Annotated in this window: 52 protein-coding genes and 3 pseudogenes (1 of these 55 running past the window's edge); 25 read left to right on the forward strand and 30 right to left on the reverse strand. The window is 65.4% G+C overall.

The window, feature by feature from the left end:
- Positions 1 to 552, reverse strand: the 5' portion of a protein-coding gene (locus AB0C34_RS21675; protein ID WP_357075719.1) for an acyl-CoA carboxylase subunit beta. Its footprint begins 999 nt before the window's first position; the window shows 552 of its 1,551 coding nt (coding positions 1-552); its start codon is at positions 550 to 552; the stop codon falls past the left edge of the window.
- Between the two features lie 217 nt (positions 553 to 769).
- Here AB0C34_RS21675 and AB0C34_RS21680 point away from each other — a divergent pair, with 217 nt between their 5' ends.
- Complete coding sequence (locus AB0C34_RS21680) at positions 770 to 1,810, forward strand: LLM class flavin-dependent oxidoreductase (protein ID WP_357075722.1); 1,041 nt, start codon at positions 770 to 772, stop codon at positions 1,808 to 1,810.
- A gap of 135 nt (positions 1,811 to 1,945) precedes the next feature.
- On the opposite strand, the gene AB0C34_RS21685 is transcribed toward AB0C34_RS21680, so the two are convergent.
- Entirely contained in the window at positions 1,946 to 3,898 is a 1,953-nt protein-coding gene (locus AB0C34_RS21685; RefSeq protein WP_357075725.1) for a VWA domain-containing protein, read from the reverse strand.
- A 31-nt stretch (positions 3,899 to 3,929) separates the two neighbouring features.
- Complete coding sequence (locus AB0C34_RS21690) at positions 3,930 to 5,324, reverse strand: ATP-binding protein (protein ID WP_357075728.1); 1,395 nt, start codon at positions 5,322 to 5,324, stop codon at positions 3,930 to 3,932.
- Between the two features lie 217 nt (positions 5,325 to 5,541).
- Between AB0C34_RS21690 and AB0C34_RS21695 the strand changes: the two genes are divergently transcribed.
- The 7 genes from AB0C34_RS21695 to AB0C34_RS21725 all read left to right on the forward strand — a co-directional run bounded on the left by AB0C34_RS21695 (position 5,542) and on the right by AB0C34_RS21725 (position 11,948).
- Positions 5,542 to 6,483 carry an aminoglycoside phosphotransferase family protein gene (locus AB0C34_RS21695; protein ID WP_357075731.1) on the forward strand — a complete coding sequence of 314 codons (942 nt, stop codon included), beginning with the start codon at positions 5,542 to 5,544 and terminating at the stop codon, positions 6,481 to 6,483.
- A gap of 528 nt (positions 6,484 to 7,011) precedes the next feature.
- Positions 7,012 to 7,338, forward strand: coding sequence for a hypothetical protein (locus AB0C34_RS21700; RefSeq protein WP_357075734.1), 327 nt, complete (start codon positions 7,012 to 7,014; stop codon positions 7,336 to 7,338).
- A gap of 131 nt (positions 7,339 to 7,469) precedes the next feature.
- Complete coding sequence (locus AB0C34_RS21705; protein WP_357075737.1) at positions 7,470 to 8,213, forward strand: beta-phosphoglucomutase family hydrolase; 744 nt, start codon at positions 7,470 to 7,472, stop codon at positions 8,211 to 8,213.
- Positions 8,210 to 10,570, forward strand: a complete 2,361-nt coding sequence (locus AB0C34_RS21710) for a glycosyl hydrolase family 65 protein (protein ID WP_357075741.1) — start codon at positions 8,210 to 8,212, stop codon at positions 10,568 to 10,570. The genes AB0C34_RS21705 and AB0C34_RS21710 overlap by 4 nt, the downstream gene beginning before the upstream one ends.
- Before the next feature lie 307 nt (positions 10,571 to 10,877).
- On the forward strand, positions 10,878 to 11,177 hold the full coding sequence (locus tag AB0C34_RS21715) for an NAD(P)-binding domain-containing protein (RefSeq protein WP_357075744.1): 300 nt from the start codon (positions 10,878 to 10,880) through the stop codon (positions 11,175 to 11,177).
- 31 nt (positions 11,178 to 11,208) lie between these two features.
- The gene (locus tag AB0C34_RS21720) at positions 11,209 to 11,481 is read left to right on the forward strand and encodes an NAD-binding protein (protein WP_357075747.1); all 273 of its coding nucleotides are present in this window, start codon (positions 11,209 to 11,211) and stop codon (positions 11,479 to 11,481) included.
- A 41-nt stretch (positions 11,482 to 11,522) separates the two neighbouring features.
- A complete protein-coding gene (locus AB0C34_RS21725; protein WP_357075750.1) occupies positions 11,523 to 11,948 on the forward strand; it encodes a response regulator transcription factor in 426 nt (141 codons plus the stop codon).
- Here the strand turns inward: AB0C34_RS21725 and AB0C34_RS21730 are convergent.
- On the reverse strand, positions 11,926 to 12,654 hold the full coding sequence (locus tag AB0C34_RS21730; protein WP_357075753.1) for a response regulator transcription factor: 729 nt from the start codon (positions 12,652 to 12,654) through the stop codon (positions 11,926 to 11,928). The two genes, AB0C34_RS21725 and AB0C34_RS21730, sit on opposite strands and share 23 nt — an antisense overlap.
- Positions 12,655 to 13,117: 463 nt before the next feature.
- On the opposite strand from AB0C34_RS21730, the gene AB0C34_RS21735 reads away from it, so the two are divergent.
- The 3 genes from AB0C34_RS21735 (at position 13,118) to AB0C34_RS21745 (ending at position 15,427) form a co-directional block, all read left to right on the forward strand.
- Positions 13,118 to 14,398: a hypothetical protein gene (locus AB0C34_RS21735; RefSeq protein WP_357075756.1), complete on the forward strand. Its 1,281-nt coding sequence runs from the start codon at positions 13,118 to 13,120 to the stop codon at positions 14,396 to 14,398.
- 522 nt (positions 14,399 to 14,920) lie between these two features.
- The gene (locus tag AB0C34_RS21740; RefSeq protein WP_357075759.1) at positions 14,921 to 15,118 is read left to right on the forward strand and encodes a three-helix bundle dimerization domain-containing protein; all 198 of its coding nucleotides are present in this window, start codon (positions 14,921 to 14,923) and stop codon (positions 15,116 to 15,118) included.
- 12 nt (positions 15,119 to 15,130) lie between these two features.
- Complete coding sequence (locus tag AB0C34_RS21745) at positions 15,131 to 15,427, forward strand: hypothetical protein (protein WP_357075762.1); 297 nt, start codon at positions 15,131 to 15,133, stop codon at positions 15,425 to 15,427.
- Between the two features lie 260 nt (positions 15,428 to 15,687).
- On the opposite strand, the gene AB0C34_RS21750 is transcribed toward AB0C34_RS21745, so the two are convergent.
- Complete coding sequence (locus AB0C34_RS21750; protein ID WP_357075765.1) at positions 15,688 to 16,095, reverse strand: metalloregulator ArsR/SmtB family transcription factor; 408 nt, start codon at positions 16,093 to 16,095, stop codon at positions 15,688 to 15,690.
- Complete coding sequence (locus tag AB0C34_RS21755; RefSeq protein ID WP_357075768.1) at positions 16,095 to 16,751, reverse strand: SRPBCC family protein; 657 nt, start codon at positions 16,749 to 16,751, stop codon at positions 16,095 to 16,097. Before AB0C34_RS21755 ends, AB0C34_RS21750 begins: the two co-directional genes overlap by 1 nt.
- Positions 16,752 to 17,426: 675 nt before the next feature.
- On the opposite strand from AB0C34_RS21755, the gene AB0C34_RS21760 reads away from it, so the two are divergent.
- On the forward strand, positions 17,427 to 18,683 hold the full coding sequence (locus tag AB0C34_RS21760) for a hypothetical protein (RefSeq protein WP_357075771.1): 1,257 nt from the start codon (positions 17,427 to 17,429) through the stop codon (positions 18,681 to 18,683).
- A 290-nt stretch (positions 18,684 to 18,973) separates the two neighbouring features.
- Complete coding sequence (locus AB0C34_RS21765; RefSeq protein WP_357075774.1) at positions 18,974 to 19,969, forward strand: AraC family transcriptional regulator; 996 nt, start codon at positions 18,974 to 18,976, stop codon at positions 19,967 to 19,969.
- A gap of 8 nt (positions 19,970 to 19,977) precedes the next feature.
- On the opposite strand, the gene AB0C34_RS21770 is transcribed toward AB0C34_RS21765, so the two are convergent.
- The 3 genes and pseudogenes from AB0C34_RS21770 to AB0C34_RS21780 all read right to left on the reverse strand — a co-directional run bounded on the left by AB0C34_RS21770 (position 19,978) and on the right by AB0C34_RS21780 (position 23,039).
- Complete coding sequence (locus tag AB0C34_RS21770; RefSeq protein ID WP_357075777.1) at positions 19,978 to 21,564, reverse strand: GMC family oxidoreductase N-terminal domain-containing protein; 1,587 nt, start codon at positions 21,562 to 21,564, stop codon at positions 19,978 to 19,980.
- Positions 21,565 to 21,766: 202 nt separating this feature from the next.
- Positions 21,767 to 21,922, reverse strand: a pseudogene (locus tag AB0C34_RS21775) (flavoprotein); the annotation flags it as partial.
- 586 nt (positions 21,923 to 22,508) lie between these two features.
- Complete coding sequence (locus tag AB0C34_RS21780) at positions 22,509 to 23,039, reverse strand: type VII secretion system-associated protein (RefSeq protein ID WP_357075779.1); 531 nt, start codon at positions 23,037 to 23,039, stop codon at positions 22,509 to 22,511.
- 227 nt (positions 23,040 to 23,266) lie between these two features.
- Here AB0C34_RS21780 and AB0C34_RS21785 point away from each other — a divergent pair, with 227 nt between their 5' ends.
- The 3 genes from AB0C34_RS21785 (at position 23,267) to car (ending at position 29,391) form a co-directional block, all read left to right on the forward strand.
- Entirely contained in the window at positions 23,267 to 24,484 is a 1,218-nt protein-coding gene (locus AB0C34_RS21785; protein ID WP_357075782.1) for an IS110 family transposase, read from the forward strand.
- 530 nt (positions 24,485 to 25,014) lie between these two features.
- Positions 25,015 to 25,500 (forward strand): glutathione peroxidase, encoded by a 486-nt coding sequence (locus tag AB0C34_RS21790; RefSeq protein WP_357075785.1) that lies wholly within the window; start codon positions 25,015 to 25,017, stop codon positions 25,498 to 25,500.
- Between the two features lie 423 nt (positions 25,501 to 25,923).
- On the forward strand, positions 25,924 to 29,391 hold the full coding sequence (gene car, locus AB0C34_RS21795) for a carboxylic acid reductase (RefSeq protein ID WP_357075892.1): 3,468 nt from the start codon (positions 25,924 to 25,926) through the stop codon (positions 29,389 to 29,391).
- Between the two features lie 110 nt (positions 29,392 to 29,501).
- On the opposite strand, the gene AB0C34_RS21800 is transcribed toward car, so the two are convergent.
- Positions 29,502 to 30,167 carry a PAS and ANTAR domain-containing protein gene (locus AB0C34_RS21800; RefSeq protein WP_357075895.1) on the reverse strand — a complete coding sequence of 222 codons (666 nt, stop codon included), beginning with the start codon at positions 30,165 to 30,167 and terminating at the stop codon, positions 29,502 to 29,504.
- Between the two features lie 69 nt (positions 30,168 to 30,236).
- Here AB0C34_RS21800 and AB0C34_RS21805 point away from each other — a divergent pair.
- Positions 30,237 to 30,487: pseudogene (locus tag AB0C34_RS21805) on the forward strand (polyketide cyclase); the annotation flags it as partial.
- 87 nt (positions 30,488 to 30,574) lie between these two features.
- On the opposite strand, the gene AB0C34_RS21810 reads toward AB0C34_RS21805, so the two are convergent.
- Entirely contained in the window at positions 30,575 to 31,057 is a 483-nt protein-coding gene (locus tag AB0C34_RS21810) for an adenosine-specific kinase (RefSeq protein WP_357075788.1), read from the reverse strand.
- 161 nt (positions 31,058 to 31,218) lie between these two features.
- Here AB0C34_RS21810 and AB0C34_RS21815 point away from each other — a divergent pair, with 161 nt between their 5' ends.
- The 5 genes from AB0C34_RS21815 to AB0C34_RS21835 all read left to right on the forward strand — a co-directional run bounded on the left by AB0C34_RS21815 (position 31,219) and on the right by AB0C34_RS21835 (position 37,311).
- On the forward strand, positions 31,219 to 32,433 hold the full coding sequence (locus tag AB0C34_RS21815) for a helix-turn-helix domain-containing protein (protein WP_357075791.1): 1,215 nt from the start codon (positions 31,219 to 31,221) through the stop codon (positions 32,431 to 32,433).
- 136 nt (positions 32,434 to 32,569) lie between these two features.
- Positions 32,570 to 34,018, forward strand: coding sequence for a dihydrolipoyl dehydrogenase (gene lpdA, locus AB0C34_RS21820; RefSeq protein WP_357075794.1), 1,449 nt, complete (start codon positions 32,570 to 32,572; stop codon positions 34,016 to 34,018).
- Positions 34,019 to 34,029: 11 nt separating this feature from the next.
- Positions 34,030 to 35,073 (forward strand): pyruvate dehydrogenase (acetyl-transferring) E1 component subunit alpha, encoded by a 1,044-nt coding sequence (gene pdhA / locus AB0C34_RS21825; RefSeq protein ID WP_357075796.1) that lies wholly within the window; start codon positions 34,030 to 34,032, stop codon positions 35,071 to 35,073.
- Between the two features lie 24 nt (positions 35,074 to 35,097).
- Complete coding sequence (locus tag AB0C34_RS21830; RefSeq protein ID WP_357075898.1) at positions 35,098 to 36,084, forward strand: alpha-ketoacid dehydrogenase subunit beta; 987 nt, start codon at positions 35,098 to 35,100, stop codon at positions 36,082 to 36,084.
- 18 nt (positions 36,085 to 36,102) lie between these two features.
- Entirely contained in the window at positions 36,103 to 37,311 is a 1,209-nt protein-coding gene (locus AB0C34_RS21835; protein WP_357075799.1) for a dihydrolipoamide acetyltransferase family protein, read from the forward strand.
- 223 nt (positions 37,312 to 37,534) lie between these two features.
- Here the strand turns inward: AB0C34_RS21835 and AB0C34_RS21840 are convergent, their stop codons facing one another.
- The 9 genes from AB0C34_RS21840 to AB0C34_RS21880 all read right to left on the reverse strand — a co-directional run bounded on the left by AB0C34_RS21840 (position 37,535) and on the right by AB0C34_RS21880 (position 46,611).
- A complete protein-coding gene (locus AB0C34_RS21840; protein ID WP_357075901.1) occupies positions 37,535 to 37,987 on the reverse strand; it encodes a cupin domain-containing protein in 453 nt (150 codons plus the stop codon).
- A gap of 24 nt (positions 37,988 to 38,011) precedes the next feature.
- Positions 38,012 to 39,001 carry a zinc-binding alcohol dehydrogenase family protein gene (locus tag AB0C34_RS21845; RefSeq protein WP_357075802.1) on the reverse strand — a complete coding sequence of 330 codons (990 nt, stop codon included), beginning with the start codon at positions 38,999 to 39,001 and terminating at the stop codon, positions 38,012 to 38,014.
- A 207-nt stretch (positions 39,002 to 39,208) separates the two neighbouring features.
- Positions 39,209 to 40,855, reverse strand: a complete 1,647-nt coding sequence (locus tag AB0C34_RS21850) for a sulfatase-like hydrolase/transferase (protein WP_357075805.1) — start codon at positions 40,853 to 40,855, stop codon at positions 39,209 to 39,211.
- A gap of 217 nt (positions 40,856 to 41,072) precedes the next feature.
- Positions 41,073 to 41,303 (reverse strand): cold shock domain-containing protein, encoded by a 231-nt coding sequence (locus tag AB0C34_RS21855; RefSeq protein ID WP_357075808.1) that lies wholly within the window; start codon positions 41,301 to 41,303, stop codon positions 41,073 to 41,075.
- Positions 41,304 to 41,380: 77 nt separating this feature from the next.
- The gene (locus AB0C34_RS21860) at positions 41,381 to 41,557 is read right to left on the reverse strand and encodes a hypothetical protein (RefSeq protein WP_357075811.1); all 177 of its coding nucleotides are present in this window, start codon (positions 41,555 to 41,557) and stop codon (positions 41,381 to 41,383) included.
- Between the two features lie 152 nt (positions 41,558 to 41,709).
- Entirely contained in the window at positions 41,710 to 42,156 is a 447-nt protein-coding gene (locus AB0C34_RS21865) for a response regulator (protein ID WP_357075814.1), read from the reverse strand.
- Positions 42,153 to 43,766 carry a CHASE3 domain-containing protein gene (locus AB0C34_RS21870; RefSeq protein WP_357075817.1) on the reverse strand — a complete coding sequence of 538 codons (1,614 nt, stop codon included), beginning with the start codon at positions 43,764 to 43,766 and terminating at the stop codon, positions 42,153 to 42,155. Before AB0C34_RS21870 ends, AB0C34_RS21865 begins: the two co-directional genes overlap by 4 nt.
- Entirely contained in the window at positions 43,766 to 45,004 is a 1,239-nt protein-coding gene (locus tag AB0C34_RS21875; RefSeq protein ID WP_357075905.1) for a fused response regulator/phosphatase, read from the reverse strand. The genes AB0C34_RS21870 and AB0C34_RS21875 overlap by 1 nt, the downstream gene beginning before the upstream one ends.
- Positions 45,005 to 45,558: 554 nt before the next feature.
- Entirely contained in the window at positions 45,559 to 46,611 is a 1,053-nt protein-coding gene (locus AB0C34_RS21880) for a fused (3R)-hydroxyacyl-ACP dehydratase subunits HadA/HadB (protein ID WP_357075820.1), read from the reverse strand.
- 276 nt (positions 46,612 to 46,887) lie between these two features.
- On the opposite strand from AB0C34_RS21880, the gene AB0C34_RS21885 reads away from it, so the two are divergent.
- From AB0C34_RS21885 to AB0C34_RS21895, 3 genes are all read left to right on the forward strand, one after another.
- Entirely contained in the window at positions 46,888 to 47,259 is a 372-nt protein-coding gene (locus AB0C34_RS21885; protein ID WP_357075823.1) for an EthD domain-containing protein, read from the forward strand.
- Between the two features lie 47 nt (positions 47,260 to 47,306).
- Positions 47,307 to 48,827: a catalase gene (locus AB0C34_RS21890; RefSeq protein ID WP_357075826.1), complete on the forward strand. Its 1,521-nt coding sequence runs from the start codon at positions 47,307 to 47,309 to the stop codon at positions 48,825 to 48,827.
- A gap of 384 nt (positions 48,828 to 49,211) precedes the next feature.
- Positions 49,212 to 49,763 carry a C40 family peptidase gene (locus AB0C34_RS21895; protein ID WP_357075908.1) on the forward strand — a complete coding sequence of 184 codons (552 nt, stop codon included), beginning with the start codon at positions 49,212 to 49,214 and terminating at the stop codon, positions 49,761 to 49,763.
- Positions 49,764 to 49,892: 129 nt separating this feature from the next.
- On the opposite strand, the gene AB0C34_RS21900 is transcribed toward AB0C34_RS21895, so the two are convergent.
- The 10 genes and pseudogenes from AB0C34_RS21900 to AB0C34_RS21945 form a co-directional block, all read right to left on the reverse strand.
- Complete coding sequence (locus AB0C34_RS21900) at positions 49,893 to 51,638, reverse strand: GAF domain-containing protein (protein WP_357075829.1); 1,746 nt, start codon at positions 51,636 to 51,638, stop codon at positions 49,893 to 49,895.
- A gap of 85 nt (positions 51,639 to 51,723) precedes the next feature.
- Positions 51,724 to 52,356 carry a response regulator transcription factor gene (locus tag AB0C34_RS21905; protein ID WP_357075831.1) on the reverse strand — a complete coding sequence of 211 codons (633 nt, stop codon included), beginning with the start codon at positions 52,354 to 52,356 and terminating at the stop codon, positions 51,724 to 51,726.
- Between the two features lie 376 nt (positions 52,357 to 52,732).
- Positions 52,733 to 53,089, reverse strand: a complete 357-nt coding sequence (locus AB0C34_RS21910) for a DUF302 domain-containing protein (protein ID WP_357075911.1) — start codon at positions 53,087 to 53,089, stop codon at positions 52,733 to 52,735.
- 60 nt (positions 53,090 to 53,149) lie between these two features.
- Positions 53,150 to 53,602, reverse strand: a pseudogene (locus AB0C34_RS21915) (GyrI-like domain-containing protein); the annotation flags it as partial.
- A 78-nt stretch (positions 53,603 to 53,680) separates the two neighbouring features.
- On the reverse strand, positions 53,681 to 54,151 hold the full coding sequence (locus AB0C34_RS21920) for a DUF2267 domain-containing protein (protein ID WP_357075834.1): 471 nt from the start codon (positions 54,149 to 54,151) through the stop codon (positions 53,681 to 53,683).
- 18 nt (positions 54,152 to 54,169) lie between these two features.
- Positions 54,170 to 54,721, reverse strand: a complete 552-nt coding sequence (locus AB0C34_RS21925) for a flavodoxin domain-containing protein (RefSeq protein ID WP_357075837.1) — start codon at positions 54,719 to 54,721, stop codon at positions 54,170 to 54,172.
- A gap of 32 nt (positions 54,722 to 54,753) precedes the next feature.
- The gene (locus AB0C34_RS21930; RefSeq protein ID WP_357075840.1) at positions 54,754 to 55,077 is read right to left on the reverse strand and encodes a hypothetical protein; all 324 of its coding nucleotides are present in this window, start codon (positions 55,075 to 55,077) and stop codon (positions 54,754 to 54,756) included.
- A gap of 114 nt (positions 55,078 to 55,191) precedes the next feature.
- Entirely contained in the window at positions 55,192 to 55,863 is a 672-nt protein-coding gene (locus AB0C34_RS21935) for a DUF2267 domain-containing protein (protein ID WP_357075843.1), read from the reverse strand.
- 151 nt (positions 55,864 to 56,014) lie between these two features.
- Complete coding sequence (locus tag AB0C34_RS21940; RefSeq protein WP_357075845.1) at positions 56,015 to 56,470, reverse strand: CBS domain-containing protein; 456 nt, start codon at positions 56,468 to 56,470, stop codon at positions 56,015 to 56,017.
- Between the two features lie 152 nt (positions 56,471 to 56,622).
- Positions 56,623 to 57,624, reverse strand: coding sequence for a hypothetical protein (locus AB0C34_RS21945; RefSeq protein WP_357075848.1), 1,002 nt, complete (start codon positions 57,622 to 57,624; stop codon positions 56,623 to 56,625).
- Positions 57,625 to 57,671 lie beyond the last annotated feature (47 nt).

Here is a 57,671-nt window from a genome sequence, read left to right on the forward strand (position 1 = left end):
CGTCTCGGTCGCGATGAGAATGTCGGTGTTGACCGGAGCGTAGACCGCCCCCGCCGCGCACTTGCCCAGCATGATCGACACTTGCGGCACGAAGCCGGACAGCTGTTCTTGGCGCCGGCTCATCAGCGCATACCAGGCCAGTGAGGCGACCGCGTCTTGGATGCGGGCTCCACCGGAATCGTTGATCGCGACCACCGGGCAGGCGTTGGTCGTGGCGAAATCCAGCGCCTTGGCGACCTTGCGGCCGAACATCTCGCCGACGGAGCCGCCGAAGACGGTCTGGTCGTGCGCGATCACGACGACGGGCCTGCCGTCGATGTGGCCGCGGCCGGTGACCACGCCGTCGCCGTACATGGCGCCGGGTGTAGCGGGCTGGCGTACCAGCGCGCCGATCTCAACGAAGCTGCCGGGGTCGAGCAGTGCGCGCACCCGTTCGCGCGCGCTCGGTATGCCCTTGCTCTGGCGTTTCGCGATGCCGGACGCACCGGCGGGTTCCTCGGCGAGCTCCAGAATTGCCCGCAGCTCATCCAGCTTTTCTCGCGTACCGCTCATGTGTGGTATTCGCCCTTCGAACCTTGCCGCGTCACCGTATGGGCGCGGCGCTCGATGCTATCGGTGGTGAGATCTGCTGCACAGGTGGTCGGACGATCTCATGGCAGCTGACAGGGTTCCACAACGCGCACGTGATCTAGCACACGGGGCTGTCCAGCACAGCGTAGCTGGACTGGGCCCCGCGGAATCAGCGTGGCCCCCCGGTGTTGTCATCGGTATGACTTCCGCACTCGGTTCGGTCCGATTCTCTGTCCTCGATCGCTCGCGGGTGCGGCGTGGCCAGAGCCACCCTGCGGCGCTGCGGGAGACGGTCGAATTCGCGCGGCTCGCCGAGGAGTGGGGTTACCACCGGTTCTGGGTGTCCGAGCACCACAGCGTGCCCGGGGTGGCCGGTTCGGCGCCCATGGTGCTCGCCGCCGCCGTCGCGGCGGCGACCACGCGGATCCGGATCGGTACCGGGGGGGTCATGTTGCCCAACCATCAGCCGCTCGTAGTGGCCGAACAGTTCGGTGTGCTGGAGTCGCTCTATCCGGGACGTGTCGACATGGGCATCGGCCGATCGGTGGGGTTCACCGACGGCGTCCGCAGGGCGTTGGGGCACGACAAGGGCGATGCCGAAGATTTCGACGCGCAACTGACCGAGTTGCTGTCGTACTTCGCCCACGGCAGGCAGAGCGTGCACGCGTGGCCGACGGAGGGGCTGAACGTTCCGGCATACCTGCTAACGACCGGATCCGGCGCGCAGCGCGCGGCGCGATTCGGGCTGCCGTTGGTGATCGCCGCTGTGGGGGGCGAGGATCGGATGGTCGAGTCGATCGAGCGCTATCGTGCCGAGTTCCGGCCCGCGGCTCATGGTGCCGCGCCCTACGTCATTGTCTCGGGTTCGGTCGCCGTTGCCGACACCACACCGCAGGCGCGTCGACTGCTCGAACCGGAGGCATGGTCCACCGCGTACTCACGCACGCGGGGTGAGTTCCCACCCCTGATTTCGCCGTCCGAGATCGACGCGCTCACCATGACCGACCGGGAACGCCGGATCTTCGACGAAGCGCTGCGTGACCAGCTGTACGGTGCCGAGGACGAGGTCGCTATTCAACTGGAACGACTTGTGACCAGGACCGGTGCCGACGAGATCCTTGTCCACACCAGTACCTACGATCGCGCGGCGCGTCTGGATTCGCACCGCAGACTGGCACGCGTAGTCGGTCTGCCGCGCGATCGAGCCGATGCGCGGGATCGTCGTGGAGTTGCGGCTTGATCGGTGTACTACAACCGATATGGTTGCGGAACGCCACCATATCGGGTGGAGTCGCTACTGACCGGCGCACGTGGGGTGACACTCTTGACGCGGCGACACTCGGGGTCGTGGAACGGAACTTTCGGAGCGTTCTTTTCAGCCGCGCCTGCCGTGCAAATAGTCGCTGACCACCGCGGCGCCGAGACCGTCCAAGTCGGGCGCCACGACGCGGCCACCGCTGCGGCGGGCGACCAGGTCGACGAATGCCCGTAGTTCCGGGTCATCGCCGAGCATGTACACCGTCACCGTGGCGCCCAGTGTGGTCAGGGCATCGACCTGGGCCATCGTCACGGCCAAGGTGCGCGGTTCCGGGGGCCAGTTGAAGTACGCCGTGCCATCCGGCTCCAGGTGAGCTGTGGGCTCGCCATCGGTGACCACGAGTACGACGGGGACGGCATCCGGATGTCTGCGCAGGTGTCGTGCGGCCAGCAGCAGCGCGTGGTGCAGATTGGTGCCCTGTTCCCACACACCCTCCAGCGCGGTCAGTTCGCCGATGTCGACTGTCATGGCGTGCCGGCCGAACGTGATCACGCTGAGCGCGTCGGAGCGGAACCGGGTACCGATCAACTGGTGCAGCGCGAGAGCGGTGCGCTTCATCGGCACCCACCTGCCCTCCTGCACCATCGACCACGACGTATCGACACAGAGCGCCACCGCGGCTCTCGACCGCTGCTCGGTTTCCATGATCTCGACGTCGGACACGTCCAGTCGGACCCTGCGACTGCCCGTCGACGCCGAGCGCAGAACGGCGTTGCGTACGGTTCTCGGCACGTCCCACGGCTCGGTGTCGCCGAACTGCCACAACCGTGCGGCACCGGTCGGCTCGCCTGCCGCACCGGCCAATACCGTGTCCCGCTCGCCTCGCCGGGATCGCAACCGTCCGAAGACGGCACGCAGCGCCGTCTCGCCGAGCCGACGCAAAGCCTTGGGCGTCAACCGGAGCGAGCCGTCCTGTGCCCGTTCGAATATGCCTTGTCTGCGCAGTTCCCGCTCCAGTTCGGTGAGTCGGGTGGCATCAACGCCGGCGCTGTCGCCGAGGTGGCGGGCCAATGCCTCCAGATCGATGTCTTCGAGCCTGGCACCCGGATAGGACTGGCTGAGTTGCTCGGCTAGCGCGTCCAGTTCGGCGAGGTCCTGCATGGCCTGCGCGCCGTCACCGAGGCCCAGCGGGTTCTGGCCGCGGAACCGCTGCCCGGAGGTCCAGTCCTCGCCTGGGCGCAGCGCTTGCAGATTGGCATCGAGGGCGGCGATCTGCTGCGCGATGCGTGGATCGCCGAACGCCTGGCCGATCAGGTCGGCCAGTTCCGCTCGCTGCTCGGCGGACATCGAGTTGATCATGCGTCGCGCGGCGGCGGTACGGGTCGCGAGTGCGTCGATCAGCTCGTCGGTGTTGCTGGGATTCTCTGGAAAGAACGCTCCGTGCTCGGCCATGAAATCGGCGAATCGCTGCTCGGTATGCTCGCCCCGCGCATGCGCGGCGAGCAGGTCGTTCAGATCGGACATCATCTGCCCGACGCGTTCGATGTCCTCGGGCGTCGCGTTCTGCAGAACCTGTTTCATGCCCTGGAATCGGGAGTCCAGCAATTCTCGGCCGACCAGGTCTCTGATCTCCTGGTAGTTCTGCCTGCCGGTTTCGGATCGCCAGTGGTAGCCGGCGAGTTCGTTGACGGCAGCCGCGGTGCTCGCCGGCAATGCGTCCAACTGCGCCTCGGCGAATCTGGCGTCATCCGACGGGTCGGGGAACAGTGCGCCGCGCTCGGCCTCCACGGCCTCTTCCAGCAGTTCGCGGACCTGGTGCAACGTACCGTCGAGTTGGTGCTGCCCGGAGATCTCCGAGCGGCGCTGCCGCACCTGACGGGTCAACTCGTCGAGCCCGCGGGTATCGCGTGTGCCGCGCCGAAGCAGTTCCGCCAACGCGGCGCGAGGCGAACTGCCCTCCATCACATCGCGCCCGATCTGATCCAGCGCCTCCCGCAGGTCGAGTGGGGGCGCCAGGGGGTCGGGTCCATCGTGATAGGGCCCGTAGGAGTAGCGGTCGGGGGCGGTCACGATGATGCACCGGGACCAGGCGCTGCGGCGGTCACGAGCCGTACACCGCGATGCCGTCGTCGGTGTCCTTGGCGACCTGGCGGGCCAGGTAGAGAGCTTCCAGGGCGAACTCGACGGCGGACGCGATCCGGGCCGGCGGATCGGTGGCGCCGACGCCGAGCCGAGCAGCGACCTCGTGCAGGATGGGCAGTTCGGGCAGCGCGGATACAACATCCTTGCCTGGCACGCGTTCGCCGGTGGTGACCAGGTGTCCCTCGCTGACAACCTGGGCGAGCGGCCGCAGATTCAGCCCGCCGAGCAATTCCCGCGCGGTGTCGGAGAAGGACCGCCTCAGCAGGTGGGTGAGGTGTTCCTGCTCGCGTCCCTCCTCGCCGGATTCGAACTCCAGTTTGCCGCGCAACACCGCCGCCACGGATTCGAGGTCGACGGGGCGGGCGACCGCGGGACTCTCGCCGGTGAGCGCCGCCCTGCGGAGTGCGGCGGCGGCCACCGTTTCGGCGGCGGCGACTGCGAAGCGTGCGGACACACCGGATCGTTGGTCGATCGCGGACGATTCGCGTAGTCGCCGCACGAACCGCGCGAGTACCTCGATCAGTGGGTCGCCCACTTCGGCTACCAGGTCGGCCTCCTGGCGGACCAGGGCAACCTCGGCCGGGACGCTGAGCGGGTAGTGGGTGCGGATCTCCGCGCCGAACCGGTCTTTCAGCGGTGTGATGATCCGGCCGCGATTGGTGTAGTCCTCGGGGTTGGCGGTGGCAACGAGGAGCACGTCGAGGGGCAGGCGAAGGGTGTACCCACGAACCTGGATGTCGCGTTCTTCCATTACGTTCAGCAGCGCGACCTGGATGCGTTCGGCGAGGTCGGGGAGCTCGTTGATCGCGACGATGCCACGATGGGCGCGCGGCACGAGTCCGAAGTGGATGGTTTCGGGATCACCGAGACTGCGGCCCTCGGCCACTTTGACCGGGTCTACATCGCCGATCAGGTCACCGACGGAGGTGTCCGGCGTGGCCAGCTTTTCCGCGTAGCGTTCCGAGCGGTGCCGCCACGCAACGGGCAGGTCTTCGCCGAACTCCGCGGCCAGCCGGCGGCCGGCCGGGCTGATCGGGGCAAGCGGGTGCTCGCCCAGTTCCGCGCCCGCGATCACGGGCGTCCACTCATCGAGCAGGCCGATCATGGTGCGCAGCAGCCGGGTCTTACCCTGGCCACGCTCGCCCAAGAGTACGACGTCGTGGCCCGCGAGCAGCGCGCGCTCCAGTTGCGGTAGGACGGTCCGGTCGAAGCCGACGATGCCGGGCCACGGATCGCTGCCGGCACCCAACCGGGCCAGCAGGTTCTCGCGAATCTCGGTCTTCACACCGCGCGGCAGGTGGCCAGCCGTGCGTAACTCGCCCACAGTCGGCGGCAGGTGTTCTGGAACAGTCACGACTTCGACGCTACGTCCATCTGCCGACCAGGTCGACGTGAACCCTTCGACGAAACCTGCCGGAAAAAAGTTGACAAAGGTGTGCTGTGCGGCTGATAGCGGCTGGTCAGCGCATGATCCCCGAATCCACCGTCTTGCGGACGGCGGTGCCGGTCGTCGGCCAGGAACTATCCTGCGCCAGTGTGCCCGCCGGACTGTCACCGGGCAGGCTGGGCTGATGCCGATCACGCTGCCGCAAGACGTTGTCGACAGTATTCAGTACGTTTTCGGGGAACGCGGGGGCCGATGGCTCGCCGAGTTGCCCGCTGTCGTCAACGCACGATGCGACGCATGGGGATTGGAAGTGATCGGGGAGGGATTCTCGGGCGGCACGCATTCGTACGCGGCGGCGGTTCGACGTGGCGACGGGTCGGTGGCCGTGCTGAAAGTCCCGGTCGTGGACGAGGAGAACGTGGGGGAGCCGACCGGGCTGTTCTGTTATCGGGGCGAGGGAGCCATTCGACTGTACGAGTTCGATGCCGGGTCCGGGGCGATGCTGCTCGAATGGGCCCGACCGGGGACGGAACTGGTAAAGCAGCCCGGGTTTCCGAGTCTGGAGGGTCGGCCGGAGAACATCGCGAAGGTCGAACTCGCCTGCCGGTTGTACCGGCGGCTGCGGCGCGAACCTGTCGGCGTCCCGGACGAATATCCCGCGCTACCCGCGGTGCGCGACCTGGTTGCCGAGTGGACCTCTCTCTTCGTTGATCCGGTACCCGCTGTGGCGCAGGTCATCCCCGCGCCACTGCTGGAACGGGCTGTGGAATGGTGCGAAGAGTTGAAGGTTCCCGACGGACCGCTGCCGATCGTCAATCGGGACACGCATCTCGGCAATGTCCTTGCGGCCGAACGAGAGCCGTGGCTGCTGATCGATCCGAAGGCCTATTTCGGTGAAGCGGCCTTCGACGCGGGTTTCCTGGTGATGATCCAGGTGCAGTGTGCGCCAGGGCTGGAACATGCGCGCACGGTCGTCGAACGCACCGCGGCGTTGCTGGATGTCGACGCCGGTCGGGCCCGCGGCTGGGCGTTCATGCGCGCGATGGAGGAAATCGTCTGGGCCGACGCAGCCGAGGACCTGAGCGATCTACGGCTGCACTCGGCTGTCGCCGCGGCGCTGGCGTGATCTGGCGCGACGGTGCCCCTCGTATTCGCCAGGGAGGCCGTCGTTATCGAGGTGATCAGGTCGCCGAACTTCGAAATCATGTCGGCTGCGGGCGCGCCCCGCAGTCGCTGAAGCGTCAAGTCATCTGATCTGGCCGTGCGAGGAACGCGAGAACGTACTTACCGAGGGTTATCGGCTACGACCTGTGTGGCCTCGGCGACGGGCTCACTACCGCGCCCGGTGCTGAAACATATTCCGGCGCACCGTTATCCAATACTCTCCCGTACACTCGGCGCGGCTGTATACCACTAGCCGGTCGGCGGCCTGCGCTGCCTGGGAGGCGGACTCGAATGCTTGTGGTGCCGGACGGCGGGAATCACGTTTCGCTTACGGTTGTTTCGAGTGCCCAAAATGTTGACATCGCCCGTTGTCGACAGCATATGCTGTCAGTACCTGCCCGGCCCTGTCGACTCGATGCACCGACACCGCGAGAGCTGCAGGCATGCAGGCGATTTGACAATTCAGCAATGACCGTGCAAGGGAGTGTCGATGAGGGCGAAACCACCCGCGCTGGGTTATCTCCGCAAAGACGTGTCGGGTGTGTCTCAAGCATGGGACGAGGCGCAGATACGGAGTTTGGCGAAGCGGCTGGGCTACGAACTGGCCAAGACCGTGACCTTCGGCGCCGGTACCGACGAGCCGGTGGGTCGTCTGGTCGACGTCGTCCGGGACTTGGATGTCGATGCGGTGATCTCGCCGGGTTTGCGGCATTTCGACGATGCGGTACCGGATGAATTGGTGCAGGTGTGCGACCTGATCACGGTGACGCCGAAGAGCACCTTCTCGCGAACGGCGTTACCGCAGGTGTGGGCGTAGGTTTCGATCGCTTCTCCGGGGGCGATAACTCCGCGATCACGGGGGCGGGTGGGGTGGCGACGATGTTGTGCACTCGACGAGGTGATCGAGGAATATGGTGTTGATCTGTCAGCCGGAGTACCGTCGGTTCGGTGTTGGGCCTTCCGGACGAGGTGCGAGGTTGTCTCTTCGACCTTGATGGTGTGCTTACTCGAACGGCGACCATTCATGCGGCCGCCTGGAAGGAAATGTTCGACGACTACCTTCGCGGTCGGGCGGAGCAGGCGGACGTCGCGTTCCTTCCCTTTGACGCGGTCCAGGATTACGACGCCTACGTCGACGGCAAACCCCGGGCCGACGGGACACGGTCCTTTCTGGAGTCTCGTGGTGTCGAGTTGCCCGAGGGCACCGCGGCCGACCCGCCCGAAGCGGACACCGTGTACGGGTTGGGGGCGAGAAAGAACGAGATCGTCTTACGGATGATCCACCGCGACGGCGTCGAGGCGTACATCGGTTCGATGCGCTACGTCCGCGCGGTTCGCGATGCCGGGCTGGCTCGGGCGGTGGTGTCGTCGAGCACGAACTGCCGGGATGTACTCGCGGCGGCGGGTATGCAGGATCTGTTCGATGTGCGCATCGACGGAATCGTCGCCGAGCGTGACCACCTTCCCGGAAAACCCGCGCCGGACACCTATCTCGCCGGTGCGAGCGCATTGGAATTGGAGCCCGCTGAGGCCGCGGTGTTCGAGGACGCGCTCGCCGGCGTCGAGGCCGGGCATGCCGGAGGTTTCGGTCTCGTCGTCGGCGTCGATCGCGTCGGCCAGGCTGATGCGCTGCGCGCGCACGGGGCGGATGTCGTTATCGCCGATCTCGCCGAATTGTTCGATCACCGATGATTCTGAATCCGTGCTTCGCCGTCGAACCATGGTGCATCCGTGCGACCAGCCTCGACCTCGACGTGCTGGCCCAGACGGAGTCGGTATTCGCGTTGTCGAACGGGCACATCGGCTGGCGAGCGAACTTCGACGAGGGGGAACCCAGCGATCTGCCAGGGTCTTACCTGAACGGTGTCTGGGAACAACGCGCGTTGCCCTACGCCGAGGCGGGGTACGGCTACCCGGAGTCAGGGCAGACGGTCATCAACGTCACCAACGGCAAGTTGATTCGTCTGTTGGTGGACGACGAGCCCTTCGATGTTCGCTACGGTGAGTTGCACTCCCACGAATGGGTGCTCGACTTGCGGGCCGGGGTGCTGCGGCGCCGCGTCGAGTGGACTTCCCCGACCGGACGCACCATCCGGGTTTCGTCGGTCCGGCTGGTATCGCTGGTGCAGCGGTCGGTGGCGGCAGTGTCCTACGAGGTCGAGGTACTCAATGGTCCGGCCCGAATTGTCGTGCAATCCGAACTCGTCGCGAACGAACAATTGCCCGCGCCGAGCAAAGACCCGAGGGCGGCGGCGGCGCTGGCCGCGTCATTGCAGTCCGAGGCGCACTCCTGCCACGGCGAGTGGGCTGAATTGGTGCACCGCACGTTCGGCAGCGGACTGCGGGTGGGATGCGTCATGGATCATCTGGTGGAGGGGCCATCGGTGCAGTGTCGATCGGAGAGTTCCCCGGACCTTGCTCGGGTGACGATGACCGCGGAACTGCAGCCGGGACATTCGCTCCAGCTGGTCAAGTTCGTCGCCTATGGCTGGTCGAGTGCGCGGTCGCTGCCCGGAGTGCGCGCTCAGGTCGCTGCCGCGCTCACCGCCGCGACCACGACCGGATGGGCGGCCATGCTCGCCGAACAGCGCGCCTATCTGGACGATTTCTGGGATCGCGCCGACGTCGAGGTCGCTGGCGACACCGAGATTCAGCAGGCCGTCCGATTCGCCCTGTTCCACGTCTTGCAGGCAGGTGTCCGCGCTGAGGGCAAGGCGATTCCGGCGAAGGGTTTGACCGGCCCCGGATACAACGGCCATACCTTCTGGGACAGCGAAACGTTTGTGTTGCCCGTACTCACTTACACTTCGCCCGACGCGGCCAAGCACGCGCTGCGGTGGCGGCACTCCACGTTGCCCATGGCCCTCGAACGGGCCGCTCAACTGGGTTTGCGCGGGGCAGCATTCCCGTGGCGGACCATTGCCGGGGCGGAATGTTCCAGCTACTGGCCCGCGGGGACTGCCGCGTTCCATATCAGCGCCGACATCGCCGACGCGGTCATCCGCTACATCCGAGTCACCGGCGACGAGGGCTTCGAACGGACTGTGGGTATGGACCTTTTGGTGCAGACTGCCCGGTTGTGGCGGTCACTCGGGCATCACGACAGTGCGGGACAATTCCGGATCGACGGGGTGACCGGCCCGGACGAGTACAGCGCTGTAGCCGACAACAACGTCTACACCAATCTGATGGCGCAACAGAATCTGCATGCCGCGGCCGACACCGCCGGTCGTTACCCCGACCGGGCCCGCGAACTGGGCGTCGATGAGGAGGAAACGGCAGCCTGGCGCGACGCCGCGGAAGCGATGTTCGTTCCCTACGACGACGTGCTCGGGATCCATCCGCAGGCTGAGGGTTTCACCGAGCATCGGGACTGGGACTTCACGGGCACCGCGGCTGGGCAATACCCCTTGCTACTGCATTTCCCCTACTTCGACCTGTACCGGAAGAAGGTCACCAAACAAGCCGATCTCGTGCTCGCGATGTTTCTTCGCGGCGATGCGTTCACGAGTGCGCAAAAAGCCCGCAATTTCGACTACTACGAGCGGATCACAGTCCGTGACTCCTCCTTGTCGGCCTGCATCCAATCGGTGCTGGCCGCCGAGGTCGGCCATCTAGGCCTGGCACATGACTACCTCGGCGAGGCCGCGCTGATGGATCTGGACGACCTCGAGCACAACACCCGCGACGGTCTACATATCGCGTCGCTGGCCGGTACCTGGATCGCGCTGGTCTACGGCCTCGGCGGTATGCGCCATTACAGCGACGCGGCAATCACTTTCGCCCCGCGGCTTCCCGAAGGCATCACTCGACTCACGTTCAACGTCTTCCTCCGCGGCCAACGGTTGTGTGTCGATATCAGCCATGAACGCGCGCGCTACTCCGTTGTCGACGGCAAGCAACTGGAGATCGTGCATCACGGGCAGTCCGTCCAGATCAGTGCGGGCGAACCGGCCGTGCTGCCGATGCCGCTGATCCCGGTGCGACCGGCACCGGCACAGCCGCCGGGGCGCGAACCGGCACACCGCCACAGCACAGGCACCAACTGACTGCGGCCTGCCGGCCAGGCTGGAGCGGACTTTCCACAGGGGAGCGAACTGTGCTCTGGTCTCCGGTTCGAATTCATCGTCAGTGTCCACTGAGCGAGACATCGTTGGCGCCGACATGCCTGGTCGATCCATCGGCCCCATGATCGCGACTCGCCGACGAGCACCATGACGTGTCCCGTGGCGTGGGAGAGGATGGATGTGACGGCGGCGGGTGGTGTGGGTTGCCTCGTGCGGCGGGCGCGGCCGGGTGGCCCCAGTCGAGTGGTTCGCCGTCGACTGCCAGAGCTCCGAACGAGGACCAGCGATCATGGAGGGGGTCGGGATGGACATCGCGGTCTTGGGGATGGGGCGGATGGGTCAGGCGCTGGCGCGGCGTCTGCTGCGTGGTAGCCACCAGGTGGCGGTGTGGAACCGGACGAAGGGCGCAGCGCGGGACATCGTATCGGAGGGAGCCGTGGAAGCGCCGACCGTCACCGACGCCGTTGACGGGGTGGATGTCGTCGTCACCATGCTGTCCGACGACGCGGCGGTCAGGGCGGTCGCGCTGGGGGAATTGCGCTCCTCGATAGGTCCGACGACCAGCTACGCCGACTCACCGACTGCGTGACCTCCTCGGCACCGGGGCACTGGCACCCGGATTGCGGAACCGATTCGACAGCGTGCTGACCGGTTCCCACAGCGGGTGGTGGACCACAGTTCTCGCTGCCAAGGATGCGGGCTTGGCGCTCGCCATCGCCCACGCGGCCGACGTCGAATTGCCGATGGCGACGGCGGTACGGCACCTCTACACGACGGCGGCGTCGTCTGGCCTGAACGATGCCGACATCGCGGCCGTCACCGACCTCTACCGTTCGGCAACTCAGGCGCCGGGTCGAGCAGCCGACAGTTCGTCGACCGGAAGTTCCAGCTAGCAGTAATGCGTGCCGACCGCGCGCACGGCGAGACTGAGAGCATGGTGCACTGGGCCGGGTTGTTGCGCTGCTTCATTGTCGACGACAGCGTCCACTTCCTCGACGCTGCGCGAGAACTGCTCGAGCGAGAGGGGGTGACGGTCGTTGGCGTGGCCTCGACCAGCGCTGAGGCACTCGAAGGTGTCAAGGCGCTGCGGCCGGATGTGACGCTGGTCGATGTCGATCTCGGCGAGGAGAACGGGTTCGAACTGGCCGAACACCTGTACCGGGCCGGGTGGCCTGCGCCGTCAACGGTGATTTTGACCTCTACGCATGCCGAGCAGGATTTCGCTGACCTGATTGCGAAGAGCCCGGCGGTGGGCTTCTTACCGAAGTTCACGGTGTCGTCGGGTGCGATCCGCGAGCTGCTCACCGCCCATGGTGTCGGTCATCCCGACGATGGGCTCAGCGGGTGTCGAGGAACGTGACGACTGCGAGGACCCTGCGGTGATCGTCGCCGGTCTCGGGCAGATCCAGTTTGGTCAGAATGCTGCGCACGTGCTTCTCCACTGTGCCCTCGGTGACCCACAACCGTCGCGCGATTCCCGCGTTGGACCGTCCCTCCGCCATCAGCGCCAGGACCTCCCTTTCTCGCATGCTGAGGACCGCGAGGGGGTCCTCGTGCCGGCTGGCCGACACCAACTCCTGCACGAGAGCGGGGTCGACGACCGACGCCCCCTTGACGATTCGCTGAAGGGTGTCGACGAAATCTTCCACGTCAGTGACGCGGCTCTTGAGGAGGTAGCCGATCCGTCGGCCACTGGCCAGCAGCTCCATCGCGTCCTCGACGTCGGTGTATGCCGACAGCACCAGGATGCCGGTCTCCGGGAACTCGGCGCGGATCACCCGGGCGGCATCCAGCCCTTCGGTGGTGAAGGTTGGCGGCATCCGAATGTCGACCACCACGAGATCGGGAGCGCTGTCGTGGACCAGTCCCAGAAGTTGTGCCGCGTCTCCCGCCTGACCCACGACGTCGAACCCCGAACTTGCGAGTAAGCTCGCCACACCCTCGCGAAGCAGGATGTCGTCTTCGGCCAGAATCACCCGCAACCGAGTCGTCGGTGGACTCCCACTCTTTGTGCAGGTGGGCTCGATCTGGTCGTGAGTGTGATCACCACCGATGTGTGTGGACATGTCCATACCGTCGGAAGTCGAGCCGTCGCGGTGTCGGGAAAAATCGATCGGCGTCCGGGGCGAAGGCGGCACCGAGCACCTCCACCAGGATCTGATCAGGCCGCGCTGCGTCCGGTTCGAATTCAGCCATCATCGGCCCCGAACACCCCCTCTGCACCAAGCCCCATTTCGTCACCTCCGGACTGATCACTTCGAGCATACCGTCGCCTGCTGCGCACATCGGAGTCTTCATGACGCTGCATCCGGGTGAATGCGTCGCTGACCTCGCCTCGCTATTCGGCGGAGAATTCCGAGTTCATCGGCATTGCGACGGTCGAACGCACGGCGTCGCGGCGTAACTACCGCTGGCAGGTATTCGCCTGGGGTGCTGGCGGGCAACCCTGATGGCGGCCAACGTCGACGACAAATCCACGCGGCGAGACGACTCTGTAAGTACTGAACGGTAATTCTAAGGAGCATCGACATGGGCATACCTCGAAGGAGCATCGAAGTCCCTGTCCGCGCGGCAGCGAACACCGGCGGGGTGACCACTGCCCGGCATGCTCGCGGGATCTACGGCATCGAGGCGATGGCGGCATTTTTTCTGCTGTTCATCGTTTCGGCTGACGCAGGCAGCGGCAGCGTCGCTGTCTCGCTGGCGATCGGCGCGATTCTGATGGTGGTGCTCTATATCGGCAACGAGTTCTCCGGTGGCCGCGACAACCCGATGGCGAAATGGGCTGTCCTGCTGCGGCGTCCGGTGAGGAGGAGCGGTGTCGCCGGATGCTGGATTGCCCAGTTCGTGACCGGGCTCATCGCTGCCGCGATGAGACGCACGGTGGTGCATCGAAGGCAGGGCACGACCGTTGGCCTCACCAGGATGTGGGTTGGCGCCGACCCTCCGAGCGACGATAGCGATCGGCTGTCGCGGGACCGCAACCGGACGAACCGTCACTGCGAGATCGGGCATTCGGCGGTCGAGCACGGCGACCTTGTGCCTGCCATCAGCGCGACATCGCACGGCACGACTCCGGACGGAATGCCGCTGGGTCGGATGTTCGCGTACTCGGCTGGCCCCCGCGGCCGGATGGGAGCCGACCAGCACATGCACGGTCGCGAACTGGCGCACCTGGCGAGTTCCTATCGCTCGCCCAGGGCCGGTGCCCACCCGCACCTCGCCCTCACGGGTTGCCGCATGCTCCGGAACGTCTCCGGGAGTGTCGCGGTCGTGGGCGCGAACCACTCGCAGAGAGTGGCCACGTCGGCGGACAGCGCAGAACCCGGACGTGAACCGACCCCGCTGCTGGAACCGGATCAGCTGCTGGGGGCGATTTCTGGCAATCTGACCTGTGACTCGCAGCTGGTCGGGTGGGCGCGGGAGTTGGGTGACCTGCACGCAGCGCTGATCCCGGTGCATCTGGACCACTCACGGCGTCCCGCGGACTTCGACGGGGCCAGTATCCATGCCGACATCGCGAGGGTCGTCGCCGAGATCGATTCGTGGGCGCTCTTCCACGTTCCGCGAACCCGAACCGCGCGCAAGAACATCCATTCCCTGGGTGAGGTGATCAGCCATGTCGCGCACACATATGCCGTCGCGTGGTGGACGGTTCTCCATAGCGACGACGAGGACCTGCGGCACGAGGCGTGGTTCCACCTCGGCGAAGTCCAGGAGGGCTATGCGGAACTCGTCGACGAGATCAGAACGCGTCGCGTCCAACTTCCCTTGGGGTGGCGCGGAATACGGGGAATTCCGTCGACCTGACGGGGGAACGAACACGGCCAGAGGATTGCCCCGCCGCCGAATCATGTCGCGCCCGCTGTAGATGTCGGGTTGAGTTCGTGGCCCGCCGGGTGCCGTGACGACTCTGGGCGATCGGTGCGCAACGGTGGTCCGCCACCGTGGCGTTGCGACCAAAGGCAACGTCCCGACAGTGGACTAGGGCAAGTACATTCGGATCGGTAGCGCATTGGGTCGGGACGCCGACCTCGACGTAGTACAGCAACGGTCGTCGTCCGGTCGGTATCGGTTCGCCACCCTCGATCCATCCGCCGCCATTGATCGCGCCGTCGCGCAACGGTACATTGGATAGAGTGATGGTTCAGCACTCTTGGCGCACGCCTGTCCGTCACGAAATCACTGGCTTGCGGTGCTACCCGGGGAGCGCCGCAAGTCAGTGCCGCAGAGCATCGGTACGCACTGTCGCAGCCGTGCGGTCACGCCCGTGGAAGCAATGATGCGTGTCGGTGCGCCCTTCGCATACAACCACCGAGCAGGGACCGAGCCATGCAAAACGACGAGGCTGCGCAGATCGGAAATGTCGCCGCGCGACTCATGAAGTGTCATCCTGAGCTTCCCGCCGAGACCATCGCGTTGGTCGTTCAACAAACCCACCAGCGCTTCGCGAACGCGTCGGTGCGCGAATTCGTTCCGCTCCTGGTGGAACGCCGTGCCGGTAGAGAACTGTCCGACACCGCGATGTGACACGAGCCGACGATGGACGACCGCGCTGACCGAGCGCAGGCGAAAGTGTTTTTCGACCTACTGGTCGAGGAGGCCGACGAGCTCTCCTATGTCATCGAAAGCCTCAATTGCGCAGCCTCGACGGGTCCGGCGGCACGTGCCACGCAGTTGCGGTTGCTCCGGGCCGAACTGCATGAGGTCCTGCGCTGCATCACCCAGATCCGCCGCAGATTCCCCGGAGTCTCGGTTGTGGGATCGCTGTCCGCGGTGGCATCAGCCGACCGGCCCGAGCCATGGAATGGAAGGGAGCCGGTGTTGACACGTGGATGAGCGAAGTCGCACCGGCGAGTGTTGCGGTGACTGGCATCGTTGCGTCTTCTCGGTGTAATCGCTGCCGGCAGTGCAGGAGTCGAGCGCTCGGCGCCGAACGGAAGGCGACGCTTGATACATCCTGCGCTGTGGCCGATCCGACTCCACCCGGGTGGGGGACTCGGCGCGGTGCTTCGTGTTTCCGGTGGGTGTCGGAGGCAGTGCCGAACGTCGCATGGATGGTGAGCGGAGAGTCGTCGGAAAGCCGACCGGTGCTTTCCTCAGGCAGGCCGGACGTCACTGGCGGGCACCGCCGCGGTATCGACATCCGCCTTGCTCGTGCGGCGGACTCGTTTTCCACGGGCGATCTCGGTGGCGAGCGCGTCGAGTGGCTGAGCGAACTCTTCGAGTGGGTCGGCCAACCGGGCCAGCCACGAACGGGCCGCATCCAGGCCGGTGGGGTCGAGCGCGTAGAACCGCCGCGTGCCCTCCGTGCGGACCCTCACCAGCCCAGCGTCGCGGAGCACCCGGAGGTGCTGCGAGACGGCGGGCTGGGAGATCGGTGTGTACCGTCGCACGGCGTCGACAATCGCGCCTGCGGGCTGCTCGTCGGCCACTACCAACTCGAGGATGCCGCGACGAACCGGGTCGCCGAGTGCCTCGAATATCTTGGCGGGAGAGCGGTTCATCAGGATCGGTGGTCGTCCTCGGGCGCAGCGGTGTAGAACTCGATGGTCCGCTCGGCGGCTGCGTGTGCCCCGGCGGACTCGTCACCATCGCCGACGGCCGCATCTGCCCAGCGGGTCGCGGCTGCCTGGACGAACACGACGCCTCGAGGCGTGGTGGTAAAGGCCATCGCCTCGACCGGATCTACGGCTGTGCCGCTCGATAGGTGCAAACCCAGGCCCATCAGGGCGAGATCCCACCCGACACCGACTGCGCCCGGTCCGAATTGCGACCAGAGGCTGGTATCGACGTGTGCCTCGTGCGTCAACTCCAACAGCGTGCCGTCGTCGACGGGGGTGAGGGTGATCTCCAACCATGACACCTGCGGCCCCATTTCCCACGTCACCGCGAATCGCTTCGGCTCTTCGCACTGCTCGACGACACCGCCTGCGTTGCCCTCGATCTGGTAGTGGCCGCCGACGCGCAGATCGCCGCTGACGGGCAGGAACCAGCGCGGGATCCGCTCGGGGTCGGTCAGCGCGTCCCAGAGGTCGGACTGGTCGGTGGGGTAGCTACGCCGGGCGACGGCGATCTTGGTCGGCGCACCGTCCCGGGAGCCGGTGCGGACCTCCCGGGTCACGAGCCCAACGATGGCGGTGGGATCGGTCAGCAGTGTCATAACCCTCTCCTTATATAGGTTGCGGCTTATATTAGTTGATGTTGTTGTCTTCGGCGGTTGATTTTGCTGAAGGGCTGGTCATGTCGAGCGCCCACTGACCTAGTCACATCGACGTCGCTGGTACCGCAATGCCACTTCAGGTGTGGCGGGTGTTGGACCGCCGGCTTGCGGGCTGCGGTGCCGGGGATCCTGCGGCATCGATATGATCGGCGGCGCCTCGGACGTCATATCGAGGTGGCGGCAAGTTTCGGATCGGCTGGTGTGCGGATTTCGGTCCACCGGAGGTGGTCGCGGGATGAGCAGCTCTCGAACGCGTCCAGGGTGGTGATCACGAAATTCGGGCACAATGGTTGGCTGTGCCAGTCGTGCGTGGCGATGGCCGCGGCCGCGATCGTGCTGGTTCGTCGGCGACGTGGGTGGTGCTTTCGGCGAAATGTACTGTGGTAGAAGTGTGTTTTCGGCTCCACTGGATTTCGATGTGCGCGCCGCACCGCGTCAGGACGTCCGTACCCTCGCCTATGCTTTCGACTGAAACGAAGTTTTCAGTGAGATACGCAACATCAATTCTCGGTAACTTCGTCGTCCCTACCGCTCGGTACATGCTGGAATGCTTGGAAACCGATGTCGAAACCGCTGTAATACGTTGCGGAACTGTAGATCGAGGAGGTTGTAACTGTGGTCGACGCAAGCGTCCCCACGCTGCGTCTGTCGGAGCTGGATAAATTGGTTCAACTCGACGAACACAAGAAACTCTCGGTCGATCATGTGCGATTGACGGCGCAGCGGCTCGGCGTGCCCGAACGGGTCCTGTGGCAGTTGCTGGCAGCCCGCCGCGCGGGTTCTACACCGGGCAAACGTGACCTCGAAGACGCCACCAGGCGCGTCGGATATCGAGAAAACGGACAACGAGAGTCAGGCATTGTTCGGCTGTCGCAGGCTGGCGACGAGCTGTTGCCGCGGATTCCCGATAGTGACGTCACAACGTTTCGAGCGGACGCCTGCCGGAGTTTGCCACCCGCCGAGTTCGCTCGCATCGACGCCGTCTACACACAAGGAATCCGAGCGACCTGCCGATGGCTGGCTGAGCACTCCGGTCGGCCATGCCAGCACGACCTCGGCAGCAGCGGCAATCGGACCTGGCTCGGCCCGCGCGATGTCGACCTGGCCACGTACATGATCGAGGTCCTGCAACCCCGCTTCACGGTCGCGAATCCGTTGCACCGAGGTCCCAGTGCCCGCTTGGTCAATGAATGGGTCGACATCCTGGGCCTGTACCGGCTCCTCGGCGATCTTGTTGTCGACAGTCCCAGCCGTGGACACACCATAACCCTGCTCCGCGGTGCGCAAGCCGCATTTCTGCTCCATGGTCTGCGACTGGAACTCCCCCCGGACCTGGCGTATTCGGTCGGGCCGGGGCTGACCACGACCCCGATCGATCATGAGAGCATCGCCCGCATCTGGGCCAGGACCACCAACCCGGTCCATGCCGCCGTGATCGCCACCGTGCTGTTCACCGGGGCCACCGTGATCGAGCTCAACGCGATTCCTTGCGTCGCGCTGACCACGGACGCGCTGATCTTCAACGGCCCGATCGGCTACACCCGCGCGCCCGATCTCTATGTGTGGGTGATTCCACCGTTGGTACGCCCGTTGCTTCAGGCCGCCCGCTTTTATCAGGAAGCGAGCGACACACCCAACAGAAAACTGTTCGCCGGAGCTATCGGCGGAGCGGGCCGCCGGTTGCGCGACATCGCCGCAGCGTGTGAGGTGACCATCCCGGAGCTGCATCACTGGCACCACAGCTGGATACGACAAGCCGGACTTCTTCGCATGTCTGAACATCCGGCGCCCGTGCGTAATACCGACCTGATGTTCGGCCTGCAACTCGCCCAACGGCCTCGCCGACGGCCACACACCAAGAGAAGGAGATGAGTCATCGTCCGCGGCCCGGGCCGATGGCCTGGGCAAGGGGCGGTAGTCGTTTGTGGTGGGCACATGCCAGTGGTCGTGACATGCGCCGGCGGTCGGTGCGGGCCGTGACAGCGGCTACGCGTGCCGTGGGTAGTCGTCTGTGGCGCGTTACGCCGACCGGCGCGGGCAGCGAGTAGTCGAGGGCGCCTGGCGAGCCCCGCGTGGTCCGTGGTGCAAGCCGTATTGTCTTGGTGGACAATACGGTATCGGTCAACCGGCGGCGATGGGCGGTCACCATGAAGTGTTATCACGTGACCGCGAGCGATGCGCAGTCATGGACCATGGTCGCCAACAGCTTCGTTCCGATGGACTATCAGTACGGTGATCCCGGCCGATGGTATTCGGGTTTGACGGTTCAGGAGTCGACCACCTATCGGTTGTTGCGCTGGGAGCAGCGCGGAACCAGCACATCCCACCGAACGAGGACCAACATCCGCCAAGGACCCTGCGACGATTTCTACTGGGTCGTCGTCCCCCAGGAGGGTTTGTACTCGGTTCGATATCGGGATGAGCTGACGCGGGCGCAGCCCGGCCATGCGTCGGTGACCGCCCTCGACGAGATGTGCCAGATACACATTCCGGATCTGTCGGCGTATGCGTTCCAGGTACCGCGCACCGAACTCGACCATCGAGCGGGGTCGTCCGGCGCACGGGGTTCGGTGCTGGACCTGAACTGCGGCCTCGGCCGGATTGTTCAGGACATGATCCGCAGCGCCCACGCCGAACAGTCGAATCTGTCCGAGCGTGAGTTCAACGCGGTCTGCGATCGGATCGCAGAACTGTTGTGCTTGATATCGCTCGGCGATACCAACCCGCAACGAACTCAGCACACCCAGATCGCCGAACAAGTTCGGCAATATGTGCGCGCGAATGTCGGGCATGGTGATGTAGGGCTGCCCGCGGTAGCGCACGCGCTGGGCTGGTCGCCACGGCAGCTGCGATCGGTCCTGCAGCAGACGGGTACCACGTTCCGCGATGTGCGGCGGGAGGAGGCGCTGCGCGTCGCCCGCGACCTGCTCGAGGACCCGGCGCGCGAGACGCTGCCCATCCGGGACCTTGCCATTCGCAGTGGCTTCACTCCCGCCTGGTTCTCGGCGGCGTTCAAGGCGCGGTTCGGCGAGACGCCACGGGATTTCCGCCACCGCAGGTCGGCGGAGCTTGCCGGCCGCGATGGTGAGCGCCGAAGTGCTGATCGCAGACGACCGAAGCCGATCACCGTGCGCCCGGATCCGGCCGACATCGGCTAGAAGAAGCGCTATCCGGCGAGGATGAATCGGGCAGCCTGCTCGCCTATGAACACCGCGGGTGCGTGGGTGTGCCCGCGGATGATCAGCGGCATCACCGACGTGTCGGCGACCCGAAGTCCCTGCACGCCACGAACTTCCAGTCGGGGGGTGACGACGCTCGAGGTGTCCGTGCCCATCCGGCACGTGCCGACCGGATGGTAGAGCGTGTGTGAGTAGGCGTTCAGCGCCAGTTCGAGAACGGCTTCCGGCTCGGTGGGCGCCTGTGGCGGATAGCTCAGCGGGCCGAGTACTGCCTTCATCGCTGGTTCGGCCGCGATATCGGCACACAGGCGTAACCCCGCCATCATGGCGGTACGGTCGGCGCCTGCGCTGTCGGACAGATAGCGCGGGTCGATCAGCGGCTTGGCGGATGGGTCAGGCGAGATCAGTGCGATCCTTCCGCGGCTGTGCGGGCGCACCAGCACGCTCGCCAGAATCACCCCGTGCTCGGTCGGGTCGACCAGTCCCTCGTAGTAGAACGGTGCGGGCGCGAAGACCAACTCCAGGTCGGGCAGATCCAGTTCGGGCCTGCTGCGCACGAATCCGTATGCCTCGCCGACGTTCGAGGTGAGCATGCCACGGTGCCGGAGCAGATAGTTCAGCAGCTGGCGCGGTTTCTGGGCCGCGAACAGCGAATCCGATGCGACGGTGTAGCCGATGCCCGCGACCAGATGATCCTGCAGGTTCGCCCCGACCTCGGGTGCGTGCTCGAGCACCTCGATACCGTGGCGGGTCAGTTCGTCACGGTCGCCGATGCCGGAAAGCATCAGCAGCTGTGGGGTGTTGACCGCACCACCGCACAGGATGACCTCGCGCCGCGCGGTCACAGTGTAGGTGCCACCACCCGTGCGGTACTCGACGCCGACAGCGCGCGTGCCGTCGAAGAGAACCCTGGTGACGGGCGCCTCGGTGTGCACCGTAAGGTTCGGTCGGCGCAGGGCGGGCCGCAGGTAGGCGTCGGCGGTGCTCCAGCGGCGTCCGTCGCGCTGGGTCACCATGGTCTCGCTGAACCCCTCCGGCTGCGGCCGATTCGGTGGCTCGAGGTCGTAGCCTGCCTCCTCGACTGCGGCCAGGTAGGCGGCGGTGAGACCGCGTGGGCTGCGCTGGCGCGAGATGTGCAGCGGTCCGTCGGTGCCTTCGTCGGGATACTGGGCGTTTTCCACCCGCTCGATGCGGCGGAACTGCTCGACGGCCGTGGCGAAGCCCCACTCGTCACCTGCCAGCAACGCCCATTCGTCGTAGTCGGCGCGGAACCCGCGCACCCACATCATGGCGTTCATCGACGAGGAGCCGCCGAACATCTTGCCGCGCGGCCAATAGATCTCACGGTTGTTCAGTTCCGGCTGCGGCTGCGTGCGATAGTCCCAATCCAACTCGGAACGAAACAGTTTCGCGAATGCGGCGGGGATGTGCGTGTACTTGTTCTTGTCCGGCGGGCCCGCCTCGAGCAGTGCCACCGTTGTGCCAGGAGCAGCGCTGAGCCGATTGGCCACGACCGCGCCAGCGGATCCCGAGCCGACAACGATGTAATCGACGGTAAGCCCATCTGGTTGCACTGTCCTACTCCGATCTGCACCGATTACGGCAAAGATACGAGGTACTGGTCGCCCCGGGTCAGGTTTCCGCCAAGCCGGGCGGATCGGAGTCGGCTCGAAGCGGAGTGCGGGCAGTCGTCGGCACTTGTTGGTCGCCGAGATGTCGCGGTGTGCGGCCAGGAAAGGTCTGCTCGTCAGTCACCAGGGTTGCGGCAGTAAAGCTCTCGATCGCCGCGATGCCCGCCCCGCGTCCGTAGAAGTTGCCGCCTCCCAGCGACGCGCCACTCACATAACCGCCCGCACAAAGACCGGAGGTGCGCCGGCCTGCCGCGAACAGTCCCTCGATCGGCTCGCCCGAGACATGCAGGCTTGGTGCATCAGCGTCGCCTGCCCGATCCGGCCGGGGTAGGTATCTTGCGGAATGCGGCGCTGGCCGTCTCCGTTCACCACTAGCCGCGTGCCAGCTGTTGTCATCCACGTGCCGAAAGGTCTGGATCACTTGTTCCCGCGGCCGGAACCGAACGAGGCCATGGTCGGTGTGGACAAGTGGCTCGGCGCGGGCGGAGAACGCCGACCAGGATCGTTCACCAGATTTGATTCTCCTACTGTCCGGGACACATCATGAGGTCGTTCTGCGCGGGCGACGCGACCAGAGTTGCCTGGCATCCTGCGGCCGCGGGGTCCTCGACGGTTTCCTGAAGTGTCCGCGTACGCCTTCGGGGTAGCGCCTGTTTCCTGGCGACGCCAGGGGAACAGGTGTGGATGTCGTGGTCCCTTCGATTCGATCGACCGCCCGATGCTGCCTCGACGACGCTGCCACGGATGCTCGGCCGTTTCGGTATACGTCGGACCGATTGTGCCTGGTTCGCTATCCACGGGAAACGCAGCGAGTCGAGTCGATCGGAGAACGCGACCACGCTGTCGTCTCGCGCAGAGACGAAAAGCGCACCTGGACACGGCGAAGTTCATAGGTCGTCGGCGGCTTGCCTGAGTTTGCCGGTGATCAACCGGAACGGTGCCGGGCCTACCGGGTTGAGCAGGATGTCCAGCCCCTCGGGGACAATGTCCGGCAATGCCGCACCGAGCACACGCCGCCAAATTCCCGCGGGTGCTTCCCGGCGATGCAGCGGTGACGTGGCAACCAGAACACACGCGATGCCGTCGGGAGCGTCGCCGATCAACGGGAGATCTCGCTCGTCGCAGGCGATTTCGACAATAGCGCGGCGTAGTGTCGAAATCAGATCATCGCCGAGCGGCAGGCCCTGGGCGGCTCGCCGAAGGATCGCATCCGTGGGGTCGGTCGGTGTGGCGTCGCTGCCGGGTTCGAAGTCGGGATTTGGATCGAACGGTCCGACCGTCCCGTCGTTCGCAATGTCCCACCCGCCGGAAATGGCCTGGGAAGGCGGGGGCTGCTCCGGTGTTTCGGGCTGCCAGGCCGGATCCACCAGAACGAACCAATTGCCAAGCTGGAACGCTCCGGGCACAGCCTCTGTCATGTCATCTCCATAAGGTTGTAGGTGTTCGGGGCCGGACGCCCCGAATACCCAGAGCGGTGGGGCGTGGCTGATGTCGTCTTGCCGTTGGGTGGCTTCTGTGGAGTGGCCGCCCTACCGTTCTGGACGCCTTGGCCGCTGATTGAAATCTGTGCGTGTAGTCGCTGTTTATGGAGCTGCAGGCGGGGTCGTCCGTGGGGTTCGGTTGTGCGAGCAGGAGGTCGGGCCGGGTGAAGGTCCGCGAGAAGGTTTGGGTCGGAATCGATGTCGGGAAAGCCGCCCATCACGCCTGCGTGGTGGATCAGGCGGGCAAGGTCGTGTTCGCCCAGAAGGTCGTCAACGGTCAGTCCACGATCGAGGCGTTGATCGCTCGGGCCGAGGCGAAGGCCGTCGAGGTGGTCTGGGCAGTGGATATGACCTCCGGGGCGGCGGGGTTGCTGCTGGCACTGCTGGCAGCCATCAGCAGCGCGGTCGTCTACGTACCCGGCCGGTTGGTCAACCGCATGGCCGGAGCGTTCGCCGGGGAGGGAAAGACCGACGCCAAAGACGCCCGCACCATCGCCGAGACCGCACGCATGCGTGGCGATCTGACACCGATCACCAGCCCCGACCAGATCGTGACCGACCTGAAGGTACTCATCGCGCGCCGCGAGAACCTCATGACCGACTGGGTACGTGGAATCAACCAGCTGCGCGAGATGCTGGCTTCGATCTTCCCCACGCTGGAACGTGGGTTCGACTACTCCACTCGCTCGGCGTTGATCCTTCTCACCGGATTCCAAACCTCCGCCGGTCTGCGGGCGGCCGGGCACGACGGCGTGCGCGTCTACCTGCTCGAACACGGCGCCTGGGCCAAAGGTATCGCCGTGATGACCGACAAAGCCCTGTCCGCTGCCGCCGAGCAGACTATCGCCCTGCCCGGCGAAGCAGTGACCGCGCCCCTGATCGCCCGGCTGGCCGCCCAACTGCTCGATCTCGACCGCGAGATCAAAGACCTCGGCAAACAGCTCACCGAACGATTCGGGCAGCATCCCCACGCCGAGGCCATCACCAGCGTGGACGGGTTCGGCCCAATTCTGGGCGCGCAACTGCTCGCCGACGCCGGCGGGGACCTGCACACTGTCTTCGGCAGCGCAGGACGCCTGGCCGCCTACGCCGGTCTGGCCCCGGTGCCCCGCGACTCCGGCAAGATCAAGGGAAACCTCCACCGACCCAAGCGATATCACCGCGGCATGCGCAAAGTCTTCTACATGGCCGCCCTGTCGAGCACCCGCCGCGCAGACGGTCCCTCCCGCGCCTTCTACCAGAAGAAACGAGCCGAAGGAAAAATCCACACCCAAGCACTCATCGCGCTGGCCCGCCGCCTCATCGACGTCATCTGGGCACTCACACGTGACAACCGCACCTTCACCATCGAGGCACCAGCCCCGATCATCGCTGCGGCTTGACACGATCATTGAAACTCCTCGTTGGTCCGCATAATTCTTCCCCCACGGCAACAGTGAACACGTCTTCATCGTGCACAGTGGTCCGGTCTCCTATATCGACCGAAGGCCGAATCCAGGCGGCGGGCAGCCCTCGGTAGGTTGGTCGAGAGCCCGCCGAGAGCGGAAAAATCCCAGCCCGTCGGCGATCGCGTCGGCGACTGGAGTAGCACGCACCCGACGAGAAGGTCAGTCAGGAGTTCACGGCGACATCCGGTACCTGCCTCGGGCCGCTCCGGATTCACCGCGGCGTCGTGCCCTGTTCGAGGCGGGCCGCGTCGGCGCAACAACCGCTCGCACGAAGGCGGCCCACCCGATGGCTGGCAGCCGAAGACCGCGGTAACCGTCCCTGCGGCCGATGTGCCGAACGAGGCCGTGGGGAGAGGTGCTGGGCAATCGGACGTGATCCTTGCCGCGATCGTCCGAGCCGCCGATCCGGTACGGTGGCGTTCGGGGTGAATCCACGGAGTCGAGAATAGGCAGGTCCGATACGAATGAGCCTTCGAGATGTGCCGCTGCGCTTGCTGTCCGGCGAGCCGACGACGCTGTCCGACCTGGTCGGTGATCGTGCCGTTCTGCTGGTCAACGTGGCGTCGAAGTGCGGCCTCACCCCGCAGTACTCCGGCCTGGTCGAACTGCAGAAGTCCTACGGGTCGCGCGGATTCGGCGTCGTCGGCGTGCCATGCAACCAGTTCATGGGCCAGGAGCCGGGCACTGCGGAGGAGATTGCGCAGTTCTGCGCCACCACGTACGGCGTCGATTTCCCGTTGCTGGAGAAAACCGACGTCAACGGCGACAGCAGGCACGAGCTGTACCGGACGTTGGTGGAGTTCGCCGACGCGGACGGCAACGCTGGTGACATCCAGTGGAATTTCGAGAAGTTCCTGATCGACCGGGACGGCAAGGTGGCGGGCCGGTTCCGTCCGACTGTCACGCCGGAGGCGCCCGAACTGGTGTCGGCGATCGAAGCAGTGCTCTAGCGCTCGGTCGGACCGACCTGACGTCCGCCGTCCGCTGGCTCCGCGCCGCGAAATGGAGTCCGACGTCGCCGCCTCTGCGGCCGTGGAAAGCGGCTCGCCGTCGCGCGGCCATGGTGGCGAAGAGCTCGAACATGCTGGTCGTCGCGGCCACGAACGATACCCGTGTGCGGTCCTCTGCCGGCTTGCGCTGTGGCAGGCACGGGAAACGGGAGCCCCATGGCACCGGCAGCGCCATGGCCACCGGGGCATTCCACACGTTTGGGACATTATTTGCACTGTGTCTCGCGTCACTAATGCGTGCGGGCGCCTATGATCGACCTAGAATACTTAGGAAAGCTAACGTATTTGTGTCGAAGGAGTTTCCGCGGACCGAGGAGGTCGACCGTGAAGAGAGAAACGCGCGGGGCGCGGCTCACGGACCGAATCGCCGAGTTGTACACCGGTGATGCCGACATCCGAAACGCCGCCCCGCGTGCGGAGGTCATCGAAAAGCTGCGCAAGCCCGGTGCGCGACTAGCACAGATCATCGAAGCGGTCATGATCGGCTACGCCGATCGGCCGGCCCTCGGGCAGCGCGCGGTGCAGGTACGCACTGATGACAGCACCGGTCGCGCGTCGGTGATGTTGCTGCCGCGGTTCGACACCATGACCTACGGTGAACTGTGGGAGCGGGTCCGCGCGGTCGCCGCGGCATGGCACGGTGACCCGGACAATCCACTGCGTGCGGGTGATTTCGTGGCTACGCTCGGCTTCACGAGCAGCGATTACGCCACGCTCGACCTCGCATGCGCTCACCTCGGCTTGGTCGCCGTTCCGCTGCAGTCCGCCGCGCCCGTTGCCCAGTTGACCGAGATTATCGGTGAGACCGCGCCGCGGGCCCTGGCCGCGACACCGGAACTGCTCGACGCGGCCGTCGAATGCGTCCTGTCCAGCCACGCGCTCCGGAGACTCATCGTCTTCGATTACCACTTGGGCGACGATGCCCAACGCGCGGCATTCGAGGCGGCCCGCGAACGCTTGGCCGCCGCGGGCAGCGTGGTGGTCGTCGAATCGCTTGACCAGGTGCTCGAGCACGGACGTCGTCTGCCTGCTGCACCGCTGTTCACTGCCGAACCGGGCGACGACCCGCTGGCGCTGTTGATCTACACCTCAGGTAGCACTGGAACGCCCAAGGGGGCGATGTACACCGAGCGGCTGGTCACCACAGGATGGCTGGGCAGGCCCGATGTCGCTGCGATCAACGTCAACTACATGCCGATGAGCCATATCGCCGGCCGTATGTCGCTGACCGGCGTACTGGCCCGCGGTGGGACCGCGTACTTCGCGGCGACAAGTGATATGTCGACGCTCTTCGACGACATCGCACTGGCCCGGCCGACCGAGTTCTTCTTCGTTCCGCGCGTGTGCGACATGGTGTTCCAGCGCTTCCGCGGCGAGGTGGATCGGCGCGAAGGACCCGGCGTCGACCGCGCCGCGGTGGAAGCGGATGTGAAAGCCGAACTGCGCGAACGCTTCCTCGGTGGACGCTTGATCACGGCCATCTGTGGGAGTGCTCCGGTGGCGGCGGAGATGAAGGCCTTCATCGAGTCGGTGCTCGACCTGGACCTGCACGACGGCTACGGATCCACCGAGGCCGGCCCGAGCATTCTGATCGACAATCAGGTGCGGCGGCCACCGGTGCTCGACTACCGGCTCGTCGACGTCCCTGAACTGGGCTATTTCCGGACCGACAAGCCGCATCCGCGCGGCGAACTGCTCGTGAAGTCCACCACGATGATTCCGGGATACTACAAGCGGCCCGAGGTAACCGCCGAGATATTCGATGCGGACGGTTTCTACAAGACCGGCGACGTCGTCGCCGAACTCGCCCAGGACCGGTTGGTCTACGTCGATCGCCGCAACAACGTGCTGAAACTGTCCCAGGGTGAGTTCGTCGCCGTGTCACATGTGGAGGCCGTGTTCGCGAGCAGCCCGCTGATCCGGCAGATCTTCGTGTACGGCAGTAGCGAACGCGCCTATCTGCTCGCCGTGATCGTGCCGACTCAGGATGCGCTCGCCAGTGGTGACCTCGACGCGCTGAAGGCGGCGCTGAGCGAGTCGCTACAACAGCTCGCGAAGGCCGCCGACCTGCGTTCTTATGAGATCCCGCGCGATTTCTTGATCGAGACCGAGCCGTTCACCACCGACAACGGACTGTTGAGTGGCATCGGAAAACTGCTGCGGCCCCGGGTGAAAGAGCACTACGAACAGCGCTTGCAGCAGTTGTACGCCGAACTGGCCGATGCGCAGGCGAACGAATTGCTCGACTTGCGCCACGTCGCGGCCGATCTACCCGTGCTGGATACTGTGCGCCGTGCCGCGAAGGCGCTGCTGGGCTGCGCGAGCACCGATCTGCGGCCCGACGCACACTTCAGCGATCTCGGTGGTGATTCGCTCTCGGCGCTGTCGTTGTCGAACCTGCTGCAGACCGCCTTCGGCGTCGAGGTTCCGGTGTCGGTGGTGATCAGTCCTGCCAACGGGTTGCGTCAGATCGCGGACTACGTTGTGGCCGAGCGAGATTCAGGCACTCGACGCCCGACCTTCGACTCGGTGCACGGCACTGGAGCGCAGGTGCGGGCGGCCGATCTCACCCTGGACGAGTTCATCGACGCACGCACTCTGGCGGACGCGGTCGCGCTGCCCCGCCCGACCGGGGCTGCGCACACCGTACTACTCACCGGCTCGAACGGCTATTTGGGCCGCTTCCTGTGCATGGAGTGGTTGGAGCGGCTCAACGCCACCGGGGGAACCCTGATCTGTCTCGTGCGCGGTGGTGATCAGGCTGCTGCGCGCAAGCGTCTGGACGCCGCCTTCGACAGCGGCGACCCGGGCCTGATCCAACACTTCCAGGAACTGGCCGCCGATACCCTCGAGGTGCTCGCCGGCGACATCGGTGAACCGAATCTGGGCTTGGACGAGGCGACCTGGGATCGACTGGCTGACAGCGTCGATCTGGTCGTGCACCCGGCCGCGTTGGTCAACCATGTACTGCCGTACCGGCAGTTGTTCGGGCCGAACGTAGCCGGCACCGCCGAGCTGATCCGCTTGGCCATCACGACCCGGCTGAAGGCGTTCACCTATCTGTCGACCGTAGCGGTGGCCGCCCAGATCGACCCGGCCACTTTCGACGAAGACGCTGACATTCGTGAAATCAGCCCGGTGCGCGTCGTGGACGAGAGCTACGCAAACGGCTACGGCAACAGCAAATGGGCTGGAGAGGTGTTGCTGCGGGAGGCAAACGACCTGTGCGGTCTGCCAGTCGCGGTGTTCCGTTCGGACATGATCCTCGCGCACAGCCGCTATGCTGGTCAGCTCAACGTTCCGGATATGTTCACCCGGTTGCTGCTGAGCCTGATCGCAACCGGGATCGCGCCACTGTCCTTCTACGAGACCGATGGCGAGGGCAACCGGCAGCGCGCCCATTACGACGGCTTGCCCGCCGATTTCACCGCCGAGGCGATCACCACCCTCGGCGCCGCGGCCGCCTCGGGCTTCCAGACCTTCGACGTGCTCAATCCACACGACGACGGCCTTTCGCTCGACGTATTTGTCGATTGGTTGATCGATTCCGGCCATCCGATCGAGCGGATCGCCGACTTCGGTGAATGGTCCGATCGTTTCGAGACCGCGCTACGAGGGCTGCGGGAAAAGCAACGCCACGCATCTCTGCTGCCCTTGTTACACGCGTATCGACGACCGGCACCGGCCGTGCGCGGCTCGGTGCTTCCGGCGAAGAAATTCCGGTCGGCCGTCCAGGCCGCGACAATTGGTTTCGACCACGATATTCCACACCTGTCCCGTCGGCTCATCGAGAAATACGTGACCGATCTGGAACTGCGGAACCTGCTGTAGGCGGCGTCCCGCGCGACGTTACTTCGGTGAGTTCCCGGTCGCAGTGCGAAACGATCCGTTCGTAGACGAGGTGACCGTCGCTCGCGGGTACCGACACCATCGGACTGGATCTATTCGGTGGGCGCCACGCGTTGCTGGATAGTCAGCAGGAGATGGTCGAAGCGGGTGCGCTGTTGGGTCAGCGCACCGCCCGCCGCCACCACGTCGGAGACCAGCTGCTCGGAGAGGACGCGGATCTTGATGTTGGTCTCCTGTGACCGCCAGCGCAACACGCCGAACGCGTGTTCGGCGTTGAGGCCGTAGACGAACATGATGATGCCCTTGGCCTGTTCGATGACCGCACGGGCGTCGACCAGGTCGGGGAGGAGGTCGTCAACGGCTTCCCGGCGGTTCTCCTCGAGTGTCTCGGTGACATCGAGGTAGTAGCCCATAGTGCCGACTACGGCGTCCTGCTGGTCGCACATCTGATCGCCGATCACGATCACGTCATGCAGTTCGCCGGAGGTGTCGACGACACGGTGGCGGCTGCAGAATGCCTCACCCGTCTCGATGGCGGCCGCGAGCGCTGTCGCGACCTGCTCGCGGTCGTCGGGGTACTGGTGGCTCAACAGCAGTTCGGTGGTCGGCTCAACCGCGTCGAGCGAGTACCCGTGCATCGCGGCGACCTCGTCGGACCATTCCCACCGCTGATCGGCGAACCAGAAGCGGAAACTGCCGATACTCCGGGGACAGCCGCCGAGGGTCATGCGATCCGTATCCGGCTCGCGTTGTCCCATGTCTGCCACGGGTCCAGTATGGCTCTTCCGGATCCGATGATCGAGGTCAACCCGATGCGGCCCCGAGGCGTCCGAGACAATCACATCGTCGAGTTCGTAGCGGGCCGCCGCATCGCCTGGCTGCCCTCGGAACCAGGCGAACAGTCCCGGGCCACCGCTGGCGCTGGGAGGTCGAGCCGGTAGACGACTACACAGGGTCACGCACGCCTACGACTGGTCAGAGTTGGCCGATGAGAAACGCCTCGCGCGTCCGGGCCACCACGTCTGGCGAACTCCGAGCGTCAGTTGACCGGCTCGCCGAACGCGCCGAGCGTGGCTGATCGTCGCGGATATCCATCGAGGTGACCCGGAGGGCGAATCGACCCGCCTTCGGGCACGCTCGGGTTCGGCGCCGAACTCCGCGGTTTCTACAACTTGTAGCCGATCCGGCGTAGTAGCTGTTGACGATCTGCCTGGTCATCGGCATTTTCGACGCCCAGCGGGGTGGACCCGTCGACTACTCCGAGGATTCCCCTACCCAGCTCGGTCTCGGCGATCAGCACGTCCACGGGATTGGCTGTGGCGCAGAATATTCCGCAGACCTCCGGGACCTGCCGCACCGCATTGAGCACATTGACCGGGTAGCCCTCCCGGAGGAAGACGATGAACGAGTGTCCCGCGCCGACTGCGAGGGCGTTCGTCGTGGCGAGCTCGACGAGCTCGCCGTCGTTGCCGGAGTGGCGGACCAGGCGCGGTCCGGAGGCCTCGCAGAACGCCAGCCCGAACCGCAGGTGGGGACTGACCCCGACCAGCGTCTCGTGCAGGTCTTCGACGGTCTTGATGAAGTGGGCCTGTCCGATGATGACATTGAGATCGTCCGGCTTGTCGATGCGCACCGTAGTCAACTCCACACGAACATAGTGCGCCGCGCCAGTGCGGATGCACAGCATTTCGGCGCCGATTTGCTTGGATAGCCGGGCCGACGGTCGGACACCGAGTGTCGGGGCTTCGGCGGGCGTGCCAGGCGGAGCAACTCTCGGCGGGCGCCGCTTGCGGAGTAGCGTCGACGGGCATGAGTGTGTCGCGACCGGCATTCGTGACGGAGGGCACCCGCAGACTGGCGGCGGCGTGCCGCGCCGATATCACCGTCCTCACTCGCCGCCTACTCGACGCCGTCTTCACCGACAACCCGGAATGGACGGACTACACCTCGGTGCCGCGGGACGATCTGCGTGACGGGTGCTGTCGTTACTTGACCCGGATACTCGACATGCTGGCTGGGGAGGCGACAAATCCGGATGCCGACGATGTCGCGGTCTCCATCGGGCGGCGTCGGGCCGAGCAAGCGGTACCACTGGAGGCGATGCTGCGGACCTTCCGCTTGGGTGGCCGGATCGTCTGGGAAGCGCTCCTGGACAAAGCCGAGGCCGTCGGTGCCGAGCCACAGGAGATTCGGGAGGCGGGCACCGCGATGTGGACGGTGATCGACGGACTCTCCTCGGCATTGTCGACGTCGTATCGCAACACCGAACTGGAGCGGGTCCGCAGCGACGAGCGGCGCAAACATGCGCTGATCGAGGACTTGATCGCCGGACGCGCGCACGACGCGACCTTTGCCGCGCGGGCATCGCATGAGCTGAACCTGCCGGTGCACGGTGCCTATCTGGTGGTGGCAGCCGACTCGCGAGCGGACGGCATACCCGTGCTTGCGGGACCGGAAGCGGTCCTGGCCGCGATGCAGATCCAGTCGGTGTGGCATACCCGGGTCGATACGACGATCGGGTTGGTGGCGCTGGAGCATCGCGACGCGGATGCCGTTGTGCAGTATCTGCGTCCGTTGGCCCGGGGCCGGGCGGCGGCCGCACCCGCGGTGCAAGGCCTCGCCGAGGTGGACATCGGTTACATGCTCGCGCGAATCGCTTTGACCACCTTGCCGGCAGAAGCCACGGCACTGGTGTCGCTGGAGGAGCGTTATCCCGAGGCCCTGCTGGTGCGATCGCCGGACCTGACTCGGCTGATGCTCGCACGTATTCTCGGGCCGGTACTGCGGCTTCCAGCCAGAGAACGGGATGTGCTGTTGCGGACCCTCGCCGCCTGGCTGGCGGAGAATCGCTCGGCGGCGAACGCGGCGATCGGTCTGCACTGCCATCGCAACACCGTGCTGAACCGGTTGCAGCGTATTTCCGGACTACTGGGCCGCCCGCTGGAGGGGGCACGGATCCACCTCGAACTCACCCTGGCGCTGGTAGCGCTAGACCTCGGCGAGCAGGCCGTCGAATTGGGCTGAGCGCACATTTTCTCTCGCCAACTCCTGGGCTTTCGGGGCATTGTCGCAGCGTCCCGGGTGGATGACACTCGATCGACATGACTTCCGCGCCCAACCACGGCGCGGGCGGATTCATTTGAGATGAGGAGCACCACGAGTGCCGGAATTCGATCTACTGGTCGTCGGTGGCGGGCCCGGGGGTTACGTATCCGCGATCCGTGCCGCGCAGCGGGGGCTGTCGGTGGCGGTGGTGGAAAAAGAACGCCCTGGCGGTGTCTGCCTGAACTGGGGGTGTATCCCCACGAAAGCGATGTTGCGTTCGGCTGAAGTATACGAAACGGTCCGGGCCGCAGCAGACTACGGCGTTTACGCCGACAATGTGCGGTTCGACTTCTCCACCGTTCGCCATCGCAAAGACGGCATCGTCAAGGAGTTGACGAACGGAGTCGCCGGCCTGTTGGCCGCGAACGGCGTCACTGTCATCGACGGGCACGCACGGTTCACCGGACCGACCGCCGTCGACGTGTACGAGGTCGGTCCTTCCCCGGTGAGCGCGGACGGACCCCGATATGCCGCCGCGCCCACCACCCTGCGTCGGCAGGTCACCGCGCGCGATGTCGTCATCGCGACCGGATCGGTGCCGGCGCGCCTGCCCATTCCTGGCGCCGATCTTCCCGGTGTGATCACCTCCGATGGCGCGTTCGGCCTGACGACGGTGCCCGACCGCATCGTCATCGTCGGCGGCAGCGCCGTGGGTGCCGAATGGGCGAGTCTGTTCGCCGCCTTCGGCAGCCAGGTCACCATTGTCGAGATGCAGGACCGTCTGGTGCCCGCGGAAGACCGCGATATAGGCGTGGCGCTCGGGCGATCATTCGCCGAGCGGGGGATCTCGGTACTGACCGGATCCACCGTCACCTCGATCTCGGAGGTTGGCGGCCTTCGGGTCGCCGTCGCGGGCCCACACGCCGGCGAGTTCGACGCGGACGTGGTTCTCGTCGGTGTCGGTCGTACGCCCAACACCGCCGACCTCGGCCTCGACCAGGCGGGAGTCGCCACCGACAACCGCGGATTCATTCCGGTGGACGAGCGACTGCGCACCAATGTCGAACACGTCTACGCCATCGGCGACGTCACCGGCCGAGCACTGCTCGCCCATGTCGCCTCGCATCAGGGATTGACCGCGGCGGACGTGATCGCGGGCCACGACACCCGGACCGACTACACCGCCATCCCCGCGGCCACGTTCACCCACCCGGAGATCGCGAGCGTCGGTCTCACCGAATCAGCCGCCAAGGCAGCCGGGCACGAGGTGATCACAGCACGCTTCCCCTTCGCGGCGCTCGGTCGGGCGAAGACCTTCGGTGACACCGAGGGCTTCGTCAAAATTGTCGCTGGACAGCGCTATCAGGAAGTCCTCGGCGTCCACATCATCGGGCCGTCGGCCAGCGACCTGATCACCGAGGGGGCGCTGGCCATCACCCTCGAGGCGACGCTCGAAGACCTCGCCGACACCATTCACGCCCACCCGACCCTCGGCGAGATCGGCATGGAGACAGCGCTGTCCGCGCTCGGTCTGCCCGTGCACGTCGCGCCGCGCAAGCGCTGAGGACACCGACCGTGACCGAGTTGATCGACCACATCCCCACCGGGTTCGCCACCGAGGACCCGGACACGCTGCGCGGTTATCTGCGGGACATGATGTTCGTGCGCAGATTCGAGGAACGCGCCGCCCAGGGCTACGCCCAGGCGAAGATCGGCGGATACTGCCATCTCAACCTGGGGGAGGAGGCCACGGTTGTCGGGTTGGCGGCCGCGATGCGGCCCACCGACTATCTGTTCACCAACTATCGCGAGCACGGCTACGCGATCGCGAAAGGCATCGAACCCGGCCGAGTGATGGCCGAACTCTACGGTCGCTCCACTGGTACCTCGAAGGGGTGGGGCGGCTCGATGCACATGTTCGATACCGCCACGCGCCTACTCGGTGGCTACGGCATCGTCGGTGGCCAGCTCCCGCTCGCCGTCGGCGCGGCGATGGCCGTCGACTATCGGGGTGGTGACGACGTCGTGATCTGCCAAATGGGCGACGGCACAACGAATATCGGAGCGTTCCACGAGTCGCTCAACCTCGCGGCGCTATGGCGGCTGCCGGTGGTGTTCGTCGTGATCAACAACCAGCTCGGGATGGGAACCACGGTCGAAAACGCCTCCGCCGAGCCCGATCTCTACAAGCGCGCGGCCGCGTACCGCATGCGCGGCGAACAGGTCGACGGCACCGACGTGCTCGCTGTCCGCGACGTGGCGGGGGACCTTATCGAAACCGCGCGGCGCGAAGGGAAACCCGCCCTGCTGGAGGCCGTCAGCTTTCGACTGAAAGGACATTCGGTAGTCGACCCGGCGAAGTACCGCAGCGGCGCGGACCTCGCCGCCGCCCGCGAATCCGACCCGATCGCCCGGCTGCGCGCTGACCTGATCGACGCAGGTGTGCTGGACGAATCCGCTGTCCCGGAACTGGAGCGCGCCGTCGCGGCGGAGGTCGACGCGGCGGTCGCGTTCGCTGACGCCAGTCCGCATCCGGAGCCGTCGAGTTTGTTCGACTACACCTACGCCACCCCGGTGGCGGGCGCCTCCCGCAGGCTGCCCGCCGATCCGCTCTTCTGACCACGAAGGACAACCGTGCCTGTCATCACCTACCGTGAAGCGCTGCGCGAAACTCTGCGCGAGGAATTGCGGCGCGACGACGACGTCTTCCTGATGGGGGAAGAAATCGGCGTCTTCGAGGGCTCCTACAAGATCACTGCGGGCCTGCTCGCCGAATTCGGCGAGAAACGAGTGCGCGACACCCCGATCGCCGAAGAGGGTTTCGTCGGTGCCGCCGTTGGTGCCGCGATGCTCGGCCTGCGCCCGGTCGTGGAGATCATGACGATCAACTTCTCGCTGCTGGCATTGGATCAGATCGTGAACCACGCCGCGAAGATCTACGGGATGTTCGGCGGACAGACCAGCGTGCCAATGGTCATTCGCACTCCTGGTGGCGGCGGTCAGCAACTCGGCGCGACGCACTCCCAGAATATCGAGCTCTACTACGCGTTCGTTCCCGGACTCAAGGTCGTCGCGCCGAGCACTCCTGCTGACGCGCGCGCGTTGCTGCGTGCCGCTATCCACGACGACGATCCGGTTCTGTTTTTGGAAAATCTCGCGCTCTACAACACCAAGGGTGAGGTCCCCGACGATCTTCCGCCCGCACAGATCGGCAAGGCCGCCATCACCCGCGAGGGCTCCGACATCACGCTCATCGGTTACTCCCGGATGGCGACGATCGCCACCCAGGTGGCCGAACGGCTGCACGCCGAATCCGGCATCTCCGCCGAGGTCATCGATCTGCGCAGTCTGCGACCGCTCGACCGCGAGACGCTTGTCGCGTCCGTGCGCAAGACCGGATGTGCCGTGGTGGCCGAAGACGACTGGCTGACCTACGGCATCGGCGCCGAAGTGGCCGCCACCATCTCCGACGGTGCCTTCGACTATTTGGACGCACCGGTGCGGCGGGTCGCCGCTGCGGAAGTCCCGCTGCCCTATGCCAAAACGCTCGAGCAGATCGCTCTTCCGTCCGCCGACTCGCTACACAGCGCCGCGCTGGAGACCCTGGCTGCCGTCGGTCGACGCCGCTGAGAACAAGGGACCTATCTTATGCCTGAAATCACCATGCCCCGACTGTCGGACACGATGGAAGACGGCGTCGTCTCCGTGTGGCTCAAGAATGTGGGGGACACCATTGTGCGCGGCGAGATCATCGCCGAGATCGAGACCGACAAGGCCCTCATGGAACTGGAGGCCTACGACGACGGCGTACTCGAACAGATCCTCGTGGAGGCCGGCGCCCGAGTGCCCATCGGCAGTCCGATCGCCGTCGTCGGCGACGGCACCGGTACTGCGACGAGAACCACTGCGCTGGTGCCGGCCGCGACACCGGCCAGCGAACCGCTCGCCGAATCGGCTTCGGGTTCCACACGAGCGAGCACGAGCATGCCTGTGGCGAGCGGCGAGCGCCTGAAGTCTTCCCCGCTGGCTCGCAAGATCGCTCGCGAATTGGAGATTGATCTGGCGACGGTGACCGGAACCGGCCCCGGTGGCCGGATCACTCGGCAGGATGTCGAATCGGTCCACCGTCCGCCCGAGCCCGCCCGGTCTGTCGTCGCCGAAACGGGTGACACCGAGGAGGTTCCGCTGACCGGGGTGCAGCGGGTCGCCGCCAAACGGATGGTACAAAGCAAGCAAGAAGCGCCCCATTTCTACCTGACCAGCGCGATCGATGTCACCGATTTGCTGGCCTTCCGCGCGGAAATCAATCAGACCCTGGAGGAATCCGGCGCCACACGCGTCAGCGTCAACGACCTGATCGTCAAAGCGGTGGCAGGTGCGTTACGCGCCGACCCTAGGTTGAACGTCTCCTATCAGGGAGACAAACTCCTGCGGCACAACAGCATCCACCTCGGAGTTGCGGTCGCGACGCCTACCGGACTGGTCGTACCGGTGATCAAGGACGCCGACCGCAAGAGCGTGTCGCAGATCGCCGCCGACACCGTCGATATGGCTGAGCGAGCCCGTGCCGGACGACTCCGCGTGGACGACATGAATGGCGGCACCTTTACTATTTCCAACCTCGGCATGTTCGGCATCGAGCAGTTCGCTGCCGTAATCAACCCACCCCAGGCGGCCATTCTCGCGGTGGGAGCCGCAACCGAGGAATTGCGTCTTGTCGAAGGTGCGGTCATCGCCCGTAAGATCCTGCGGGTGACCCTTTCCGCGGACCACCGTGCCGTCGACGGCGCCACAGCGGCCGCGTTCTTGCAGTCCCTGCGAAACAACGTGGAACACCCGTTGCGCATCGTCACCTGACAGCCCCGGTCGAGCGGTGTGACGTCGACGATGGACCGCCTACCGGGAATGCACTCTCGGATCGCAGGTGGGTGTGCCGAGTGGATCCAATCGGGCTGCGACCGGGCGGATTCGTCGATGGCCGAGATCAACAGGTTCCAACGAATCTCGCCGGTGTTTCCACGTGCGCCGGTTCACCGGGCGGCGACAATAGAGTTGAGCGGACGCCAGGTCACCGGAATCGCTACTGTAGCGGATAGAGGTGGTCGAGATGGACGACGACCGCTTCCTGGCTGCTACGCGCGATGACGAACCTGGCGGGGATCTCCGGATCGGGGTTCTCCTCGCGGTGCGGCAGGTAGGGCGGAACGAACACATAATCGCCCGGGTCGGCCGTGACCCGGACCTCCTTCTCGCCGTCGTGGTAGATGATCTGGGGGTGGCCACTGAGCACGTAGATCGCGGTCTCGGTGTCGCCGTGGTGGTGGTTGCCCGAAACGGTCTGCGGCTGCGCGGTCGCCTCACCCATCCACATCTTCTCCGAGCCGACGAATCGTCCGCTGACCGCCGCGAATCGCTGCATGCCCGCCGATTGTCCTGTGTCAGAACTGATTTCCGATGATTTGACGAGGTGGACGCGGTTGTTGACCGGGTGCGCCGCAGTCAGATCGGGATGAAATCCGTTGTCCATCAGAATCTCCTTGTCCGTGGGTGGCCACTTCTAGCGGTGCACGACGATTTTCCCGACCATGCGTCCGCTCTCGACTGCTTGGTGCGCCTCGCGCAGGCCGGCCGCACTGAAGTCATCGATCGACCGGGTGCGGGTGGTGCTCAGGACTCCCTCGTCGACGAGCTGCGCGATGTGGGCCAGCTGCTGCTGCTGGACGCACATGTCATAGCCGAACAACGACCGGGTGAACATCAGTTCCCAGTGCCAGGCGATGCTTTTCGATTTGAGCGCGAGCAGGTCCAGGTTCGGTGGTTCGTCGATCGCGGTGATGTGACCGAATGGTTTCACGATCTCCGCGTAGTCCTCGATGTTGCCCGCCGAACGCGAAGTGAACAGCCAGTCGACTCCGTCGGGCGCCGCGGCACCAGCCTCTTCGCGCAGCTTTCTGTGGTCGATGACGACGTCCGCGCCCATGCCGAGGGCCCACCGTCGGGAGGCCTCGCGGCTCGCGGTGGCGATGACACGGACCCCGGTCAGCGCCTTCACCAACTGGATCATCGCCGAACCGACTCCACCAGCACCGCCCATGATCAGCAGATCGCCGGTGGAAGCCTTGGTCAACTCGAATCGCTCGAACAACGACTCCCATGCGGTGATCATGGTCAACGGCAGCGCGGCGGCATCGGCGAACGACAACGACTCCGGCTTGCGTGCGACGAGCCGCTCGTCCACGGTATGGAACTGGGCGTTGGTCCCAGGGCGGGTGATGTCGCCTGAGTACCAGACCTCATCACCCACCGACCGGGTACTGACCTCGCTGCCGATCGCCTCGATGATTCCCGCGGCATCGTAGCCGAGGATGACGGGCGTCTCCGACGGTGCCAGCGCGATGCGCTGCTTGATGTCGACCGGATTCACCGAAACCGCCATCACTCGAACCAGTAGATCCCGTGGGCCTGGTCGAGGAACCTCGACCTCTACGTCCTGCAATGCTTCGGGGTTATCGATGGGCAATCCAGAAAACGACCCGACCGCTGACATCATCATCGTGGTAGCCCTTCTCATCGAGTTTCGGCAATCGGTCGATTCATGCGCTCGAGTGAACACTTCCAATGGCGTGTGTCTCTGACCTGTTCGGCGTTAACAGGATTCGATTCCGCCGGTTTCGCCGGGCCACCGCTGTGAGCTGAGTAGCAATCGGCTGCGTCTGGTTTATGTGTCGTTACTCGGGACGCGGACCGCTTCGGATTATCGAGGGAGCGCGTTCTGGAGTTCGCCGAGCGCATGTTGTGCAATCGCGAGAATATTGCCTTCCTGCGCGAGGTAATCTGCCCAGCCTTGTTCCTGTGCTCGGCGCAGGTAAGGCGGTAGCGGCTGGTTCAGTTCTGCAATAGCCTGTTGCAGTAGCGGTTCCATTCGGGTGCGCAGCTCACGATTGCCCTCGGCTTGGTTGTCGAGTTCGAGTCGTCCGACCGCCGTGTAGTCGTAGAGTTCGAATTCTTGTTCTTGCGCCGGGTCTATTTCGATCCGTCCCTTGAAGAAGTGTGAATACGACACGTATTTCGCCTCGGCGGTGCGCACTGCCGCGACGTGTGCGGGCGCATTCTGGTTGAAAAGCACGGCGGCCTCTTCGATGGTGGGTTCATCGGTGGCGTGGACGATCCAGGGCCGCCCGGGTTCGCCGCTGTCACGACACAGGGCAGTGATGTCGAGGCGATCGGCGAGGTGTGCATACCGCGCGTCGCCGCGCCACGCGCTCCCGCCGGTGGCGATCGACAGCAGCAGTGGAGTGATATCGGCGCTGGAAGTGAGCTGGTCACGGGTACTGGTGGCAGCCGTGGGACTCAATAGGCCGCGCGGATCGTGCACGTACAGCGGCACCCGGATCGCCTCGTCGTAGGCCGCGCCACCTTTGCCGTGCAGCCCATGCGAGCCGGCGTAGTCCCCGTGGTCGGAGGTGAAGACGATGACGGTGTTGGCGGCGACGTCTGGACGCTGGGCCAGCGCCTCGAGCACCCTGCCGATCTGGATGTCGACCTGCTGTTGCAGCCACAGGTAGAGATTGCGCATGTCGATCCACTGCTGCTCGGCACCGGGAGTTCCGTAGGGCGCCAACCCGAACGCGGCGGCCGACGCTTCCACCAACGCCAATTGCAGGCGTGGCTTCTGGGCCAGCTGCTCCAGCGATTCGTAATTCGCGGGCAGTTCATTCATCCAGCGTGGAATGTCGAGTTGCGCTTGCTGGCGGCGAGTCCATCGAGGCCACCACTGGATGTCATGTGGGTTGACCAAGGACACGGTGCAGCACCACGGTTCTCGACCGGCTTCCGCGTCGAACCATCCGATGAATTGGTCGACGATGGTCGGGTCTATCTGCACGCCCTGTCCGGGCGCGCCATTGGGTGACGGATACGTGCCGCCGCTGAATCCGTAATCCGCCAACGACCCCGGAGTAGTGTCCGAATCGTGGCCGAGATGCCATTTCCCCCACCACGTCGTCTCGTATCCGTGTTCGCGGATCATCGAGCCCCAGGTCGGGAACAACGGTGACAACGTCGACTGCGAGGTCATCATGCAACCGGTCTGATGTGAGTACAAACCGGTCAGCAGTACCCCGCGCGACGGTGTGCAGTCGTTGGCGGCGGTGTAATGCTGCTCGAATGACACAGCGCCGCGCCGGATTCGAGCGATATTCGGCAATATCCCGTCCAGGGTTTCCTGGTCGGGAAACCACATCGGCGCTCGCATCTCGTCCACGAGTACCACGAGGATGTTCGGCCGGTCCGGGTCGACGTCGGCGCGGGCTCTGCCTGCCCCCGTCGCGCCCGACATCGCGGTGGCAGCTGTTGCGGCCGCGGCACCGCCGGCAAAGAAACCACGCCTGCTGATCGACACGCTTTACTCCATTCACGGAATGTCGCACATCTCGGTGTCTGAAATCCGGTCAACCGGTCGGAACCTGTCGGGAGCGCCACTATCGATCCGAGGCAGCCGCACCTGGGTGCCGAACTCGATCGCAGTCTGCACTATAAGGGAACACGCACAGCGACGAGTTCACCGCGCCCAGAGGCGTGGTCGCGTCGACCGCTTCGGGATCGGCGCGGGACAAGCGTCAGTTGTCGGTGCGTCCGGCATCCGGGTCGGCGGCCTCGGGAAGTAGCGGGCGCACCGCGGTGGCTTCGGGGCCGCGCTTGCGCACAGTCGCGGTGAAGATGACGGGTTGGCCTGCGCTGAGAGTTTTGTAGCCAGTCGTCTCGATGGTGGTGTACTCGACGAAAACCGGCGTCGGGTCGTGGTCACCGCGCAGGAATCCGAAGCCTTTCTCGACGTTGAACCAGATCACGGTACCGCGGTGCCAAAAATTCGTCGGTACCGGGCGAGGGCGCTGCCGGTCGGGTACAGGCATGTCGACGGCCCAGGTCAGGCGACCGCGCGCCGCGGCCGGTCGATGTGCATGACGTGCCGCCACCAGGCGTCCAAGGGACTGGGGTCGGGCCAGATGACGATGCTTTCGGAGATGGCTGTCAGGGTGAGGCCGAAAGGTTTCGGCGCGGTGGGGTGGGATACGGGCGGTGCCATGATCAGGGTGCGCTCCATCAGGTGTTCCGGGTGGGAATAGTTCCTGTGCGATAAGGCTATTCCGTCTTTCGTCGGCGCGGATCGCCGAGGGTGCCCGAAGGGCCGAGTGGTCACGCCGAGCGGCGGGGATCAGCGGCTGCTCACGGCTGAGTGAAGGCTGCGGGCCGCGGTTACAGCTGTTGGCGCGGCAGCCGGACGACCTGGACGAAGAAATCGTCGATTTGCTTGATCGCGGCGACGAACTGGTCGAGATCGACCGGCTTGGTGACGTACGCGTTCGCATGCAGCCGGTAGCTGCGCAAGATGTCTTCTTCGGCCGCCGAAGTGGTCAGCACCACCACCGGAATGTGTGCGAGGTCGGGGTCGGCCTTGATCTTCTCCAGCACTTGTCGTCCGTCGTACTTGGGCAAATTGAGATCGAGCAGGATCAGATCAGGTCGCGGTGCGTCCGCGTGCGCACCCTGTCGATAGAGGAAGTCGAGAGCTTCTTCCCCGTCGTGGGCGACATGCAAGGTATTGCCGATCTTGTTGTCTTCGAATGCCTCTCGGGTCATCAATTCGTCACCGGGATCGTCTTCGACGAGCAAGATGTCGATGGGCTGACCGGGGACAGTCATGGGGTGACTCCTTCATCGGCGGCGGGTGGGCTGTCGAGTTCGAAGGCGCCGAGGGTGAAGCAGAAGCGGGTGCCCTCGGTGTAGGCGGTGTCGATCCAGATGCGCCCGCCGTGATACTCGACGATCTTCTTGCAGACGGCTAGCCCGATACCGGTTCCGCTGTATTCGTCCCGATGGTGCAGTCGCTGGAAGATCACGAATACCTTCTCGGCGAACTCGGGAGCGATGCCGATGCCGTTGTCCGACACCGATATCAGCCAGCCGGCGCCGTCTTCCGCGAGTTCGCACCCGATCCGGACGGCAGGCGCGTGGTCTGACTTGCGAAATTTGATCGCATTGGCGATCAGGTTCTGCCACAACATGGTCAACAGCGTCGGGTCGCCGCTGATCTCGGGCAGTTCGGCGGGCTGTTCGATGCGAGCGCCGGCGTCGTCTATCGACGCGGACAGATTGGCTATCGCCTTGCTCAGAGTCTGGCCGAGGTGGGTCGGCTCGTTCCGGTCGGTAACGCGGCCGACTCGGGAGAACGTGAGCAGGTCGTTGATCAAGATCTGCATTCGCTTCGCGCCGTCGACGGCGAAGTCGATGTACTGCTGGCCGCGCTCATCGAGCTGATCCCCGTATCGCTTCTCCAGCAGTTGGCAGAACGAGGCCACCTTGCGCAACGGCTCCTGCAGATCGTGCGAGGCGACGTAGGCGAACTGCTCCAGTTCGGCATTGGAACGCCGCAGCTCCTCGGCCTGGCTGTCCAGATCGGCCTTCTGCTGGGCCAGTGCGGATTGCTGGGCGCGCGAGGACGCCAGTTCGGCGACGATGCGGCGGCGCATGCTGTCCACCGCATCCGCGACAGTGGCGAGGTCGGCCGGGCCGTGTGCATCGATGTGATGGTCGAAGTCGCCGTCGGCGACCCGCAGCGACGCGTCGGTCAGATAACTCAACGGCCGGGCTACGAGTCGGCGGACCAGTACAGTCAGCAGTACGCCGGTCAGCAGGAAGACCGCGATCATCCCAGCCAGCACCGCGTCCCGGACCGTGCGGGTGTGCGCGAGTTCGGCACGGTCGTGGTCGACCGTCGCCGCGAGGTTTCGGTTCTGTCTGTCGAAGCGGGCGCGGAGTTCGTCGAACAGCGGCTTGCCACGCGCGGCGACCGCGGCGTCGATGCCGCGGGTCGCGCCGATGGTCAACGCGGCAGCGAGCGGTTCGGCATAGTCGGTGCGCCACTGTTGGGCCGACCGCTCCACCTCGTCGAGCTCGTCGAGCAGTGGTTGCCGGTCGGCCAGGAGGCCGCGCAGCCGGGCCACCGACTGCTCCTCGTCTCGTCGGCCTTCGCTGTAGGGCTGGAGGAACTGCGGATCGGCAGTGATGGCATACCCTCGCAGGCCGGTCTCCTGGTTGACCAGGGCGCTCTGCAACCGGTATGCCTCGGCCGACGCGGGCTGCGACTGGTCGAGCAATCGATCGGTGACCCGGTTGGTCTGCGCGATCACCTGTGCGCCCGCCGCGGCGCCGATGATCACCACCAGCACCATCGCGACCAGCACGAACTGAAACCAGGCATGGGCGGTCAGGCGGGCGGCCGGGCGTGCGGGCAGGCTGGTGGTGATCGTCATCAGTTGTCGTCCTGTGCTCGACGGTCTCGGATCCACCGGAGATACAGGATCGCGACATCGTCATCCAAACCGCCTGTCGCACCGGCCAACGACTCGACCCGGCCGATCAGCTCATCGACGAACCACTCGGGCTCCTCGACGTCGATCGCACGGGCGACCTCGACCAGGCCCTGCTCACCGAGTCGCTGCGAGTTCGTGCCGACTCGACCTTCGAAGAGACCATCGGTGAAGACCATCAGGCCGCAGCCCTCCGGCACGTCGAGATCGTGGACGGGCCACTCGGCGCGGCCGGGCAGGAACCCGAGCGCGGGCCCGCCAGGAACCTCGACCCAGGCCAACCCCGCATCGGAGCGCAGCAGCATGCCCGGGTGCCCAGCCCGCAGCACCCGCGCACGGCGCAGACCGGGATGCAGGACGAGGCTGGTGACGGTCGCGAAGGTCTGCCGACCGGTGCGCTCCGCCAGCAGCACCTGTTCGAGCAGTCGCAATTGCCGGTTGCCGGTGACGCCGCTGAGTACCAGTGTGCGCCAAGCCAATCGCAACGCCACGCCGGTCGCCGCCTCGTCCGGGCCATGTCCGGACACGTCACCGATGACGGCGTGCACGGTGCCGTCGGAGTCCTGCACGACGTCGTAGAAATCACCGCCGAGCAGGGCGTGTGCCCGGCCGGGACGGTAGCGCGCGACGACGTCGACAACGCTTCGGCCGCGCAACAGCGGTGTCGGTAGCAGGCCGCGCTCGAGGCGTGCGTTCTCCTGTGCGCGCATGTTGCTGGCTTGCAGGGCCGCGCTCGTCCGCTCGGCCTGTTTTCGCTGAATCGCGTAGCGAATGGCACGACCGAACAGCTCCGGTTCGACCCGGCCCTTGACCAAGTAGTCCTGTGCACCCGACGCCACCGCCGCCAAGCCGGTCTGTTCTTGGTCGAGCCCGGTCAATACCACGATCGCGACGTGATCGGCGTGTCGACGGATCCGCTCGAGTGCCTCCAGTCCCTTCGCGTCGGGAAGATGTAGGTCCAGCAGGACGCAGTCGGGCACGGCCACCGCCAGGTGCTCGCTCGCCTCCGCCAGCGACCTGACCCAGTCCAGGCGTAGCCCCGGCGCGCCGTCGAGGACCAATTCCTCGACGAGCAGGGCGTCGCCGGGGTCGTCCTCGATGAGCAGCACCGAAGGTTCTTGCCACGGCCAATCCACGCCGACGATCACCTCGTCGTTCGATCCGTCAGGCCGCACGAACACCACCGGTCGCGGATTCTGTTGTGACACAAGGGATGGCAACACTGACGCCATCGTCGGCACACACCGACAACCCCGGCCTCCGATCACCAAAGGGCGGCACCAGCGCACGCCGAACTGTCTCAGCGGCCGGTTGCTGGACCGAGAGGCAGCAGCGATCGTATCCGATCTTCGGCCGGACCGGGACATGGCGCGGACCACCCGGACGAGCCTGCCGCAGTCCGTGCCAGGGATCAGACCATTGTGCGTATGCGCGAGGAGCCTACCCGCGCGGCGTGCTGGACGGCCTCGCCGTGGCGCGCGGAGCGAAGTTCGGCCAGGGCGCGCGCGACGACCGTGACGTGTGTCGCGATGACAGCCAGGGAAGCGGAACCGACTGCGGCGAGAAACGCAACCACAACAGATACCGGTCCTTTCGAGTGTGAGCGGGCCGGGTGCCCATTCGATCGGGTGCGGAGGGCGGCTCGCCGGCCTCGGCGAGCGCGCTCCGTCTTCAACGTGCCCCGGCGTTTCCGGACCAAACACACCAGATCCGGATGGTGCGATCGGACCGACGATCAGGTGAGGGCGACCTCGGCCATCGCGCGACCGAAAACCCTGCGCCCGTTGTGCTCGGCGGTGATCGCGACCGTCGCGGTCCGGGTGCGCGGATCCAGGTCTTTGACCCGGCCGCGGAACTCGATCCGGCCGCCGGTCGCGGTGACGTGGACCGGGCTGGTCAGCCGCACGTTGTAGGCCCGCACCGCGCCGGGGTCCCCGAGCCAGGAAGTGAGCAAGTCCACACTGAGCCCGATTGTCAGCATGCCTTGGGCGACAACGGTATCGAGCTCCATCTCCGCGGCGATCTCGGTATTCCAGTGGATCGGGTTCGGATCGCCGGCTACGCCTGCGTAGTTCACCAGATCACCGAGACTGAGCGTGAGGTCACGAGGAGGAAGTTCATCACCGACGGTGACCGCGTCGAACGGCAGTGCGTGTGCGCCCACCGGAATCGAGCGCACGGTTCGCGTGGGCTCGGAAGCGTCATTACCGACATACTGTGGCGGGGGTCGATGTGCCTGGCGCACATCGGGGCGGGCGCCATGCATGACGACCGCGTCGAGCGAGCCGGGCAGTGCGCCGTCGGCGCGGCCGACCAGGCTGGTCCGGGACGTGAGAAGAGGCCGATCGTGCTGGTCCACTATCGTCTGGCGCAACGTGATCAGGTCACCGCCGAACGCGCGGCGGAACGACTCGAGGCACATCTCGAAACTGAGCCGGTCACCGGCCAGGACGGGGCGGTGGAACTCGATCATCTGATCGGTCTGGATCATTCTGCCCATGCTGTAGCCGGGCAATATCGTGTCGAACGCGTCTGCGTACGCCAGACCACCAGGGACGGAGCCGAAGGTAAGCGGTGCTAACAAATTGTCGTAGCCGAATCGGGTCGCGTCGTCTTCCGACCAGTGCGTCGGGTGGTAGTTGCGCACCGCACGGGCGTACTCGCGAATCTTCTCCCGGCCGACCTCGTAGTAATCGCAGGTACGGTACCGGCGCCCGACCATCGACGACGCATCGGCTGCGGGACCGATCACTTCGGTCTCGCTGGACGTTGAACGGATGCTGGACATCGCGAGGAATCTACCCAATGGAACCCGAATTTCCGGCGAGCTCGCTTCGCACGCCGTTTCGCGGACGTCGACAAGACCGCACCGACAGTTTTGTCGCTCGACGCAATTCTGAAACGAATCTGGTCCACATGGCCAGTTCTCTGTCTGTGGAGTTCCTCCGGATTCTCTCGCCGCAGGTCCGGTTCGGCGGTAGGTTTGTGGCGGGTCCTGAATGGTTGATCGACAGAACCGTAGGAGGTCGAGGGGGCCGTCAAGGGAGTATCAGACGTGATCAAAATGAGTGAGTTCTTGACCCGCCGTTCCGACTTCACTCGTGAACAGTTCAGCGAGTACTGGACAAATACGCATGGGCCGCTGCTCATGAGCGTGCCCGAGGTCAAGAAGTATTGCATTCGCTACGTTCGGCAGCACAACACCGGTTGGACTCCGGACGGTGTGGCCCCCGCGCCATATGATGGTGTGGTAGAGGCATGGTTCGAGAATGCCGAGGCCTTGCAAGCCATCGCGAAATCCGAGAATTGGGACGTCATGCTCGCCGATGTCGAGAACTTCGCCGACACGTCGAAGACGGTGGTGCTCTTCACCACTGAGGAGATCATTCACCAGCGCGGAACTGGCGATCCCGGTCCGCACTGCGGCTCGTCCTGACGGTTCGCCGTCGGGCTCCCGCCCGCGGTTCGTAGGAGAGGAGAGAGATGTCTGTTCCGAACTACACCACCGATGACGCCGGTATCCCGGTTCCCAGCGATGAGCACTCGCTGACGGTCGGGCCCGACGGGCCGATCCTGCTCAACGACGCCTATTTGATCGAGAAGATGGCGGCGTTCAACCGGGAGCGGGTGCCCGAGCGTCAGCCCCACGCCAAGGGGGGCGGGGCGTTCGGCACGTTCGAGGTCACGAACGACGTCAGCGCCTACACCATGGCCGACCTGTTCCAACCCGGCAAGAAGACCGAGATGCTGGCCCGATTCTCCACGGTCGCCGGAGAGCGTGGCAGCCCGGACACCTGGCGCGATCCGCGCGGCTTCGCACTGAAGTTCTACACCGAGCAGGGCAACTTCGACATGGTCGGCAACGACACGCCGATCTTCTTCGTGCGTGACCCGATGAAGTTCCAGGATTTCATCCGTTCGCAGAAGCGCCGAGCTGATAACAATCTGCGCGATCACGACATGCAGTGGGACTTCTGGACATTGTCGCCGGAATCCGCCCATCAGGTGACCTGGCTGATGGGTGACCGCGGTATTCCGCGCACGTGGCGGCACATGAACGGCTACTCCAGCCACACCTACCTGTGGATCAACGCCTCAGGGGAGCGGTTCTGGGTCAAGTACCACTTCAAGACCGATCAGGGGATCGAGTTCTTCACCCAGGACGAGGCCGACCAGATGGCTGCGATGGACACCGATTATCACATGCGCGACCTCTGGGAGGCGATCGACGGCGGAAATCCTCCGAGTTGGACGTTGAAGATGCAGATCATGCCGTTCGAGGAGGCGAAGACCTACCGGTTCAACCCCTTCGATCTCACCAAGGTGTGGCCGCACGGCGACTATCCGCTGGTCGAGGTCGGCAGGATGACACTGAACCGCAACCCGGCGGACTACCACACCGAAATCGAGCAGGCGGCGTTCGAGCCGAGCAGTTCGGTGCCCGGAACCGGTCCCAGTCCGGACAAGATGCTGCTGGGCCGTTGGTTCTCCTACCCCGACGCGCATCGACACCGGATCGGGGCGAATTACAAGGAACTGCCGGTCAATTCGGCGCACGCCACCACCGTGCGGTCCTACACCAAAGACGGCGCGATGCGCCATCACAACCCGGGCGATCCGGTATACGTACCGAACTCGAAGGGCGGCCCGCACGCCGATCCCGCGGTCGCCGGCCCGACCGCGGGCTGGTACACCGACGGGGAAATGGTGCGGCTGGCCTACACCTTGCGCAAGGACGACGACGACTGGGGTCAGGCGGGCACCATGGTTCGCGAAGTCCTCGACGACGCGGCACGCGACCGGTTGGTGAGCAATATCGTCGGTCACCTGCTCAACGGTGTCAGTACGCCGGTGCTGACCAGGGCGTTCGAATATTGGCGCAATGTCGACAAGAATCTCGGCGACCGGGTCGAGGCGGGCGTGCGCGCCAAACAGGACGAGCGCGACCCCAAGGCCGCGGGACAAGCCAACCCGGCTCGCTCGACGGCGCAGGCCAAGGCCTGATCTGTCGACACGGTGGCCGGCGATACGCCGGCCACCGTGCGTCGGCTGACTGTCGCTTCGGGGCGGACGGTAGAACCTGCCGTCTGTCTCGCTGTGTTTCATTCGGAAAATATTTATACAAAGAATATTTTCTATTGTCTGCACTTTTTATATCGCATGGCGGCAATCCAGGTATTCGCATTCGAATTCGAGTAGAAATATGTATCATCGAATCCGCTGGATCGACTGCACCGTAGTGTTTCGAATTCATTCGAGGCTTGGTGAAGTCCCGCGATGCCGGATGCGTTTCACCGGGCCTGCCGACGGAGATCGGAGGACCGAATCATGGCGTTGGGCGCCGACGTTCGACCTGATCAACGCGCGCAATATAGTTCGTGTCGAACCCTGGCCACCAGTGTCGTCGCTGTGGCCGTTGCCGGAGTGATCGGAGCCGCCACGACGCCGGCGACCGCCCGGGCGTCGTCGCCCGATGCGGGCAGCGCCGATATCGCCGAGGAAATCCCCATACCCGCCGGTTTTCCGGCGGCCCCAGGTTTTCCGGTCCTGCCAATTCTTCCGGAATTTTCGCCGACCCCACCCCCGCCGGCAGCGAAATCCGTGGGTGAGCGCGCCGTCGACGTCGCTCTGACGAAGCTGGGCGCGGCCTATCAAGGTGGCGCGGCCGGGCCGGATGCCTTCGACTGCTCCGGACTCGTGCAGTGGGCCTATCGGCAGGTCGGCCGGGAGCTACCGCGCAGCAGCTACGAGCAGCTCGCCGCGGGCACCCCGACATCGCAACACGATCTGCAACGTGGCGATCTCGTGTCGTTCTACGGCGGTAGCCACTCCGGCCTCTACGCGGGCGATGGAACGGTAGTGCACGCCGCGACCTCCGGGACCGGAGTGCAGGTGGCGCCGATCTCGACGATGCCTTACGCGGGCGCGCGCCGGTACTGACGGCCGAGACCTGGATGCGGATCCGCTCGGTGTGACAGCCCTGCGGACTCGGAACTCGCTGGTGGTCGACGGCGACTTCACGGGTCCTCGGTCACCGCAGCGCACAACAGTCGCGGCGCGTTTTTCGGCCTAAGGAAGCGGCGCAGACCAGCGCAGGACAGTACCACCTGCGGGTGCTTTCTCAATGCTGAAACTGCCGCCCGCCTGCTCCGCGCGCGCCGCCAGATTCGCCAGTCCGCTGTTGCGGGCGACGTTTTCGGGTACGCCGACCCCGTTGTCGGTCACTTCGATGGTGACATCATCACGTACTCGCAGTTCCACCGACACCGCGGTGGCCGAGGCATGCCGAACCACATTGCTCACCGCCTCTCGCAGCACCGCTTCGACGTCGTCGGACAGCGGGGGCGCGAGGATCGTCACCGGTCCGGCCAGTCGTACGATGGTGCGTAGTCCGCTGTCGGCGGTCATTTCGACGACGATGCCGTGCAGGTGTTTGCGGTACTGCGAGGAATCCGCCGCCGTGTTGCTCTGCAAGTCGAAAATCGAATAGCGGATATCCTGCACGATCGCCTGGATGTCATCGACCATTTCCATCAGCCGGGATTTGACCTCGGGTGCTCGGGCACGTTGGACCGTGCCTTGCAGGGCGAGGCCGACGGCGAACAGTCGTTGGATGACGTGATCGTGCAACCCGCGGGCGATGCGATCGCGATCGGACAGCACGTCGAGTTCCCGCATCCGCCGCTGTGTGTCGGCCAACTGCAACGCGAGCGCGGCCTGGTCGGCGATCGCGGCCATCATGGACTGGGCGGAGGTGTCCAGGGGTGCCGCATCAGCAGGTCGCAAGGTGGTGAGCACACCGATAATGGAGCGCCCGGCCCGCAACGGAAGGATCAATGCCGGACCGGAATGGGAAAACGAGTCGACGAGTTGGACACGGAGCATCCGGTCGATCGCGACCGTGCGGCCGAGGCGGAAGGCCTCGCCGGTGTCGGATTCGGTCAGGGGCAACCGCTGCCCGGTCAACTGCTCGGCATCGGTCCCCGCGGCAGCGACCACGACCAGCTCGGCGACCTCGTCATGCGGAACGTCCGGGTCCTCGGGTAGGGCGACGAACGTGCACACGGACTCGGTGAGCGTCAGCGCCCGCTCCGCGACAAGGTCGAGTACTTCGCTCGGTTCACCGCCCGCGAGCAGCTCGGTGGCCACATCGCGGGTCGCTTCGAGCCATTGCTGCCGGATCCGCGATTGCTCGTAGAGGCGAGCGTTCTCGATGGCGATTCCCGCGGCCGCCGCCAACGCCTTCACCACGACTTCGTCGTCCTCGGTGAACTCTTGGCCGCCCGCCTTCTCGGTGAGGTAGAGATTGCCGAACACCTCGCCACGGACCTGAACCGGCACGCCGAGGAATGCGTGCATCGGTGGATGATGCGCCGGGAAGCCGACCGAGGACGGATGGTCCGAGAGGTTCGCCAGCCGAATGGGTTTCGGCTGTTCGATCAGCAGGCCGAGCACCCCGCGTCCTTCCGGTAGGTCTCCGATCATCCTTCGTGTGTGGTCGTCGATTCCCTCATAGACGAACTCGGTGAGCCGATTGCTGGTTTTGTCGGTATTCCGGACCCCGAGCGCACCATATTGGGCATCGACGAGTTCGATGGCGGCGTGCACGATCGTGCGCAGCGTGTTGTCCAGGTCCAGCCCCGAGGTGATCGCCAGCATCGCCTCGATGAGCCGGTCCATTCGATCGCGCGCGTCCACGATCTGCGCGATCCGATCCTGAACCTCGATCAGCAGTTCGCGCAGCCGCAGCTGAGACAGTGTTTCGGTGACCGGTGGCCGACCACTCGGCCCCGTCCCGGACGACTGTCCATCCATATCCAGCATTCTTTCATGACCAATACCGGTTGGACCCTGCTGCTGATAGACGGAACTGACTGAACGGGCGCCGTGCCGGCCTTTGCTATTCGTTGAGTTTCGAGGCCAGCACGGCCGCCTGCGTGCGTCGTTCGACTCCGAGTTTTGTCAGCAAGCGTGAAACATAATTCTTGACCGTTTTCTCGGCCAGAAACATACGGCTCGCGATCTGCCGGTTCGTCAGCCCTTCACCGAGCAACGCCAGAAGTGTTCGCTCCTGCTCGGTCAGGCTGGACAGCGGCCCCTTCTTCTCCTCGGCCTCCGAACGGAGTTTGGCCATGAGTGCGGCGGCGGCACGATTGTCGAGCAGGGACTTTCCGGCCCCGACATCTCGGATGGCATCGATGAGTTCGAGGCTTTTGATGTCCTTGACCACATATCCGCTTGCCCCGGCCAGGATGGCGTTGAGCATCGCCTGCTCATCGGTGAACGAGGTCAGAATCAGACAGCGCAGGTCGGGATGCAGCGACAGTAGTTCACGGCACAGTTCGATGCCGTTACCGTCGGGCAGCAACACGTCGAGGATGGTGACATCGGGTTGTAAGGCGGGAATCCGGGCGAGCGCCTGCGAAAAGTTGCTCGCCTCGCCGACCACTTCGAGGTCCGGCTCCGCGCCGACAAGATCAGCGACCCCGCGCCGCACTATCTCGTGATCGTCGACCAAGAACACCGTGATCATGGGCATTCCTCTCGCTCGCCGAACATACTCAGCCTATGGAGCAACTTGGTGGGCGTGTCGGAGTTTTCGACATCGGATCAACAATTCCCTCGTTCGATCCGATCGACACCCGCTGGCCATTCCGCTGCGATATACGACGCCGGTTAGGCGCAAAATGGTCGATCACCATGTCGTCGAATACAGCGTATCCCGTCGGGCCCGGGGCGAGGCCGTCGATGTGGCCGCCGCGAACTCGTCCGTCGGGTAGGAGGCGGCGGCTCACCCGTCGGCGAATCCGGTGAGTGTGCCAGTTCGTGCGCGCAGCGGGCCGCGGCTGCACACGGACGACGGACCCGGAGTCAGCCGTTCCCGTCTCGTCAGCCCATTGATCTGTGCGTTACGCAGCGGGTGAATGCTTCCCGACCGTCTTCATGACGGCGACGAGACTCGCGCGAGCTTCCAGCGCGATCGGTTCGAGCTCGGTCGTCCCGGATTGCTGTACCAGCATTTCCGGGTCCATTGCTTCGATGACGGTGGTGTCGCCGACGGTACGCACCACGACATTGCACGGGAGCAGCAGGCCAATCCGCCGGTCGATCTCCAGCGCCCGATGGGCCAGGGACGGGTTGCACGCGCCGAGGATCACGTATTCCTCCATCGCGACGTCGAGCTTGGTGCGCAGTGTGGCGCGCACGTCGATTTCGGTCAAGACGCCGAAGCCCTGTTCGGCCAAGGCTTCGCCCACGATCTGAATGGCGTCGGCGACCGGCGCGGCGACTCGCGCAGTGAGGTCTGCGTGTACGACCGGGATACGGATCTCGGTCAACAGATCGTGTGGAGCGACCGCCTCGTCGGGGGCGACGAGGTAGACCTCGGTCGGTGGGCCCATCGGCTGGAACGCCGACTCATGTAGCCACGCGTCGAGCGCGCGATAGGCTTCTCCGATTGCCTGGTAGTCGCCGTGGTGAACGGTCCGCGCGTACAGGCCGGGTTCGGTGCGTCGCACTGTGACGTCGTCGTCGATGCCGAGTGGCCCCACGGTGACCGGCAGCGCGAAGTCGACATCGGTCGATGTTCGCGGGCCGAACTCACCTCGATAGGTCGTCGTCGGCGGCCCGGATGGCACCATGCCGGTGGTCGCGGCCACGGTGTAGAGCGCGTGCATTCCTGCGCCGATATCGTCGCCGGCGTGGTCGGGGCGCACTGTGCGGTGCAGTACCAGGACGGGGTGCGGCGTCGATTCGACCACCGCGACGTGGTAAGTCATGGGTTCCTCCTGTTCGCCTGCCGACAGGTACTTCGATTCGAGTGCCGCCCGTTGTGCGGCGGTGTGTTCGGGCTGGCATCAACGATCCGGCGCGTTCGCGATGGCGCCGCCGAGCGTGCCGTCCAGTTCGATGCCGGACAATAGGGTCCGCAGCTTCGCGGGCAACACCGCGAAGACGCCGTCGAGCTGGCCGGGGGAGAACAGGCCGGACAGCGCCTTGGTCACCGCACCGGCCAGCGCAGCTGCCTCATCCGGTGAGACACCCGCCTCCTCGGCGAACGCGCCGACGAACGAGGTCACGTCGTGGTGCGCGGGCACGCGGGCGGGCACCCACCCTTCGTAGAACGCGCCGCGCAGCATCTCGGGCAGTTGTGCGGCCAAGTGCGCCGCGGTGGCGACCTCGACCTGGTCACGGACCGCGTGTAGCCACGCGCGGACAGCCCGGTATACGAACGTCCGGTCATCGGTGCCGAGGTGGGCACCGATGGTGTGCAGCCACGCGTGTGCGGTGTGGACCGCGGGCGCGAGTGGATCATCATGCTGGGACACGGTGTCACTCCCGCCTGGCTAGGGCAGCGCTGTGGTCGCTGGCTGCCGCAGACCGAGCCCCCGGGCGATGCCGTCCGACCAATCGCGGATCGCGGTCCAGTCGCGCAGATCGCCGTATCGACCACCGCCCATCAAGCGGTAGAGCATCCGGGCTTTCCACGAGACACCGATCCCGTCGTAGTGCCCGGCGAACGCGCGGTATTCCCACGGGTAGACCGAGCCGCACAGGGCTGCGATCCTTTTCGGCACGATCGGCCCGATGCGTCTGCCGATCGGCCCCTGCAGGGCTGGGCTGAGGCCGACGCTGAAGATCCAGAGGTCTCGTCGGGACAGCTCGTCACGATGCGCTCGGGTGTAGGCGGTTGCGGCAGGAAGGAGATCCATGTCGTGCACGGCACTGCCCAGAACGACCGCACCGAAGTTCGACAGGTCGGGCGCGTGGTGGACGTCGGCCGCTTCGACGTCCGCGCCCCGTTCGGTGAGGTAGGCGGCGATGAACTCCGCGATGTCGCGGGTGGATCCCTGCGCGGTCGCGTAGAGGACCGCGACGCGGGGTGCATTCGATTCCATACCTCAGCGTCGCGCGGGACCACCCATGCCGGTCAGAGCAGTCGTGCCCGAGGTACAGGGACCAACGGCCTCAACCGACCGTCACCATCCGAGACATCGGGCACGCAACTAGGCGGCGGCGTCCTGGAAAAGTTCGGCCCTCTCTCGCTCGGCTTCGACACCTCATCGACGTAGATCTCCAGTCCCTCGCGGTCTGCGCTCGTCACGTATTCGATGAGTCTCGGAACCGACAATCGCTGCAATCGCGATTCGATGGCCATCGTCACGTCGAAGAACGAATTCTCCGACCGAATCGTGACCAGAGTCCCGTCGAAACGAGTGAGCGTCTTGTGCGGCGGGACCAAGGCCTTCCGCACGAGCCATTCCTTTCGCTGAGGAATTTCGTCCGTAGTAGAACCGGCCGGAATACCGCGATCAGGCCGACTCGGTGGCCCTCGGTACGACCGCGTCACGGGCCGTACCGCACGATGTCAGCGCTCCCGGACGGAAGGGTCGGTTTCGGGCATCCCCTCAGCGAGTAAAATTCGGTGTGCCTGCTGTGCGGCGGACGTCGTTCGGGAGTCGTCCGTTCTATCGATAGGAAGCCGCTCGAGTCCGCGGGCGAGGACAGCGACCGCGTCGCCAAGGGCATGCACCCGGTATTCCAGGGTGGCGAGACGGTCGACCTCGATCCTGTCGGCCGCAGCAGATCGATCCGCGAGATATTCGTCGAGTGCTGGCCGCGCACCGTACAGGACGCCGCACAGTCGGGCCGGAAGGACCGCGAAGACACGGTTGAGCTGACCGGGGGAGAACAATTCCGACAGTGCGGTGGTGACCGCACCCGCGATCGGACCGACCTGCTCCCGGTCGATTCCCGCCGCTCTGGCGAAGTGGGTGATGAACGCCGCGGTCCCGTGGCGTACCGGAACGTGCGTCGGCACCCACCCTTCGTAGTAGGCGCCGCGCAGTAATTCGGGCAACTGCGCGGCCAGGTGCGCGGAGGCGGTGACTCCGATTCGGTCTCGGACGGTGTGCAGCCAGGCGCGCAGCGCTCGGTAGGCGAACGCACGGTCGTCGGTGTCGAGGCCGTCGGCGACGGCCCGCACCCAGTCGCGGGCCGTTTGCACGGCCGGGGCGAAGGGATCGTCGTGATGCGGCATGTGTCCTCCTCGAGGGGGCATCAGGGACGAGTTCTGCGTCGTCCCCGTGGTCTGGGTCCCCGGCCGAAGGGGGCCGAACAGCGGGGTGGGCCAGCCGGCGTGATGTTGCCGGGGACGTTCCGACCAGTTGCTCGCTGTCGTGGCGTAGGCATCACGACCCGGCGTTGCCCACGCCCGTCGGAAGATTCTGCGCACACACTGCTTCCACGAACTCTCCGACCTGCTGCTCGGGTAGGTGGTGCGCGAGATCTGCCTCGGTGATGATGCCGACAAGCACACCCCCGGCGGTCACGGGCAGTCGGCGAACCTGACACTCGGTCATTCGCGCGAGAACGTCGCCGAGATCGGCGGTGACGTCGACGGTATGCAGTTGCTCTGCTCCCTGGGTGAGTTCGCCTGCGGTGGTCGTTTTGGGATTGCGCCCGATGCCGACAACTTTCACGACGATGTCGCGGTCGGTGATGATGCCGACCGGATGCCCTTCGCCATCACAGACCGGAAGTGCGCCGACACCGAGTTGGCGCATGCGCTGGGCAGCGAACTGCATCGTGTCACGCACGCCGATGCACTCGACGTCGGGGCGCATCAGGGTTTCCGCGGTGGTCATGGTGGGTCTCCCTCCGTCGGGGTGGCAGGTTGCCGTCCGACCATCATTGGATGACCTTCTGCCTCGACGACAGGGGACAAAGTCACAGGCTTACGGGATTCTCCGCGTGCGGGCCACCGCACCCAGCGGTACACGCCCACACTGCCCCCGACCTACTGCCAGTGTTCGGTGAACACGTCGGTCATCGGTCTGCGCGGGGTAGGCGCTGGTTCGTCGTGGCTCGGTGCCGAGCCGATACGCACGAGCACCTGGGGAAGGCCGTCGCGTGGAACCAAATTTGCCAGCAGTTGACGACCCGACTGCACCTCGATGACGTGGGTGAGCGCACACGTGCTCAGACCCGCGGCGGTGCACTCGAGCAGAACGGCTGACAACGCCTCCCCGGTGTGCAGCCACTCTTGCGTGGAGTCCCCGGTCGAACTCAACAGTACGACGCGGGCGCGGTCCTGGATATCGTCGCGCCGCATCGAGTGCGGCACCGAAGGAAATCTCCGGCCGATGCCGACCCTGGCGAATTCGGCATCCGAGACGAGCGACGTCGGCGGCACTCCTTCCGCCATTTCGGCATGCCCTGCCCACCAATGCAATTCGGACTGATACAGCATGTCGTAGCGGCGCAAGGCGGCGGACTTCTCCGAGGCCATCGCCAGCCGGGACCTGGCGCTCTCGTCGAGGACGGCCAGTTCGATCTCGTGCGGCGATACCAGTTTTCGTAACGCGGGAAGCAGGTCGGACCAGCCTACGGGTTCGAGCATGGGAAGCCGGTCGGTGTAGCGGTGGTCGATGGCGGCGGCACGGGTGCGTACCCCAGGGGGCGGGTCCAGCCACGGACGGAATTCGATGGTCGCGAGATGCTCCGGGCGCGCGGGATCGGGTAGGCGGACGGTGTCGGTATGCCAGTTTCCGGCGGCGAAGGCCGTCCGCGCATGGTGCAACGCGGCGCCGCAGCTGATCACGAGCTGTCGCCCGCGCGGATCCGCCGACGGCAATTGGCGATCGGGGTCGCTGTAGAGGTGTAGTCGGGCGCCGTCGAAGTCCCAGTGCCACGGCTGCGTGTTGTGCACTGAGGGTGCACGGCAGGCGAGTCCCATCGCCGCCTCGATCGTGGAGTGATCCGGCAGGCCGGATACGACGGGGATGTCTCTTGTGGTCATGTCGATGAGTGTCGTCGTCGTGGGGCGCCGCCGACACAGCCATTGCG

Source organism: Nocardia sp. NPDC049220 (assembly GCF_040647855.1).
Classification (GTDB): Bacteria; Actinomycetota; Actinomycetes; order Mycobacteriales; family Mycobacteriaceae; genus Nocardia.

Coding starts and splice junctions, on each gene's coding strand:
- AB0C34_RS21815 (WP_357075791.1), top strand. CDS start 31,219: ATGAGTGTGTCGCGACCGGCATTCGTGACGGAGGGCACCCGCAGACTG.
- AB0C34_RS21880 (WP_357075820.1), bottom strand. CDS start 46,611: ATGTCCAGCATCCGTTCAACGTCCAGCGAGACCGAAGTGATCGGTCCC.
- AB0C34_RS21730 (WP_357075753.1), bottom strand. CDS start 12,654: ATGTCCACACACATCGGTGGTGATCACACTCACGACCAGATCGAGCCC.
- AB0C34_RS21700 (WP_357075734.1), top strand. CDS start 7,012: ATGAGGGCGAAACCACCCGCGCTGGGTTATCTCCGCAAAGACGTGTCG.
- AB0C34_RS21715 (WP_357075744.1), top strand. CDS start 10,878: ATGGAGGGGGTCGGGATGGACATCGCGGTCTTGGGGATGGGGCGGATG.
- AB0C34_RS21750 (WP_357075765.1), bottom strand. CDS start 16,095: ATGAACCGCTCTCCCGCCAAGATATTCGAGGCACTCGGCGACCCGGTT.
- AB0C34_RS21885 (WP_357075823.1), top strand. CDS start 46,888: ATGAGTGAGTTCTTGACCCGCCGTTCCGACTTCACTCGTGAACAGTTC.
- AB0C34_RS21680 (WP_357075722.1), top strand. CDS start 770: ATGACTTCCGCACTCGGTTCGGTCCGATTCTCTGTCCTCGATCGCTCG.
- AB0C34_RS21695 (WP_357075731.1), top strand. CDS start 5,542: ATGCCGATCACGCTGCCGCAAGACGTTGTCGACAGTATTCAGTACGTT.
- AB0C34_RS21945 (WP_357075848.1), bottom strand. CDS start 57,624: ATGACCACAAGAGACATCCCCGTCGTATCCGGCCTGCCGGATCACTCC.
- AB0C34_RS21905 (WP_357075831.1), bottom strand. CDS start 52,356: ATGATCACGGTGTTCTTGGTCGACGATCACGAGATAGTGCGGCGCGGG.
- AB0C34_RS21935 (WP_357075843.1), bottom strand. CDS start 55,863: ATGCCGCATCACGACGATCCCTTCGCCCCGGCCGTGCAAACGGCCCGC.
- AB0C34_RS21740 (WP_357075759.1), top strand. CDS start 14,921: ATGCAAAACGACGAGGCTGCGCAGATCGGAAATGTCGCCGCGCGACTC.
- AB0C34_RS21845 (WP_357075802.1), bottom strand. CDS start 39,001: ATGTCAGCGGTCGGGTCGTTTTCTGGATTGCCCATCGATAACCCCGAA.
- AB0C34_RS21870 (WP_357075817.1), bottom strand. CDS start 43,766: ATGACGATCACCACCAGCCTGCCCGCACGCCCGGCCGCCCGCCTGACC.
- AB0C34_RS21745 (WP_357075762.1), top strand. CDS start 15,131: ATGGACGACCGCGCTGACCGAGCGCAGGCGAAAGTGTTTTTCGACCTA.
- AB0C34_RS21860 (WP_357075811.1), bottom strand. CDS start 41,557: ATGGAGCGCACCCTGATCATGGCACCGCCCGTATCCCACCCCACCGCG.
- AB0C34_RS21800 (WP_357075895.1), bottom strand. CDS start 30,167: ATGGGACAACGCGAGCCGGATACGGATCGCATGACCCTCGGCGGCTGT.
- AB0C34_RS21710 (WP_357075741.1), top strand. CDS start 8,210: ATGATTCTGAATCCGTGCTTCGCCGTCGAACCATGGTGCATCCGTGCG.
- AB0C34_RS21835 (WP_357075799.1), top strand. CDS start 36,103: ATGCCTGAAATCACCATGCCCCGACTGTCGGACACGATGGAAGACGGC.
- AB0C34_RS21790 (WP_357075785.1), top strand. CDS start 25,015: ATGAGCCTTCGAGATGTGCCGCTGCGCTTGCTGTCCGGCGAGCCGACG.
- AB0C34_RS21940 (WP_357075845.1), bottom strand. CDS start 56,470: ATGACCACCGCGGAAACCCTGATGCGCCCCGACGTCGAGTGCATCGGC.
- AB0C34_RS21925 (WP_357075837.1), bottom strand. CDS start 54,721: ATGGAATCGAATGCACCCCGCGTCGCGGTCCTCTACGCGACCGCGCAG.
- AB0C34_RS21725 (WP_357075750.1), top strand. CDS start 11,523: ATGGTGCACTGGGCCGGGTTGTTGCGCTGCTTCATTGTCGACGACAGC.
- AB0C34_RS21890 (WP_357075826.1), top strand. CDS start 47,307: ATGTCTGTTCCGAACTACACCACCGATGACGCCGGTATCCCGGTTCCC.
- AB0C34_RS21780 (WP_357075779.1), bottom strand. CDS start 23,039: ATGACAGAGGCTGTGCCCGGAGCGTTCCAGCTTGGCAATTGGTTCGTT.
- AB0C34_RS21865 (WP_357075814.1), bottom strand. CDS start 42,156: ATGACTGTCCCCGGTCAGCCCATCGACATCTTGCTCGTCGAAGACGAT.
- AB0C34_RS21735 (WP_357075756.1), top strand. CDS start 13,118: ATGGGCATACCTCGAAGGAGCATCGAAGTCCCTGTCCGCGCGGCAGCG.
- AB0C34_RS21900 (WP_357075829.1), bottom strand. CDS start 51,638: ATGGATGGACAGTCGTCCGGGACGGGGCCGAGTGGTCGGCCACCGGTC.
- AB0C34_RS21755 (WP_357075768.1), bottom strand. CDS start 16,751: ATGACACTGCTGACCGATCCCACCGCCATCGTTGGGCTCGTGACCCGG.